The 57,671-nt window shown below is 44.4% G+C and carries 55 protein-coding genes and 2 tRNA genes (2 of these 57 cut by a window edge); 20 read left to right on the forward strand and 37 right to left on the reverse strand.

Annotated elements, in window-relative coordinates; translation table 11 throughout:
• Both DN730_RS15670 and DN730_RS15675 read right to left on the reverse strand, forming a co-directional pair.
• On the reverse strand, positions 1–209 hold the beginning of the coding sequence (locus tag DN730_RS15670; protein WP_115469095.1) for a DUF1853 family protein. It extends 661 nt beyond the left edge of the window; only the first 209 of its 870 coding nucleotides appear in the window; its start codon is at positions 207–209; its stop codon lies off the left edge, out of view.
• Positions 203–556 carry a YqcC family protein gene (locus tag DN730_RS15675; RefSeq protein ID WP_115469096.1) on the reverse strand — a complete coding sequence of 118 codons (354 nt, stop codon included), beginning with the start codon at positions 554–556 and terminating at the stop codon, positions 203–205. The genes DN730_RS15670 and DN730_RS15675 overlap by 7 nt, the downstream gene beginning before the upstream one ends.
• 67 nt (positions 557–623) lie before the next feature.
• On the opposite strand from DN730_RS15675, the gene DN730_RS15680 reads away from it, so the two are divergent.
• Complete coding sequence (locus DN730_RS15680) at positions 624–1,682, forward strand: DUF3549 family protein (protein ID WP_115469097.1); 1,059 nt, start codon at positions 624–626, stop codon at positions 1,680–1,682.
• A gap of 20 nt (positions 1,683–1,702) precedes the next feature.
• Here the strand turns inward: DN730_RS15680 and DN730_RS15685 are convergent, their stop codons facing one another.
• The 3 genes from DN730_RS15685 to rlmKL form a co-directional block, all read right to left on the reverse strand.
• Positions 1,703–1,963 (reverse strand): formyltetrahydrofolate deformylase, encoded by a 261-nt coding sequence (locus DN730_RS15685; RefSeq protein ID WP_115469098.1) that lies wholly within the window; start codon positions 1,961–1,963, stop codon positions 1,703–1,705.
• Positions 1,964–2,094: 131 nt separating this feature from the next.
• On the reverse strand, positions 2,095–2,952 hold the full coding sequence (gene purU, locus DN730_RS15690) for a formyltetrahydrofolate deformylase (protein WP_115469099.1): 858 nt from the start codon (positions 2,950–2,952) through the stop codon (positions 2,095–2,097).
• A gap of 87 nt (positions 2,953–3,039) precedes the next feature.
• Positions 3,040–5,205 carry a bifunctional 23S rRNA (guanine(2069)-N(7))-methyltransferase RlmK/23S rRNA (guanine(2445)-N(2))-methyltransferase RlmL gene (gene rlmKL / locus DN730_RS15695; RefSeq protein WP_115469100.1) on the reverse strand — a complete coding sequence of 722 codons (2,166 nt, stop codon included), beginning with the start codon at positions 5,203–5,205 and terminating at the stop codon, positions 3,040–3,042.
• 121 nt (positions 5,206–5,326) lie between these two features.
• On the opposite strand from rlmKL, the gene rmf reads away from it, so the two are divergent.
• Positions 5,327–5,536 (forward strand): ribosome modulation factor, encoded by a 210-nt coding sequence (gene rmf, locus DN730_RS15700; protein ID WP_115469101.1) that lies wholly within the window; start codon positions 5,327–5,329, stop codon positions 5,534–5,536.
• 53 nt (positions 5,537–5,589) lie between these two features.
• On the opposite strand, the gene DN730_RS15705 is transcribed toward rmf, so the two are convergent.
• Together DN730_RS15705 and DN730_RS15710 are read right to left on the reverse strand one after the other, a co-directional pair.
• Entirely contained in the window at positions 5,590–6,627 is a 1,038-nt protein-coding gene (locus DN730_RS15705; protein ID WP_115469102.1) for a quinone-dependent dihydroorotate dehydrogenase, read from the reverse strand.
• A gap of 32 nt (positions 6,628–6,659) precedes the next feature.
• Positions 6,660–6,881 carry a DUF2835 domain-containing protein gene (locus DN730_RS15710; RefSeq protein ID WP_115469103.1) on the reverse strand — a complete coding sequence of 74 codons (222 nt, stop codon included), beginning with the start codon at positions 6,879–6,881 and terminating at the stop codon, positions 6,660–6,662.
• 126 nt (positions 6,882–7,007) lie between these two features.
• On the opposite strand from DN730_RS15710, the gene DN730_RS15715 reads away from it, so the two are divergent.
• Genes DN730_RS15715 through DN730_RS15745 form a run of 7 tightly spaced genes read left to right on the forward strand, consistent with a single transcriptional unit; the run spans position 7,008 to position 14,780 of the window.
• Positions 7,008–7,973: an AAA family ATPase gene (locus DN730_RS15715; RefSeq protein ID WP_115469104.1), complete on the forward strand. Its 966-nt coding sequence runs from the start codon at positions 7,008–7,010 to the stop codon at positions 7,971–7,973.
• A gap of 3 nt (positions 7,974–7,976) precedes the next feature.
• Positions 7,977–8,867: a DUF58 domain-containing protein gene (locus DN730_RS15720; RefSeq protein WP_115469105.1), complete on the forward strand. Its 891-nt coding sequence runs from the start codon at positions 7,977–7,979 to the stop codon at positions 8,865–8,867.
• Positions 8,864–9,340 (forward strand): DUF4381 domain-containing protein, encoded by a 477-nt coding sequence (locus tag DN730_RS15725; protein WP_115469106.1) that lies wholly within the window; start codon positions 8,864–8,866, stop codon positions 9,338–9,340. The genes DN730_RS15720 and DN730_RS15725 overlap by 4 nt, the downstream gene beginning before the upstream one ends.
• A complete protein-coding gene (locus tag DN730_RS15730) occupies positions 9,333–10,337 on the forward strand; it encodes a VWA domain-containing protein (protein ID WP_115469107.1) in 1,005 nt (334 codons plus the stop codon). The genes DN730_RS15725 and DN730_RS15730 overlap by 8 nt, the downstream gene beginning before the upstream one ends.
• Positions 10,334–12,010, forward strand: coding sequence for a VWA domain-containing protein (locus tag DN730_RS15735; RefSeq protein WP_115469108.1), 1,677 nt, complete (start codon positions 10,334–10,336; stop codon positions 12,008–12,010). Before DN730_RS15730 ends, DN730_RS15735 begins: the two co-directional genes overlap by 4 nt.
• Positions 12,004–13,836 (forward strand): BatD family protein, encoded by a 1,833-nt coding sequence (locus tag DN730_RS15740; protein WP_115469109.1) that lies wholly within the window; start codon positions 12,004–12,006, stop codon positions 13,834–13,836. The genes DN730_RS15735 and DN730_RS15740 overlap by 7 nt, the downstream gene beginning before the upstream one ends.
• A gap of 20 nt (positions 13,837–13,856) precedes the next feature.
• Entirely contained in the window at positions 13,857–14,780 is a 924-nt protein-coding gene (locus DN730_RS15745; protein WP_115469110.1) for a Dyp-type peroxidase, read from the forward strand.
• Positions 14,781–14,857: 77 nt separating this feature from the next.
• On the opposite strand, the gene DN730_RS15750 is transcribed toward DN730_RS15745, so the two are convergent.
• From DN730_RS15750 to DN730_RS15785, 8 genes are all read right to left on the reverse strand, one after another.
• Positions 14,858–16,687, reverse strand: a complete 1,830-nt coding sequence (locus tag DN730_RS15750) for a SurA N-terminal domain-containing protein (RefSeq protein ID WP_115469111.1) — start codon at positions 16,685–16,687, stop codon at positions 14,858–14,860.
• A gap of 76 nt (positions 16,688–16,763) precedes the next feature.
• Positions 16,764–16,840 (reverse strand) — tRNA-Asp (locus DN730_RS15755).
• A gap of 7 nt (positions 16,841–16,847) precedes the next feature.
• Positions 16,848–17,120 carry an HU family DNA-binding protein gene (locus tag DN730_RS15760; protein ID WP_115469112.1) on the reverse strand — a complete coding sequence of 91 codons (273 nt, stop codon included), beginning with the start codon at positions 17,118–17,120 and terminating at the stop codon, positions 16,848–16,850.
• A 124-nt stretch (positions 17,121–17,244) separates the two neighbouring features.
• Positions 17,245–19,632 carry an endopeptidase La gene (lon, locus tag DN730_RS15765; RefSeq protein ID WP_115469160.1) on the reverse strand — a complete coding sequence of 796 codons (2,388 nt, stop codon included), beginning with the start codon at positions 19,630–19,632 and terminating at the stop codon, positions 17,245–17,247.
• Between the two features lie 182 nt (positions 19,633–19,814).
• Positions 19,815–21,098: an ATP-dependent protease ATP-binding subunit ClpX gene (clpX, locus tag DN730_RS15770; RefSeq protein ID WP_115469113.1), complete on the reverse strand. Its 1,284-nt coding sequence runs from the start codon at positions 21,096–21,098 to the stop codon at positions 19,815–19,817.
• An 18-nt stretch (positions 21,099–21,116) separates the two neighbouring features.
• Positions 21,117–21,749 carry an ATP-dependent Clp endopeptidase proteolytic subunit ClpP gene (clpP, locus tag DN730_RS15775; protein ID WP_115469114.1) on the reverse strand — a complete coding sequence of 211 codons (633 nt, stop codon included), beginning with the start codon at positions 21,747–21,749 and terminating at the stop codon, positions 21,117–21,119.
• Between the two features lie 73 nt (positions 21,750–21,822).
• Positions 21,823–23,157: a trigger factor gene (gene tig / locus DN730_RS15780; protein ID WP_115469115.1), complete on the reverse strand. Its 1,335-nt coding sequence runs from the start codon at positions 23,155–23,157 to the stop codon at positions 21,823–21,825.
• Positions 23,158–23,266: 109 nt separating this feature from the next.
• Positions 23,267–23,343: transfer RNA gene (locus DN730_RS15785), tRNA-Arg, on the reverse strand.
• Positions 23,344–23,681: 338 nt separating this feature from the next.
• Between DN730_RS15785 and DN730_RS15790 the strand changes: the two genes are divergently transcribed.
• Both DN730_RS15790 and DN730_RS15795 read left to right on the forward strand, forming a co-directional pair.
• The gene (locus DN730_RS15790; RefSeq protein WP_115469116.1) at positions 23,682–24,533 is read left to right on the forward strand and encodes a YihY family inner membrane protein; all 852 of its coding nucleotides are present in this window, start codon (positions 23,682–23,684) and stop codon (positions 24,531–24,533) included.
• Positions 24,534–24,565: 32 nt separating this feature from the next.
• Positions 24,566–25,114: a hypoxanthine-guanine phosphoribosyltransferase gene (locus tag DN730_RS15795; RefSeq protein WP_115469117.1), complete on the forward strand. Its 549-nt coding sequence runs from the start codon at positions 24,566–24,568 to the stop codon at positions 25,112–25,114.
• Positions 25,115–25,185: 71 nt separating this feature from the next.
• Here the strand turns inward: DN730_RS15795 and sthA are convergent, their stop codons facing one another.
• The 9 genes from sthA to DN730_RS15840 all read right to left on the reverse strand — a co-directional run bounded on the left by sthA (position 25,186) and on the right by DN730_RS15840 (position 33,808).
• Positions 25,186–26,580, reverse strand: a complete 1,395-nt coding sequence (gene sthA, locus DN730_RS15800; RefSeq protein ID WP_115469118.1) for a Si-specific NAD(P)(+) transhydrogenase — start codon at positions 26,578–26,580, stop codon at positions 25,186–25,188.
• Between the two features lie 17 nt (positions 26,581–26,597).
• On the reverse strand, positions 26,598–26,831 hold the full coding sequence (gene nqrM, locus DN730_RS15805; protein ID WP_115469119.1) for a (Na+)-NQR maturation NqrM: 234 nt from the start codon (positions 26,829–26,831) through the stop codon (positions 26,598–26,600).
• A 19-nt stretch (positions 26,832–26,850) separates the two neighbouring features.
• The gene (locus tag DN730_RS15810) at positions 26,851–27,867 is read right to left on the reverse strand and encodes an FAD:protein FMN transferase (RefSeq protein ID WP_115469161.1); all 1,017 of its coding nucleotides are present in this window, start codon (positions 27,865–27,867) and stop codon (positions 26,851–26,853) included.
• Between the two features lie 70 nt (positions 27,868–27,937).
• Positions 27,938–29,164, reverse strand: coding sequence for an NADH:ubiquinone reductase (Na(+)-transporting) subunit F (gene nqrF / locus DN730_RS15815; RefSeq protein WP_115469120.1), 1,227 nt, complete (start codon positions 29,162–29,164; stop codon positions 27,938–27,940).
• Positions 29,165–29,206: 42 nt separating this feature from the next.
• Positions 29,207–29,815, reverse strand: a complete 609-nt coding sequence (nqrE, locus tag DN730_RS15820; protein ID WP_115469121.1) for an NADH:ubiquinone reductase (Na(+)-transporting) subunit E — start codon at positions 29,813–29,815, stop codon at positions 29,207–29,209.
• Positions 29,816–30,478: an NADH:ubiquinone reductase (Na(+)-transporting) subunit D gene (locus DN730_RS15825; protein ID WP_115469122.1), complete on the reverse strand. Its 663-nt coding sequence runs from the start codon at positions 30,476–30,478 to the stop codon at positions 29,816–29,818. It abuts the gene before it with no gap.
• Between the two features lie 2 nt (positions 30,479–30,480).
• Positions 30,481–31,278, reverse strand: a complete 798-nt coding sequence (locus DN730_RS15830; RefSeq protein ID WP_115469123.1) for a Na(+)-translocating NADH-quinone reductase subunit C — start codon at positions 31,276–31,278, stop codon at positions 30,481–30,483.
• The gene (locus DN730_RS15835) at positions 31,271–32,467 is read right to left on the reverse strand and encodes an NADH:ubiquinone reductase (Na(+)-transporting) subunit B (RefSeq protein ID WP_115469124.1); all 1,197 of its coding nucleotides are present in this window, start codon (positions 32,465–32,467) and stop codon (positions 31,271–31,273) included. Before DN730_RS15835 ends, DN730_RS15830 begins: the two co-directional genes overlap by 8 nt.
• 3 nt (positions 32,468–32,470) lie before the next feature.
• Entirely contained in the window at positions 32,471–33,808 is a 1,338-nt protein-coding gene (locus DN730_RS15840; RefSeq protein WP_115469125.1) for a Na(+)-translocating NADH-quinone reductase subunit A, read from the reverse strand.
• 405 nt (positions 33,809–34,213) lie between these two features.
• Here DN730_RS15840 and folX point away from each other — a divergent pair, with 405 nt between their 5' ends.
• From folX to DN730_RS15855, 3 genes are read left to right on the forward strand one after another with little or no spacing between them, the layout of a single operon-like run.
• Positions 34,214–34,579 (forward strand): dihydroneopterin triphosphate 2'-epimerase, encoded by a 366-nt coding sequence (folX, locus tag DN730_RS15845; RefSeq protein WP_115469126.1) that lies wholly within the window; start codon positions 34,214–34,216, stop codon positions 34,577–34,579.
• Positions 34,580–34,592: 13 nt separating this feature from the next.
• A complete protein-coding gene (mfd, locus tag DN730_RS15850; RefSeq protein WP_115469127.1) occupies positions 34,593–38,003 on the forward strand; it encodes a transcription-repair coupling factor in 3,411 nt (1,136 codons plus the stop codon).
• Positions 38,000–38,767: a hypothetical protein gene (locus DN730_RS15855; RefSeq protein ID WP_147290590.1), complete on the forward strand. Its 768-nt coding sequence runs from the start codon at positions 38,000–38,002 to the stop codon at positions 38,765–38,767. The genes mfd and DN730_RS15855 overlap by 4 nt, the downstream gene beginning before the upstream one ends.
• A 57-nt stretch (positions 38,768–38,824) precedes the next feature.
• Here the strand turns inward: DN730_RS15855 and sohB are convergent, their stop codons facing one another.
• Positions 38,825–39,856 carry a protease SohB gene (gene sohB / locus DN730_RS15860; RefSeq protein WP_115469129.1) on the reverse strand — a complete coding sequence of 344 codons (1,032 nt, stop codon included), beginning with the start codon at positions 39,854–39,856 and terminating at the stop codon, positions 38,825–38,827.
• 182 nt (positions 39,857–40,038) lie between these two features.
• Here sohB and nhaB point away from each other — a divergent pair, with 182 nt between their 5' ends.
• The gene (gene nhaB / locus DN730_RS15865; RefSeq protein WP_115469130.1) at positions 40,039–41,544 is read left to right on the forward strand and encodes a sodium/proton antiporter NhaB; all 1,506 of its coding nucleotides are present in this window, start codon (positions 40,039–40,041) and stop codon (positions 41,542–41,544) included.
• 50 nt (positions 41,545–41,594) lie between these two features.
• Here nhaB and dnaQ read toward each other — a convergent pair whose 3' ends face one another.
• From dnaQ to DN730_RS15880, 3 genes are read right to left on the reverse strand one after another with little or no spacing between them, the layout of a single operon-like run.
• Positions 41,595–42,332, reverse strand: coding sequence for a DNA polymerase III subunit epsilon (gene dnaQ / locus DN730_RS15870; protein ID WP_115469131.1), 738 nt, complete (start codon positions 42,330–42,332; stop codon positions 41,595–41,597).
• Positions 42,329–42,772, reverse strand: coding sequence for a ribonuclease HI (gene rnhA, locus DN730_RS15875; protein WP_115469132.1), 444 nt, complete (start codon positions 42,770–42,772; stop codon positions 42,329–42,331). Before rnhA ends, dnaQ begins: the two co-directional genes overlap by 4 nt.
• Positions 42,769–43,509: a class I SAM-dependent methyltransferase gene (locus DN730_RS15880; protein ID WP_115469133.1), complete on the reverse strand. Its 741-nt coding sequence runs from the start codon at positions 43,507–43,509 to the stop codon at positions 42,769–42,771. The genes rnhA and DN730_RS15880 overlap by 4 nt, the downstream gene beginning before the upstream one ends.
• A gap of 92 nt (positions 43,510–43,601) precedes the next feature.
• On the opposite strand from DN730_RS15880, the gene gloB reads away from it, so the two are divergent.
• Both gloB and DN730_RS15890 read left to right on the forward strand, forming a co-directional pair.
• Positions 43,602–44,378, forward strand: coding sequence for a hydroxyacylglutathione hydrolase (gene gloB / locus DN730_RS15885; RefSeq protein ID WP_115469134.1), 777 nt, complete (start codon positions 43,602–43,604; stop codon positions 44,376–44,378).
• A 57-nt stretch (positions 44,379–44,435) separates the two neighbouring features.
• Entirely contained in the window at positions 44,436–46,097 is a 1,662-nt protein-coding gene (locus DN730_RS15890) for a lytic transglycosylase (protein WP_115469162.1), read from the forward strand.
• Positions 46,098–46,164: 67 nt separating this feature from the next.
• Here the strand turns inward: DN730_RS15890 and ppnP are convergent, their stop codons facing one another.
• The 4 genes from ppnP to DN730_RS15910 all read right to left on the reverse strand — a co-directional run bounded on the left by ppnP (position 46,165) and on the right by DN730_RS15910 (position 49,423).
• The gene (gene ppnP, locus DN730_RS15895) at positions 46,165–46,449 is read right to left on the reverse strand and encodes a pyrimidine/purine nucleoside phosphorylase (RefSeq protein ID WP_115469135.1); all 285 of its coding nucleotides are present in this window, start codon (positions 46,447–46,449) and stop codon (positions 46,165–46,167) included.
• A gap of 64 nt (positions 46,450–46,513) precedes the next feature.
• A complete protein-coding gene (gene gcvA, locus DN730_RS15900; protein ID WP_342768192.1) occupies positions 46,514–47,410 on the reverse strand; it encodes a transcriptional regulator GcvA in 897 nt (298 codons plus the stop codon).
• Between the two features lie 78 nt (positions 47,411–47,488).
• Positions 47,489–48,820 (reverse strand): DEAD/DEAH box helicase, encoded by a 1,332-nt coding sequence (locus tag DN730_RS15905; RefSeq protein WP_342768193.1) that lies wholly within the window; start codon positions 48,818–48,820, stop codon positions 47,489–47,491.
• A 66-nt stretch (positions 48,821–48,886) separates the two neighbouring features.
• Complete coding sequence (locus tag DN730_RS15910) at positions 48,887–49,423, reverse strand: DUF1285 domain-containing protein (protein ID WP_115469136.1); 537 nt, start codon at positions 49,421–49,423, stop codon at positions 48,887–48,889.
• 160 nt (positions 49,424–49,583) lie between these two features.
• Between DN730_RS15910 and DN730_RS15915 the strand changes: the two genes are divergently transcribed.
• The gene (locus DN730_RS15915) at positions 49,584–50,540 is read left to right on the forward strand and encodes a methylenetetrahydrofolate reductase (RefSeq protein ID WP_115469137.1); all 957 of its coding nucleotides are present in this window, start codon (positions 49,584–49,586) and stop codon (positions 50,538–50,540) included.
• On the opposite strand, the gene DN730_RS15920 is transcribed toward DN730_RS15915, so the two are convergent.
• Complete coding sequence (locus DN730_RS15920) at positions 50,533–51,525, reverse strand: glycosyltransferase family 9 protein (RefSeq protein ID WP_245957992.1); 993 nt, start codon at positions 51,523–51,525, stop codon at positions 50,533–50,535. The genes DN730_RS15915 and DN730_RS15920 overlap by 8 nt on opposite strands.
• 141 nt (positions 51,526–51,666) lie before the next feature.
• Here DN730_RS15920 and DN730_RS15925 point away from each other — a divergent pair, with 141 nt between their 5' ends.
• Positions 51,667–52,344 (forward strand): 3-deoxy-D-manno-octulosonic acid kinase, encoded by a 678-nt coding sequence (locus DN730_RS15925; protein WP_158541229.1) that lies wholly within the window; start codon positions 51,667–51,669, stop codon positions 52,342–52,344.
• Positions 52,337–53,263, forward strand: a complete 927-nt coding sequence (locus DN730_RS15930) for an LpxL/LpxP family acyltransferase (protein WP_115469140.1) — start codon at positions 52,337–52,339, stop codon at positions 53,261–53,263. The genes DN730_RS15925 and DN730_RS15930 overlap by 8 nt, the downstream gene beginning before the upstream one ends.
• A gap of 44 nt (positions 53,264–53,307) precedes the next feature.
• Here the strand turns inward: DN730_RS15930 and DN730_RS15935 are convergent, their stop codons facing one another.
• The 4 genes from DN730_RS15935 to ylqF form a co-directional block, all read right to left on the reverse strand.
• Entirely contained in the window at positions 53,308–55,665 is a 2,358-nt protein-coding gene (locus tag DN730_RS15935) for a fatty acid cis/trans isomerase (protein ID WP_245957993.1), read from the reverse strand.
• Positions 55,666–55,793: 128 nt separating this feature from the next.
• The gene (locus tag DN730_RS15940) at positions 55,794–56,393 is read right to left on the reverse strand and encodes a hypothetical protein (protein ID WP_115469141.1); all 600 of its coding nucleotides are present in this window, start codon (positions 56,391–56,393) and stop codon (positions 55,794–55,796) included.
• Positions 56,394–56,461: 68 nt separating this feature from the next.
• The gene (locus tag DN730_RS15945; protein WP_115469142.1) at positions 56,462–56,842 is read right to left on the reverse strand and encodes a YacL family protein; all 381 of its coding nucleotides are present in this window, start codon (positions 56,840–56,842) and stop codon (positions 56,462–56,464) included.
• A gap of 11 nt (positions 56,843–56,853) precedes the next feature.
• A protein-coding gene (ylqF, locus tag DN730_RS15950; RefSeq protein WP_115469143.1) for a ribosome biogenesis GTPase YlqF crosses the window boundary here: on the reverse strand, positions 56,854–57,671 show its 3' portion. The gene runs 160 nt beyond the window's last position; 818 of the gene's 978 nt are visible here — the last part of the coding sequence; the start codon falls outside the window, past its right edge; it ends in the stop codon at positions 56,854–56,856.

A 57,671-nucleotide genomic window follows, 5' to 3' on the forward strand; every position in this document is an offset into this window, starting at 1 on the left:
AAATAGGCCCCTAAAAAGTGTGACTTAGATTCTGCAACGTATTGGGATAGAGGGCTAGGTTCTTTTTGGAGGGCAAAGAATTTTGCCTGCCAATTATCCAAAAGAAAATCGGAAAGTGGCCTATCTGCTACAATAATTTCTTCACCAGCCAACAACCACCATAAATCCTGTATTAAATGGTCATCATTAGGGAGCCCAGTGCTTACCATTTTAGCGCCCCGCTTCTCGATAAATGCAGGTCAATTCGTTCTAGAGACTCTAGAAGCTTTTTAACGTCAGAAGGCTCCTTCCAGTAAAAGGCCTGCTCAACCATTGGAGCAATGTCACAGCGATTAGGCAGCGGTAGTTGTTGATCAATCAAGATCTGACAACGAGCCATAAATACGTAGCGGAGCCACTGCTCTAACGACATCGTATCAACACAAAATGGCTGTACAGACGCCAATTGTTCTGACGTTGGCGGCTCACTATTCCACAACTGAATTTCTTGCATTACCACCTGGAGATCTACCAAGTGTCTCGCCAGTATTGAGTAACGCTCTGCTTGTTGATACAACTGATTTCTCTCCTAAAACCCGATACAATTTGATTTCATATTGAAACAAGATTAGACATTAAGTCCTATGCAAAACATTGAATCTTTAAGCGATCTTTTTGAGGCCGTTGGCTGTAAACCATACTTCTACGATGTGGGCCGTCGTATCACTAAAATTACACCTCAGCAGGTCATTCAATTTGACCGAAAACAGCAGCCATACCCATACGGATTCCGACAGCATGCGTGGCTCGCATGCGTCCTAACGCATAATGATACATCCAGTGAGCCCGTCGTCTGGTTTCTTAGATTACCTCTCGATGAAACTGGTTGCCTAAATTTAGGAACCCGCGATCACTTTATTAAGACCATTGTCGACAAGATAATGCACAAAGGGGAAGCACAAGGGTTTAACGAAGCCCTCGAAGACAACCCCTACGCATTTCAACCAGACCAAGAACGCTTAGCCAATTTCCACTCAATACTCGCAAGAGACTTAAAACGCCCAGCCTCTAGTTATTACAACGACGTAGTGACTTATTTGAAGCAGGGCAACTTGCTTGACGCGCAACAATGGGGAATATTAGGGTACCAAGGAATAACAGATTTTGCCGCTCGATACAGAGAAGAAAGCCAGCAGGATTTGCTAGTGAAATCGCTGAAGTGCGCCCCAAATGAAGTACGCTACCCTCTCAGCCATGCCCTAGAACACACTGTTCATGATCTCACGTTAGTGTCTTTGATCAGCGACCTACTAGCTGAGCCACACACAAGTGCCCACGATGCCGCGCATTTAGTGCGAGCAATATCACGTCATGACTTTCCCGCACCCCTTTTTATACCTCTCTTTACTCTATTGGGTGATATTACACATTGTAATGATGAACAATTAGAATTAATTGCATCTCTGGTCGCCAAATGTCCTCATTGGATCAAAGAGCAGCCTCAATTATTAAGAATTATTTTAGAAAAATTAGCGCACCGAGAAGACGGCCTATTAGGTTTCAAGCAAATTGCAACGGATTTAACTCAGCAATCTAGTACCCGCCAACTATGCTGGGAGCAACTGCGATCTCCCCATGCAAGTGCAGCACTACAGCAAGCGACTGGAAGTCTTTTTAATAAGGGCTCAAACACACTTCAATAGCCCGACTCACGTACCGTGCATTAATGCCGAGTGTGCTTACTCTCAACTGGTGAGCGCATTCGCTTACGATGCTGCTTGAACTCATCGCTTAATTCGTACTTTCCTTCGCGAGTGTGCTTGAGTGCTCCCCTCGTCACTAAAGCTTCCAACGTTTTAGAAAGCACCTTCTGACGCCTATCACCTTTTACAAAATAATATTGATCATCAACCTGAATAAGCTCAAACCCTGTCTCAAGAAAACCTACGCAAAGGTTCTGAGTCGGCGTTAGTTTCAATTTCATTGAGCCACCTTCCAACCATTTTTCTATTTGATGGGGTAACTATAGTAAAAAAAATGAATAACAAAATATTATTGAATATAAGAGGAGCCGAATTAACAGCTCCTCTTAGTATTAGGGTAGGAGAGATATTATTACTGTGCAAACACAACAGTTTTATTACCGTGTACCAAAACACGGTCTTCTAAATGGTAACGGAGACCACGTGACAACACTAGCTTCTCAATATCTTTGCCTAATCGCACCATATCCGTAGCAGAATGGCTATGGCGCACACGGATCACATCTTGCTCAATGATGGGCCCTGCATCCAAATCCGCCGTTACGTAGTGGCACGTTGCACCAATTAGCTTAACCCCTCTTACGGCAGCTTGATGGTAGGGTTTTGCTCCAACAAATGAAGGTAAAAAACTGTGGTGTATATTGATGACACGATAGCGGTATTTATTACACAGGTACTCTGGAAATATCTGCATGTAGCGCGCCAGCACAATCGTATCAGCACCGGATTCGTCAATGGCCGACTCTATCGCCTGAAACGCAGGCATTTTGTCGTCTTTTGGTACATTGATACAGTGATATGGAATTTTATACCACTCAACCATAGATCGTAGATCTTCATGATTGGCAATCACACCGACAATGTCGCATTGTAACTCTTGCGTGTGCCAACGGTGCAAAATATCATTTAAACAATGGGACTCTTTCGTCGCCATTAGCATCACTTTTGGGCGCTCATCACTGCTATTGATATACCAATCCATCTCATATTGCTCAGCAATGACCGCGAACTCTTTACGAAATGTGTCAATATCAACACTCATACTCTCTGCATCCACAACATGTCGCATGAAAAACCATTTCTGCTCTGCATCGGTATGATGGTTCGCTTCAACGATAGAACTATTGCGCTCGTGAAGATACTGGCTAACCGCGGCAACAATACCGACTTTATCTGGACAACTGATTACTAAGCGAAAAGTCTTACTCATCTTTTGTATTACTTATTCCGTGTTGGCAATTTAAATCAACTATTTGGTCAAGTTAACCAAATTATACGTAATGGTTGGCGCAAAACTCTACTTGTGTTTTAACACCCAGCATTGATGGATTTTTTGATTCCGCTCAAAATCTGGGTCTAAAGACTGGTGAGTGACATTGGTCACGTCGTAACGCTCAATCAACTCATCTGCGAGCTCAAAGCGACGGTAATTGTTTGAGAATATAAGCTCACCTGAAGAACTCAACCGCGCCATCGCAAGCTCGATCAAATCAACATGATCACGCTGAATATCCAGCACTCCTTCCATTTTTTTAGAATTAGAAAATGTTGGGGGATCCATAAATATTAGATCGTATTCATCCTGAGCGCGGCGCAACCATTCGAAGCAATCAGCCCTAACAACTTTATGATCACGTTCGGAAAACTCGTTCAACTCAATATTCCGTCGAGCCCATTCAGTATAAGTGTTTGACATATCGACGCTGAGCGTCGTTTTCGCTCCCCCTTGACCTGCATGAACAGAAGCGGTAGCGGTGTAACAAAACAAATTCAGAAAACGAACACCATTTGCACGATCTTGTATCAACTTACGCACTGGACGATGATCTAGAAAAAGCCCAGTGTCTAAGTAGTCCTTCAAATTAACAATAAAATCGCAATCATACTCTGAAACAACCATCTCATGCTGAGAGTGGTCCACCTTCTCATATTGCTGCTTACCTGATTGACGCGAACGCTGCTTAACAACCACGTTTGTTTCTGGGATATCTAATGCAGTTGGAATCGCACTAACCACTTCAAACAAACGTTGCTGTGCTTTATTTTCATCCACACTCTTCGGCGCTTGGTATTCTTGGACATGCGCCCAATCATTATAAATATCAATCGCAACAGCGTATTCAGGCATATCTGCATCGTACACTCGGTAACACGATATTTGCTCTTTATGTAACCACTTTCGGAGCTTTTTGAGATTTTTTTGCAATCGATTAGCAACCATTTGCGCGCCAGGAGATAAACCAATTTGCTCTCGACTACCCGCTTTTATATGACTGTCTAATACAGGAAAACGATAGGCTCGACACTCTAAACCGCCGTTCAATACCCGAGTATTTTTTTCTGGACGAATTGGAATTTGTCGTGCCAAATTCTCACTACTGGTTAACAGCATCAATTCGCCTTGGTCTGCATGTGCGATCGCCCAATCGCCTAACTGTCGATAGAGTGCAATCAGCGCCATTTCGTCACCTAAGCGCTCACCATAAGGAGGGTTGACCATAATAAGGCTTGGCTGTGATGACCAGTCGAAATCGTGAGTCTGAAACGCTGACATAGACACATCGATGATACCTGTCAAACCGGCCCGTTTAATATTTTCACGCGCCGCCGCAATGGCTTTCTGTTCTCGATCTGTCCCCTGAAACCGCACATTTAAGTCTTCTGGAGATATCCGCTCATTTTTAGCCAAATCCATGAGTTGCTGCCAAAGGCGATGATCGTGTTTTTTCCAGCCTTTAAAACCCCAATATTGACGTCGAGAACCAGGAGCAATATTGAGTGAAATCAGCGCGGCTTCGACCAAAAATGTTCCCGAACCACACATAGGATCAACCAATTGCTGGAATTTAGAGTTTTTCGACCAACCAGCTCGCATCAGAAGGCCTGCTGCAAGGTTCTCTTTTAAAGGCGCCATAGCGCCCTGTTGACGATAGCCACGGCGATGCATACTTTCGCCCGACAGGTCCAAGCTAAGCGTTGCATTATCACGTTTAATTTTAAGGGCAATTCGCAAGTCAGGCGCTTGCTTATCAACACTCGGACGATGTCCCGTTTTCTTAACAAAGTAGTCGGCAATCGCGTCCTTTGTTTTCACGGCTCCAAACTGAGAGTTACGAATCGCGTTGTTTGTCCCATGGCAATCTATCGCAATAGTATTGTCGAAGGTCATGTGTTCAGCCCAGTCTATATCAGAAACACCTTGATATAACTCTTCAGCATTAGTCACTTTGAAGGTTGCCAATGGCATCATTACACGGGTTGCTACACGTGACCACAAACAAGCTTGATACATGCCTTTGAGGTCAGTACTCAGTTTGACCTGTGCCTCACCTAGGCGTGTATTAGTGAGCCCCAGCTCATGTAGTTCTTTCTCTAGTATATTCTCTAGTCCGATAGGACAAGTGAGCTCTAGTGCAATGTCTTGCGGGTCACTAACTTGAGTGGGCGCGTCTATATTTGTCATGTTTATTACTTTTTAGTGAATTTTTGAATGATGTTAGAGCAAAGTGTTTTTAGACAAATCCCCTATCCTCTACTAATTATTACAGTCCACCTTAAAAAAGAGAACTGAGAGGAAGGATTCAATGAAGAAACAAAAAAGAGATCTTCATCAAAGAGCTTATGTACGTGGCTACCGAGCTGGTATGGCAGGTCGGTCCAAAGGTCTTTCTGAAACATGTCACGTAACTGCACGCCCTGATTGGTTAGCTGGATGGCGAGAAGGTCGAGAGGACATGTGGAATGGTTTAACCCCAGTAGATGGCACTTATAAAGCTGCCAACTTTTCTCAGTAAACACTTTATTCTTATAAAAAAGGCCAGTATCGCTGGCCTTTTTTCGCTATATGTTACGCCAAATTGCCCTGTTTGATGTACGCATCAGTTGCTGTAACCGCTTCTTGTACTAATTCAGGACCTCGATAGATAAAACCAGAATAAAGTTGAACAAGTTGAGCACCTGCTTGCAGTTTCTCAACTGCATCCGAGCCCGATAGAATACCACCCACACCGATGATCGGTAACGCACCCTGCAAATGCTCACTCAACACACGTACAACATGAGTGGACGCTTCTCGTACTGGCGCTCCACTCAACCCTCCTGCCTCACTAGCGTGCACATGACCTTTTACAGCGTCTCGTGATAACGTCGTGTTGGTAGCAATGATGGCGTCGACATTTTGCTGCATCAAGGTATCCGCCACCATTTTAATTTCATCATCACTCATGTCTGGCGCTATTTTCACAGCCAAAGGAACCGCACGGCCATTCTCCTGAGCATAACGATTCTTTGCTTCAACTAATGGCTGAATCAACTCAGCTAAGCTCTCTCCAAACTGTAACGTTCGCAACCCTGGAGTATTTGGCGAACTAATGTTAGCGGTAATATAATCCGCAAAAGGAATAACGCTCTCTAAACATGCCAGATAATCAGACGCCGCGTCTTCAACAGAGGTGGTCAGATTCTTCCCAATATTAACACCCAAAATGCCTTTATAACGGTGCTGACGTATGCGTGACAACATATGGTCAATACCCTTATTGTTGAACCCCATACGATTAATAATGGCTTCGTGCTCAGGTAATCTAAACAATCTTGGTTTTGGATTCCCTGACTGCCCTTTCGGCGTGACTGTTCCCACTTCAACAAAGCCAAACCCCAATGCACCGAGCGCCTCAAACGCATCTGCATTTTTGTCCAAGCCTGCGGCCAAACCTACAGCATTGGGAAAATCTAGTCCCATTACGTTTACAGGCTGTGTTACTTGGTGATGCTTGAATAAAGAAGTCAGCCCCAACCGAGAAGACGCTCCCAGCATATCAAGGGACAATTCATGGGAGACCTCAGGGTCCAATTTAAATAATAGCGAACGTGCTAAGTTATACATATGGGGCTGCCTAATGGTAACTCGTTGTAATGTTAATGTTTTTTCTCTATGCCAACCAGCTTTCGGTTTTCATCAAACTCAATTTCAAATACACCATAAACGCCTTTGAGTGTGACAAAACGCTGAAATACAGACAGTGGCAATTGTACTTTTCGCCCATCTCGGCTTTGTGCGACCAAATATTTTTTTGTGCCACGGTACATTTCTTTGTATTGATGAGCAGAAAGGTCGACATCAATGATTATTTTAGCCATTTAGTGTACTCAAACTCCTCTATGACCTTGTCTACGCTTGTCGTACATGATTCAACTTAGATATTATGAGGAGTATTATATTGCCTCGACTCATTATTTGACAGAAGTATAAAGGCCAAAGATTATATGGAAGCTGTTATCAACCGCCTTAAAGAGCATTTAAATCAGTCTATCGTTGGTCAAGAGACCTTACTTAACGAATTGCTAATTGGACTGATTGCAAAAGGGCATGTACTTCTAGAAGGTCCGCCGGGAATAGCGAAAACAACCGCTGCAAAAGCCCTATCAAGCGCCGTATGCGCAAGCTTTCAACGAATTCAGTTCACCCCTGATTTATTGCCTGGCGATGTCACAGGATCGGATATTTTTCAGCAAGAAACGAGCGATTTTAGCTTTGTTCCTGGCCCTATTATGCACGACATTATTCTCACCGATGAGATAAACCGTGCGCCGGCGAAAGTTCAATCTGCGTTATTGGAAGCCATGGCTGAAAAGCAAGTAACGGTGGGCAATAACACCTACCCACTTCCAGATCTTTTTTTCGTCATCGCGACACAAAACCCGATCGAACAAGAAGGGACTTATCCACTTCCTGAAGCGCAATTAGATCGCTTTATTATGAAGATCGAGGTGGATTACCCCGATGCAGAAACAGAATTGAATGTTTTAAGACTAGTACGGCAAAACGACTTGAATACTGACCCCAAACGGCCCTCACCTGTCGCTACACCTAACGATATTTTAGCGCTACAAGCTGCAGCATTGAACATTTATATGGCTGAATCAGTAGAGCAATATATTGTACACCTCGTCATGGCCACTAGAGAGCCTGACAAATATTTTAACGATAACAATGAGTTCGCATCATTAATCGATTACGGCGTCAGCCCTCGAGGTACACTTGCTTTGGACCGCTGCGCGCGCGCCCATGCACTAATATCTGGCCGCGACTACGTAACGCCTGATGATGTCAGATCGGTTATCCATGCCGTATTTAGGCATCGACTCGTACTTTCTTTTCAGGCGGCTGCGCAAAATAAAAGTGTCGAACAAATCATCAATATGATCTTAAATAAGGTACCGGTGCTGTGACCTATGCAGGACTTAATTAGCCCCGCTTCACCCGAGCTTACAGCATCTCACCTCAGAGCTCTTGCGCCACTCGCTAAAGTTCTTGGTAGGGCTACCAATACAGCGCCCCCAAAAACACGACTTGGGGCATCGCTCAGCAAACAAAAAGGGCACGGTGTTGAGCTATATGAGGTACGCCCCTACCATACAAATGACGAAGTCCGTCACATGGATTGGCGTATCACCGCTCGCACAGGTAGCCCTCATACACGTGTGTATACAGAAGAAAAAGAGCACAGTAGTCATCTCTGTATTTCTTTATCGGACAATGCCTATTTTGGCACCTCCACAACATTTTTAAGCACCCGTTTAATTCAGGTTGGCGCACTCATCGGATGGCGCAGCCAATTTAAGCGCGAACAAATTGGACTAAGCCTGTCGGGACAACCAACAATAAAAAGAATCAAAGACTGGGCGTTTTTTAGCGACTCATTGGCGAAGCTAACTAACGTATCCAACCGCGGTTCTTGCGAGTACTCTTTTCAAGCTGAGATACCCAACAATATTAGAAGTAGCTCCATTATCATTCTAAGCGATCAACTTCACATCACCCATGCGGGACATAACGCACTTGTCCAACTAGCACAACACAATCGAGTAGTCTGGATTTCCGTCGAGGATGATCAAACGTTTCAACTCCCCCCAGGGAATTACACTCTGAAAGCACAGAATAAGCTGTTAACTTCTGAGCTACATGCCAACGATATTGCAACCACTGCAAAGCAGTATCAACGAAAGCAACAAGAGCTGGATGCAACACTCGCTTCAATGGGTATTCGCCGCTTTGTCTTTGATGTTAATGATTCCCCAGTATCAATAGCACGTCAGCTGCTAACAAGAGGGATAATACAATGATGAATAACGCGTCTATCGAGCTACCTAACGAATCTTTTATCTTACCTAAAGAGATTGCTATGTGGCCGCCTGCGTGGCACTTCTGGCTTACTCTTGGAGTGCTTATATGTGTCATACTAGTCAGCACTTGGTTGTTTTATAAGCGACATACGTCACGTCGGTATCGTCACGAAGCCCTTAAACTGTTAATCAATATCGATGAACACACCTCAGACTCTGAGCTGATCAGATTGAGCTTAGAATCCATTCGACGTACGCTGATTACAGAAAAAAAAGAAAGTTTAGCAAGCCTGCCAACCGAAGCACTCTTACTCCGCCTAGACCAACAATCCAAGACAAAAAAATATGCTTTCAGCTCAATTTCATCTTGTTTAGCTCACGGTCTTTACCGACCTGATACAAACTTGAGCTCAGAGCAGCGTCAGCAAATAGTTACGATTACGCGTACTTGGATAAGGAAGCACCATGCTTGAGTTGCAATGGCCATGGATATTGGCCCTACTCCCGCTTCCAATGTTGCTTTTGTTCATGAACAAAACCGCTTCAAAGCAAAGCGAAGCCATTTATTGGCGCTTTAGTCGGGTTTTGTCATTAAATAGCAGCAGAAAAAAAGCTCGTTTTTCGCGGTATTTAAGCGCCACACCTCTCACCCTAGCTTGGTGTTCACTGGTGTTAGGTATATCCCAACCGACTTGGCTAGGTGAACCTACCAAAATTCCTCCAACTGGAAGAGACTTACTCATTGCGTTGGACCTATCTGGTAGTATGCAAGTCACTGATATGACGTCTAATCAGACGCCGATCAACCGCTTACAAGCGGCGAAAAATGTTCTTGAAGAATTTATCAATGAACGTCGTGGAGATCGCGTTGGCATTATCGTTTTCGGCAGTAAGGCCTTCCTACAAGCACCCTTAAGTTTTGACCTCAATACTATCAATCAACTCGTGCAAGAAACTCAAATAGGCTTTGCAGGTGAACAAACAGCGATTGGTGAAGCAATTGGATTAGGTATCAAACGTCTAGAAGATAAGCCCGCTGATAAAAAAGTGCTCATATTGATGACAGACGGAGCCAATACGGCTGGCCGCGTTAGTCCATTGCAAGCGGCTAACTTTGCCGCCAAAGAGGATGTCATCGTTCATACAATCGGGATTGGCGCTGAAAAAATGATTGTTCAAGGCTTTTTTGGCCCGAAAGAGATCAATCCCTCAAGTGACTTGGATGAAGCATTACTAACTAATATCGCGGAACTTACAGGGGGGCAATTTTTCCGTGCTCGAAGCTTAGATGAATTACACGCCATATACCGCACCCTTGATGAACTAGAGCCTACTCCCTCAGAAGAAGTGTTTCAGCGTCCCGTTACCAGTCTATTTCACTGGTTAGGCCTTCTATCACTAATACTACTAGGCGTAGCCATGCTAGTAAGTGGCAATGTTAAGCTTCGTCGCAAGAGTAACGCCGTATGACATTGTTTGAAATCATTCACTTTAACCGACCTGAGTGGTTGTGGCTAATACCGATCGTCGCCTTACTAACCACACTGTTTTATTTGAATTCAACGTCGACAAATTTGAAAAAAGTGGTTGCACCGCACTTGATACCTTATTTAACAACGACAAATAGTAAATCTGTGATGAACAGATGGGGCGGCTTAGCTTGCATAATAATTTTTATCATTGGTTTGGCAGGTTTCAGCGTTAGCAAAACACAAACAGAACTTTATAACTCCACTCATAAAACGGTTTTTATTGTCGACCAGTCTTTATCATTGTACGCAACCGACGTACGCCCTAATCGATTAACCAAAGCTAAACAATTGCTCAGAGACATCATTAATAGTGATATCTCGGGTGAGATCGCGCTTGTCGCATTTGCAGGCGATGCATACGTAATCAGTCCGTTCACTCAGGACAAAGAAACGCTCATACACTTTCTCGTTGCATTGGACCCCGTCATAATGCCACTTTACGGTAGTCGCTTGACAACCGGTCTTGACCTAGCTGTTTCACTACTCGATACAACAGATACTCAGAGCAATTTCGTCGTATTGACGGATGACCTAACGCAAACCGATGCGGAATATCTGCGCAACAATCAGGCGCTAAAGAGTATATCTATCGATGTTATTACCGTAGGGACGGAAAAAGGGGCTGAGATCCTTCTACCAAATGGCGAGACTTTGAGGCGAAATAACCTGCCAGTTATACCAACCACTCCTGTAAGCCAGATAAAAGCTTTGGTTGAAGAGATCGGCGGAAACGCCTTCACTCACGAATCAAGTGGTTCTGATATCGCCAGAATTGGGCAATCAAATGGTTTCCAAGATAATGTTGAACGAACTCAAGTTTCTGGCATTACGTGGAAAGAGCAAGGGCATTGGTTGGCCTTACCTTTTCTAATTTGGCTATTGTGGCAATTTAAAACACGTGTAATCTTTTGCTTACTATTAGCTTTACCTTTTCTGCATCAACATGCCGACGCCTCTCCGCTAGATTGGTTCAAGACCAAAGATCAGCAAGCGCAAGAGGCTGTCAATATTGGTGATTGGCAACGCGCAGCTAATCTGTTCACAAAACCAGATTGGAAGGCTGCAAGCCTATATGCCACACAAGACTATCAAGGCGCGGCTGAATTGCTAGCACCTATCGCAAGTAGCCCCGAAGAGCTTTACAATCTAGCGAATGCCACGGCCCTTAGTGGTGATTTGGAGAGCGCGGTTAAAACGTATGAACGAGCACTAGAGCTCAAGCCAAATTTTAAGGAAGCGCAAGAAAACCTAGACTATTTGAAACAAAAAATGAGCGACTCAGAACACCAAAATGGTGATGACAAACCAGACCAAGACTCTTCCAATCAACCCTCTCCTTCGCAATCAACCGAAAATAGCGATCAACGAGGGGACCAAGAGCAAGACAAGAATTCAGAAAAAACGGATAATCAAAACGAGTCCTCTGAACAATCCGAACCAGAAGAGACAACTCCTTCGTCTATCCAAGAAGACCAGCAAGCATTAGATCAATGGCTTAGGCAAATACAAGACGACCCAGGTACTCTGTTACAGCGTAAACTCTGGTATCTCCATCAAGAGAGACGAAACGAAAACCACTACAACCAAGAAGAAGGTATACAACCATGGTAGTGCGCCACTTATTCAATGCCTCTTTAATCCCTACACTGGCAATGATTCTAGCGATACTGCTGCTATTAGGCTCCACCTCTCTTCACGCCAATGAAGTCAGCGCAGCGCTAAACAAAAACGTGGTCACCGAAAATGAAATCGTACAACTAACAGTTCGAGCGGATTTTAGCGACACCGGTACCGGACCCGATTTTTCACCGCTAAAACGCGATTTTGATATTTTAAGTCAGAGCCAAAACAGCCAATTCAGCTTTAACTTAGGGACAAATAAAGCGCTGAGTTTTTGGGTCGTTACACTCAAACCAAAAGCGGTAGGGAATTTTCAAATCCCCTCGATTAAAGTTGGCAATGAAACCTCAAACCCTCTTTACTTAGAGGTCAAACCTGCCCGACAAATGACCGACACCAATGGGAACCCTTTGGTTCGTTTGGAATTTAAAACCGATACTTTACAGCCTTATGTACAACAACAAGTCAAACTAACACTCGAGCTTTTCAGCGCGGCACCGTTACAAAACACAAAACTTTCTACCCCGAACCACCCTAACTTGCTAATAGAGCGCCTATCTGATGATCAAATTCGTTACGAGGACATTAATGGAACGTCCTATCAAGTCCTTACACGAGAATACATTGCCTTTCCACAGAGAAGTGGTTCAGTACAACTTAACAACCAAACAGTCGACGCTATACTCAGTACTAGCTCTGGGCGGCGCGCAATTACGGTCAAAAGCTCGACCATTGACTTAGATGTACTGCCTATTCCTGCGTCATACGGTAATACTAACTGGCTACCAACCGATGCATTAGCAATTAAGTCACAGCTCACAACGTCCCTCGACACACCAAGAGTTGGCGACACTCTCAACTGGACCATTGATATTTCCGCTCATGGAGTATTGGGGGAACAACTTCCAACGATAAACTTCGATAGCACTCGCGCCTACAAGCTCTACCCTACACCGCCAAAGTTCGACACCCGTAAAAGTTCAGCAGGGGTCACAGGGCGGGAGTCGATCAATATAGAAGTTGTACCAACCGAAGCAGGAACGCTCACATTACCGAAAGTTGAAGTGATATATTGGGATCCAACAGAACGCGCCGTCAAATCCGTATCTGCGATGACCAATACTATGGAGATTGCAGCTCTACCAAGTATAGCGGCTACAGAAATTTCAAGCTCGCCACAGACGCCCACACCGGAGCCCTCCCAAACCATCGATAATAATGAGAAAACCTCTGAACCGGTTGCCCCCATCTCACTAAAAAAACCAAACAAGGTAACAGAACCGTCAGTTCCTTCAGACGCAGAGCCAGCAAAACTAAATGTAGTCCTAGAAACCCAACAGAGTACACCTATACCTTGGGTTACTATATTAGCCATTGCACTGATCGTGATGGGTACGACGGGATTATTGATTTTGCTTAGGCGCCAACGTCAACATCCACGTTCAGAGACTGACGAACAAGTGCCAACGCTACAAGAGTTCGCTCCGCTTACTTCACAGGATGAATCCTCAGCATTTAATCAGCTGTTAAATGGATGCCGTAATAACGACCTAAGTACCTTGCGACTCAACTTATTAGAATGGGCGCGCCACCGTTGGGGCTCAGATAGCATAAGAGGTGTAGAAGATATAAAACGTCTTGCTAATAACCCTAGGTTGACACAACTACTAATGGAAGCAGAACTGGTGATGTACTCTGATACCGCCTCAACACAATGGAACGGAGAAGCGCTCGCCAATACACTTGAAGAATACGCAACAGGGCAAAAGAAGCCCTCCCAAGCGAGCCAACTTAAAACACTTTACCCTAATTTTTAAGGGACTCTAGGAGCATATTTATGGCTATTAACTATCAAACAGGCATCATTGCGGAACCTTCTAGTGATGCAACTTTTATTTTGCTGGATGCGACACATGGAGAGGAAGGTACGCTACGCCAAGTGCTATCTGATAGCCCTGCTATTATTCATTCAATCCAAAAGCAATTTCCAGGCTGCGAACTACACGCAGCGATTGGATTTTCAGCACATGCATGGGAGCGCATTACACTCCAAGCAAAGCCCGCAGAGTTAAAACAATTCCCGAGCTTTGAAGGAGCATTTCTAAGCGTGACAGACGAAGCTCATGACATCATTCTACACATTCGTTCAACACGACATGATGCGACACATATATTAGCGCTAAAGCTGTTTCAAGCAATGGGTGATAGCGTCACACTTAAAGGTCAGACAAATTGCTTCAAGTATATTGATAATCGAGACTTTACTGGATTCGTAGACGGGACTGAAAACCCACAAGGGGAAGATAGAAAAGACGTTGCACTAGTCGGTGACGAGGACCCCATGTATCGAGACGGCTCCTACTTAAACTACATCACATTTCGACATGACCTTCAAAAATGGAATGCTCTATCTTTAAAAGAGCAAGAAGACACTTATGGGCGAACTAAATACGATAATGAAGAATATGCTAGCGAAGAGAAATCGGCCCACGCCCATACAAAACGCACTTCTTTGAAAGATGATGATGGAAACTCATTAGAAATTCTTCGCCACAGCATGCCGTTTGGCGACTTGCAAGAACAAGGCTTAGTGTTCGCAGCTTATTCGCGCACTCCCACTATTTTCGATTTGATGTTACAGAGCATGATTGAAGGTGACGAACAAGGCAGAGCAGACCACCTAATGAAGTATACTCAAGCATCGTCAGGTAGCACATTCTTCGTCCCTGCAATTGGCTTCCTTGAGGCTTTAACACCTTAATCATCCCATGCAAGTATGAAGTATAAAAAAACCACGCTATAGCGTGGTTTTTTTATACTTAGCTAATAATGCTGATATTAGTTTCTCTCTATCTCTGCATTATTACGTACTGTTGCTTGTTGAGCAGTAAGCGTCATGTTAGACAACGTCTGAGACAAGTAATTATAGTAAATGTCCTTTTGAGACTCACTAACTTCAGAATCGCCCTCTATTACTTGAGTCAATCGAAGTGCTAACACATCACCATTTGGCGCATCCTCAACCGAAGTAACAGCATCAGTCCCCTGAGGATGAGGTAATGTGAACGCAACACCCGCTACGTCATCTTGACCGCGCTCAGCAAGCTCAACACTTACCCAATTGCCCTCTCCTGTGGCAATAGCTTGACTCGCTTCTTTGTTTAGTTGCTCCAGCGCCTTTTGCTGAACAACAATAGAAGTGATCGCTTCACGAGCCTCTTCGAAAGACTGCTTCGCTTCATCTTTATGATCATTCAAATGAACGACTACAACTTCGTCATCACTCAATTCGATCAAATCACTGTTTTGATTATCCTGCAAAACAGTTGGGCTGTAAGCCGCAGCAATCACCGCAGGAGCTCCGGAGACATCGTCTAACCCACCATCTCTACCAAAGTAATCCGTTGTCAAGATAGAAACACCATACTCATTGGCAAGCGCATCTAATCGATCACTGGCATACGCTAGGTCTGTTATGTTTTCGTGTTCATCTAGAAGCTTATCTTTAGCTTTCTGAGCTTTAACTTCCGCCGTTAACTCATCACGCAGCTCCTCGAATGTAGGCGCCTGTGTTTCATGAACTTTATTAAGCTTAATAAGATGGTAGCCAAACTCAGTTTTTACTTCGCCAACATCCCCCTCGTTCATAGAAAACAACTTGTCTTCAAAGGGCTCAACCATAATGCCACGCGTCACATAACCTAGATCACCACCATTGTCTTTGGAGCCTAAGTCATCTGAGTATTGTTCGGCCAATTTAGCAAATGACTCACCGTCAGCTAGTTTCTGCTGAATCTCTGCTAGCAATTTCTCAGCGTCTGCGTCAGAGCGAGACGAGGTGTCGATAAGTATATGAGAAGCTTCACGCTCTTCACCCTCAAACCCTGCAACTGTTGCTTGGTATGCCTCTTGTAACTCTGCTTCAGATACCTGAACACTCGCTTTCAGATCATCGCTAGAAATCAAAACGTAATCCAACTTAACCTGCTCAGGCGTGGTGAAATCGTTACTATGATCATCATAATACGCTTGCAATTCGGAATCTGTGACCGATACGGATTCCGTTCTGTCAGCTAATGAATAACGAATATACTCGAATGAGCGTTTTTGATTCTGCAATGTAACAATGGTGTTGACCTGACTCGGAAGTACAAACTCGGTACCAACAACAGCATTACGCGCTTGCTGCAGTAAAACATCTTGCTTGATGCGCTCTTTAAACGCTAAAGGCGTAAAACCTAACGAGCGAATGAAATTTAGGTACTTATTTTGATCAAACTGCCCTGCTGTTTGGAACTGCTCAGCTTGTAGCAAATACGCATCAACTTGGGCATCAGACACACCTAGATTAAGCGCTTGAGCCTGATTGGTCATTACCGCTCGCTGAATCAACTCTTCAAGTGCGCGGCGCTGCAATGCACTCTCTTCAAGCATTGCTGGATCGATTTGTCCGCCCATCATGGAAATCAATTGACGACGCTGTGTCTCAGCGGTTTGCATAAGTTGTGTACGGGTAATTTCTTTCCCGTCTACTTCGGCTACGGTGTCTGTCGATGTGAAGCTCTGAACTAGCGCCTCAACACCAAATAGAGCAAACGTCACAATCACAACCCCGATGATTACTTTGACAACTATACCTTGTGACTTGTCTCTTATATCCTGGAGCATCTTGCCTATACCCTAAAACTATATTGTGAAAAACAAAAAAGGTGCATTCCGCTGGGAACACACCTCTTTGCTCTAATGGCGGAACGGACGGGACTCGAACCCGCGACCCCCTGCGTGACAGGCAGGTATTCTAACCAACTGAACTACCGCTCCATAATCATTAGTTTACTGCGTCTTTTAGGCCTTTACCGGCTTTGAAGCTAGGAACCTTAGCAGCTTTAATTTGAATCTCTTCACCTGTTTGAGGGTTACGACCAGTACGCGCCGCACGCTCTTTAACAGCGAATGTGCCAAAACCAACTAGAGTAACTTGGTCGCCTTTTGCAAGAGCTTCTTCAATTGCAGTCAAAGTTGCATCTAGCGCATTGCTTGCCGCTGCTTTAGACAAATCTGCGGACGTGGCAATTGCATCAATCAATTCTGATTTATTCACGTTCTACCCCTTCAGTAATTTCGTGGTTCCATAATGTTTCTTAATCTGGCCAATGAGCAAAACGGCCAACAAAGATGAGCATTTATACAAGCCCTTCCTAGACCCTGTCAACACAGGGTTTGAACTAATGATGACTTACAGATTCTTGTTCATCAACAGTTTTTTCCTTTCCAGACACAGTTTCTGCACTTTTTGGTGAAGGAACGTACTCTAAAGCCACATCAAGCACTTCATCAATCCATTTTACAGGAATAATTTCAAGATCAGCCTTAATGTTGTCTGGAATTTCTTTCAAATCTCTAGAGTTTTCTTGGGGGATCAATACCGTTTTTATTCCGCCGCGATGAGCGGCCAGTAATTTCTCCTTCAAACCACCGATCGGCAACACCTCACCCCGAAGCGTTATCTCTCCTGTCATAGCAACTGACGCTTTCACCGGAACCTTTGCAAGCACCGATACAATAGCGGTACACATTGCAATACCGGCACTCGGGCCATCTTTTGGCGTTGCACCTTCTGGGACGTGCAAATGCAGATCGACCTTCTCATGGAAATCATCTGCGATACCTAAACCAGCTGAGCGGCTTCTAACGACCGTGAGAGCGGCCTGAATAGATTCTTGCATCACATCACCAAGAGAACCTGTTTTAACGTGTCGTCCTTTACCAGGAACTCCAGCTGCCTCTATCGTAAGCAGCTCACCTCCAACAGAGGTCCAAGCCAATCCAGTTACTTGGCCAATTTGATTGTTGTCTTCTGCTTTGCCATAACTAAACTTACGAACTCCACAAAAATCCTCTAAATTATCAGAGGACACATCGACCGCGTCATTGTTTTTGCTCAGTGCCTGCTGCTTAACAACTCTTCGACAAACTTTACTTAATTCACGCTCCAAACCTCGAACGCCAGCTTCTTTCGTGTAGTAACGAATGACATCCATCAATGCTTCATCAGAAACATCGATTTCTTTTTCTTTCAGCCCGCTTTGCTTAATCTGTTTTGGTAACAAATAACGCTTAGCAATATTTAGTTTTTCATCTTCGGTGTAACCCGGAATACGAATCACTTCCATACGATCCAATAGAGGACCCGGGATATTCATACTATTGGAAGTACAAATAAACATGACATCAGATAAGTCGTAGTCGACTTCTAAGTAATGGTCATTAAATGTGTGATTTTGTTCCGGATCTAACACTTCCAACAGAGCTGACGCTGGATCCCCTCGCTGATCCATGCCCATTTTGTCAATTTCGTCCAACAAAAATAGAGGGTTCTTAACTTTGACTTTCGCCAATTTCTGAATCAGTTTACCTGGCATAGAACCAATATAGGTACGACGATGACCGCGTATTTCAGATTCATCCCTTACTCCACCCAATGCCATGCGTACATACTTACGATTTACCGCACGGGCAATGGACTGACCTAGAGAAGTCTTACCAACACCTGGTGGACCTACCAAGCACAACACAGGCCCTTTAACTTTTTTAACTCGCTGCTGAACGGCTAAGAACTCGAGAATTCGCTCTTTGACATCATCTAATCCGTAATGGTCTTCATTCAGCACTTTTTCCGCGTATGCCAAATCATTTCGCACCTTCGAACGCTTTGCCCACGGTAATGATATTAGCCAGTCTATATAGCCGCGAACAACCGTCGCTTCTGCAGACATCGGTGACATCATTTTAAGTTTTTTGAGCTCCGCCTCCGCTTTTTCCGTTGCCTCAGCAGTCATCTTAGCGTCTGTAATCTTCTCCTGAAGAATGTCTAGCTCATTGCTGCCTTCATCCATGTCGCCTAGCTCTTTTTGAATGGCCTTCATCTGCTCATTCAAGTAGTACTCACGCTGGCTCTTTTCCATCTGTTTCTTTACACGGCTACGAATACTTTTCTCTAAATGAGCGATATCCAGTTCACCGTCCATCAAGCCAATCAGGTGCTCGCCTCGTTCTATCAACGAGCTTAACTCTAGAGCTTGCTGCTTGTCTTCCAACTTAAGACTCATATGCCCAGCAATGGAGTCAATCAACTTAGATAAATCGTCAATAGACTTCAGTGATGTCACAACTTCACTAGGAATTCTCTTGCTGCCAGCGACATACTCATCTAGCTGTTTAATCAAAGCATGGCGGATGGCAGGATATTCAGATTCATCATCCTGCGCTTCTGGCAGTTCTTCAACAGAAGCAGAAACCCACTCTTCCACATCTTGAACCTTTTGGACCTCAGCGCGATACTGCCCCTCAACTAGGACCTTGACTGTGCCATCAGGGAGACGAAGCATCTGTATTACTTTGGCAACTGTACCAACACCGTACAAATCTTCTTGTTTTGGATCATCTTTCGACGCATCTTGTTGCGCCACTAAAAAAACTAACTTATCACCTTCCATTGCCGACTCTAGCGCAGCAATAGATTTCTTCCTTCCTACAAACAGCGGCAGCACCATATGCGGGTAAACAACAACATCCCGCAGCGGTAACATAGGCAAAAATACTGAATCAGACATAATATCTTCCAATTTGGACATCATCGTTCTTCTGATGACGTGTGACTTAATAGGATTAAATTAGAGATAGGGTCGCGACGACAAAAATACAAGCGCGTATAGACAGTTTAATGGGAATTAATAAAAAGAAAGGGAAAGTCTACCGAGCGATCTATGTCGTTCGGTAGACTATCGAACATTTACTAGCCGTTTGAGCCATCTTTAAGCTCTTTTTCAAGAACCATCAATGGCGCTGAATCACCTCGGATGGAAGGTCCATCCATAACCACTTTAGCAACGTCAGTGCGATTTGGTAAATCGTACATGCAATCTAATAGTGACGATTCTAAAATGCTTCGCAGACCCCGAGCCCCTGTCTTACGTTCTAAGGCCAGATGGGCGGCCTCTCGAAGGGAATCTTCGGTAAACTCAAGCTCAACGCCCTCAAGCTCAAACAGATGCTGATATTGCTTTGTTAACGCATTTTTAGGTTGGCTTAAGATCGTCATTAACGCTTCTTCATCAAGCTCTGACAACGTCGCCACAACCGGCAAACGACCAACAAACTCAGGAATCAGACCAAATTTGACTAAATCTTCTGTTTCAACTTGGTGCACGGATTCAGAGAAAGATTTACCTTCGTCCTTACTCTTCACAGTTGCACTGAAACCAATACTACTTTTCTCGGTACGATCGCTAATGACTCGCTCCAATCCTGCAAATGCGCCACCGCAAATGAATAGTATGTTTGACGTATCAACTTGAACGAATTCTTGCTGCGGATGCTTACGTCCTCCTTGAGGAGGCACAGATGCAACCGTACCCTCTATAAGCTTCAACAGCGCTTGCTGCACGCCCTCACCTGATACATCTCGAGTGATCGAAGGATTGTCGGACTTACGAGATATCTTATCAATTTCGTCAATATAGACGATTCCGCGCTGCGCTTTATCAACATCGTAATCACAATTCTGTAGTAATTTTTGAATGATGTTTTCGACATCTTCACCGACATAACCAGCCTCAGTTAACGTCGTCGCATCTGCAATAGTGAAAGGTACATCTAGCACTCGTGCAAGCGTCTGAGCGAGAAGCGTTTTACCGCTACCAGTAGGACCAATTAGCAGAATATTACTCTTACCAAGCTCTATCTCTCGGTTAGCGGTACCCTGATGGCGCAAACGCTTGTAATGATTATAGACTGCTACCGCTAACACTTTCTTAGCTCGGTCCTGACCTATAACATAATCGTCTAACGCAGCAGCTAATTTAGCAGGTGTAGGCAACTCATCACTTTTTTCTGGCTCGCCTTCTCCCTGTAACAATTCTTGTGTGATGATATTGTTGCATAAATCAACACACTCATTACAAATGTAGACCGACGGTCCAGCAATTAGCTTCTTAACTTCATCTTGGCTCTTTCCGCAAAAAGAGCAGTACAGCAACCTGTCAGAGTGGTCACCTCGGCTGTATTTATCATCAGACATTCACGTCCACCCTTAAATTTATACTTCGCGTTTCTCTAAGATATCGTCTATCAAGCCGTAATCTTTAGCGGCTTGAGGGCTCATGAAATTGTCACGATCCGTATCCTGAGCTACTTTGTCTATTGGTTGCCCAGTATGATGAGCAATAATTTCGTTCAATCGATTCTTAATACCTAGAATCTCTCGTGTATGTATCTCTATATCAGAGGCTTGCCCCTGATAGCCGCCTAACGGCTGATGTATCATCACGCGCGAGTTGGGCAAACAATACCGTTTACCCTCCGCGCCAGCAGTCAATAACAATGCACCCATGCTCGCTGCTTGACCAATACACATAGTACTAACGTCTGGCTTAATAAACTGCATTGTGTCGTATATCGACATACCTGCTGTCACCGACCCACCAGGTGAGTTAATGTACAGGTGGATATCTTTATCTGGGTTCTCTGACTCTAAAAACAAGAGCTGAGCAACGACTAAGTTTGCCATATGATCTTCCACTTGACCCACTAAGAAAATCACACGTTCCTTCAATAGGCGAGAGTAAATATCAAAAGAGCGCTCACCGCGAGCAGTTTGCTCAATCACCATCGGTACAAGGCCATTACTAGTAATCGCGACAGGGCCAGTTGTAGGGGTCATCAAATTCATATCCTATTCCTTAAAAACAAAAGGGCCGGTATAACTTTCGCTATACCGGCCCCGTGAGAATTATAAGCTTAGCTTATGCTTCTTCACTCTCTTCTGCGTTTGCAGCAGGAGCGTCTGGCTTAATAGCGTCTTCGTAACTTAACGTTACTTCAGTAATCTTCGCGCTTTCAAGCAGTTTATCAACAACTTGCTCTTCAAGTACAGCAGATTGAACTTGAGCTAACTGCTCTTTGTTATTCAAGTAGTACTCAACAACTTGCTGTGGTTCTTGGTATGCCTGAGCCATTTCTTCTAAGAACGCACGAACTCTGTCATCTTCTACTTTCAATTCGTTCGTTTGGATCACTTCTGAAATCAAAAGACCCAATTTTGCACGCTTAGTCGCTTCTTCAGAAAACAACTCAGCCGGCAACTGAGACGCGTCAAAACCTTCCGCCCCACCGAACTGCTGTGCTGCTTGTTTACGAAGACCATCTACTTCCTGATCAACCAAAGCAGAAGGTACTTCTACTGGGTTAAGCGCAACCAATTGATCAAACAAAGAGTTTTTCAATTTTGCTTTAACCGCTTGATTAAGCTCACGCTCCATGTTTTTTTGAACTTCAGTACGAAGACCAGCAAGCGTTGCGTCTTCCATACCAAACTTACCAGCAAACTCATCATTCAGCTCTGGAAGCTCTTGCTCTTCGACTGCATGAGCAGTGATTTTAAATGTCGCTTCTTTACCAGCCAAATGCTCAGCTTGATATTCTTCAGGGAAGTTGACAGTAATTGTACGTTCTTCACCCGCTTTAATACCTTCTACGCCTGACTCAAAACCTGGAATCATAGTATTAGAGCCAATCACCAACTTATGACCTTGAGCCGCACCACCTTCAAATGCCTCATCACCTAGGAAGCCTTCGAAGTCGATGGTCACTTGATCGCCGTCTTTCGCTTCGCGGTCAACTGAGACCCAATCGGCATTTTGCTTACGAAGCGTTTCAAGCATCGTGTCAACATCAGCTTCAGTCACTTCTGAAATAACACGTTTTACTTCAATTCCTGAAGCATCAGCCAACTCGATGGTTGGGTAAACTTCTACCTTAGCAACAAACTCAAGGTCAGCGCCTTCAGCAATGTTTTTTGGTTCGATTGAAGGCATCCCTGCTGGCTGAATCGACTCAGCTTGAATTGCTTCAACGTATGCATCACGCATGATCTGCTCTACAGCTTCCATACGGATACCTGGACCAAAACGCTTTTTAACAACGCTTACGGGCACCTTGCCTTTACGGAAACCATCAATACGAACAGTCTTAGCTGTTTTAGCTACTTCTGAGCTAACTTTTTCATCGATACGTGCAGCAGGAACGCTAATAGTAAGAACGCGTTCAATTGGAGACGTTGTCTCTACAGAAACTTGCATAAAACTTCCTCTTGGGAACGTGCTTCATTTGTTGACGCCGCCGCGACGAATCACGACTTACTTTAAAACTCAGCCAACAAGACTAAAAATTAATATGTAATAAAGTAGGTGGCGCGCCTGAAGGGATTCGAACCCCTGACCGTCCGCTTAGAAGGCGGATGCTCTATCCGACTGAGCTACAGGCGCAAACTCTTCATCACAATTTGTGACGCGCTATTATAGGGAAGGAATAATAATCGTCAACTGATAGGAATAAAAAAGCCCAGCAAAGCTGGGCTAAAAAGATATTGTGTGACAAAACGTCACTAAGAACTGAGAATGGCGCTAGATATCTAGTCACTCATCAGTACAAATATCACAAAAGGAACGAGATAAATAATAGCCCACTCAATACTATTTCGCAACATTAAAGGGCCTAATTCCCCATGCTTGCACTATTTATGTGCGGAGACCGTTTTTCTTACACAATAGAACATCTTTGCAATCTCTTATAGACTAAAAGCATCGCTAAATTGGAGTAGCCCATGCACATGAAAAGTGCCCCAAAAGTCGCCTTACAAACACTTCAGCTCATCAAGCTTGTCTGGCTTCGCGCTAAAAGACATTCGGTATCACTCCGAGCTGCACACCTCACACTTGCATCATTACTTGCCGCTGTCCCAATTATTACAATTGTATTTGGAATTTTAAGACTTACGCCAGCCATGGTAGAAATGCAGGACGCATTCGTACAGTTCGTCGAGCAACACCTAGCGCCCGGCAGTAGTGATACGGTTATCCCGTATCTATTGTCTTTTTCAGAGCAGGCTAAAAACCTACCTGCGGCAGGTATCGCTACTTTAATTTTAACCGCACTACTATTACTGAATAGCTTCGAAGGGTCAGTACAAGCCATTTGGCGAGTAAAAAGAAAAAGAAAAATCCGCGAGCGCCTTTTAATCTATTGGGCAATACTTACTTTAGGCCCTTTATTGCTAGCAGTAGTAATGAGTTTGTATGGAACAATACTATCGTATGAACTTAAAGGTGTTGAACTTCCGAGTGTTCTATCAAGCATTTTTGGCTTTGGTAGTTATATCATCTACTTTTTACTGATTTTTACGATCAACTTTCTCGTACCGAATGCTGAAGTCACACTCAAACTCACTGCGATCAGTGCATTTTTTGGCGGACTAGGCATCAGTGTTTTAAATGTCATTTTTGGCAACTTCGCAAACTTCTTTGCTAATTATCAAGTGGTATACGGTACATTTGCGGCCCTCCCTATTTTTCTCATATGGCTGCAGTCTACTTGGTTGATAATCCTATTATCAGTCAGCCTTAACGCGACGCTGCATAAATTGAATCGCAAAGATCAAAACCATGAGTTAGAATGAACGGTCAAACTTCTTAGAAATACACAAACAACATGCATAATATCGACGAACTAAACGCTATTTTTAGCGATTCAGATTGCTTAATAACCGAAGCAGAGTTAAACGCAGCCATTGACAATATGGCCGCTGACATCTCCGAAGATCTCTCTGACAAACTTCCTATCGTAGTTTGTGTGATGAATGGAGGACTACTCCCGACTGCTGCATTACTGAAACGCCTTCAATTTCCGTTGGAGCTAGATTATGTTCATGCTAGCCGCTATGGCATGGAAACATCGGGCAATTCCCTGCAATGGACAAAGTTTCCACAATCAGATTTTAGCGACCGAAATGTACTGATTGTTGATGACATTTTCGACCAAGGACACACCCTTGAAGCGATCATAAAATGGTTTGAAACAAGTGGTGCAAAGAACGTTTACTCCGCTACCATTATCAACAAAGTACACGATAGAAAAGTAACTATGCGCCCTGACTATAACGGTTTAGACGTGGAGGATCGCTTTCTATTTGGCTTCGGTATGGACTATCAAGGATATTTTCGCAACTTGCAGGGCATATACGCTATAAAAGAGCAATAGCGCCGTCCTGCGACCATAAAAGTGACACAAAAAAGGCGCCTACAGCGCCTTTTTCAATTCGACCGGCTTGATTAAAAAACTCGATTGAAGCCATTTAGTGCGGCAACTCGATAGGCCTCAGCCATCGTCGGGTAGTTAAAGGTCGTATTCAAGAAATACTTGAGCGTATTAAGCTCGCCAGGCTGTTTCATGATCGCTTGACCGATATGAACAATCTCAGACGCTTGGTCACCAAAGCAATGAATACCAAGTATTTCCAAACTTTCACGGTGGAATAATATCTTTAACATCCCTACCGCTTCTCCAGTAATTTGAGCGCGAGCTGTGTTCTTGAAGAAGGCCCGACCAACCTCATAAGGCACTTTCTCTGCTGTAAGCTCAGCTTCAGTTTTACCGACAGAAGAAATTTCAGGAATCGTGTAAATACCAGTCGGAACTTCAGAAATGAAATGCCCACCCTCTAATCCAAGCATATTTGCAGCGACAGAACGACCTTGGTCATAGGCAGCGCTAGCAAGGCTAGGCCAACCAATGACATCACCCGCAGCATAAACATTTTCAACAGCAGTCTGGTAAGTATCATTAACCGCAAGCTGTCCACGTGAGTTTGTCTCTAGACCTATATTTTCCAAACCTAGACTACTCGTGTTACCAGAACGACCATTACAAAATAATAAGGCATCTGCGCGAAGCTTTTTGCCCGACATCGTCTGCATGACTACGCCCCGATCATTCGTCTCAACAGATTCGAATGTTTCGTTATGACGAATCAAGATTCCTCCATCACGTAGGTGATAGCTTAAAGCATCTGTAATTTCGTCATCTAAAAAGCTAAGAAGCTTTTTAGCTGGATTAATTAGTTCTACCCTTACCCCTAAGCCACAAAATATTGACGCATACTCACAACCAATCACTCCTGCACCGTAAATAATGAGTGACCTTGGAGTATGGCTTAGAGTTAGGATGCTATCAGAGCAGTAAATTCTAGGGTGAGTAAAATCAATATTTGCTGGCCTATAAGGACTAGAACCCGTAGCAATTACCACTTTATCGGTAACAATCTCTTCTGGTCCCTTCTCATAGGTATTCACTTCAATCGTATTGGCATCTTTAAACCGACCCAAGCCAAAATAAACGTCTATTCTATTACGCGCATAGTACTCTGTACGACCCAACACCTGCTTATCAATTACTCTATTAGCGCGCTCTAACACCTTGGGAAATGAGAACCAACGCGGTTCACCAATGTCTCGGAACATCGGGTTAGTATTAAAAGCGATAATCTCCTTCACAGCGTGACGCAAAGCCTTAGAGGGAATAGTCCCCAGATGCGTACAACTACCGCCAACACGGGGGCTTGCCTCAATCACCGCAACTCGTTTGCCTGCCTTAGCAGCATTCATAGCTGCCCCTTCGCCAGCAGGGCCTGTGCCAAGTACTACGACGTCATAATGCCTAGTCGTCATAAGTTATTTATCCTCGTTCATTTAGTTGCGTCATAATATTGATCGTCTGATGCGGCATTGGCTTGCGCTCGCTTTGTTTCTTTTTCACATTTACCTTTGTCGCCGCCGCAAATATCACAAGCGACTTCCATGCCAAGAGCACTCATTCCACCACAAGAACCAGATATTGGTTTACGGCCCATCAATACACCGACCGCCATGGCAGTAACCACCACGATCATACAAACAAAAACTACTAATAAAGTTGTCATAATAAACTCCCCTCACCGCCTAGTTTTCAACGTAAGGAGCAAATGCACTAGAGTACTGCTCCTTAAAGCCAAAATCTTCTTTCACCAACATGTAAGCGGCAATATCATTGTCTTCAGCAAATTCCAAGCCCTGCTCAGGCCCAAGAACTGTGATCGCTGTTGCTAACCCATCTGCACGGGTCGTATTCGAATCCACAACTGTTACAGAGACCAACCGATGCGTTATAGGCTTCCCAGTTGTTGGATCAATTGTATGTGAATAACGAACACCATTTTTCTCAAAATAATTCCGGTAGTCTCCTGATGTTGCTATTGCTACATTGTCCGCTTCTATAATCCGTTGTGCAATATTATGTCCACCCGCTGGAGCTTCGACACCAATATGCCACTTTTTACCATCCAACTTGAAACCTGAAACCCGAATTTCACCACCCACTTCTACTAGAAAATCAGTTACGCCGGAAGCCGTGAGAGTTCGGGCCACCTCATCAACACCAAACCCTTTAGCAATCGAGGATAAGTCAACATAAACATCAGTCGCTTTCGATAACTCCCGATCTTCAAGAGATATATGCTGAAAGCCAACTTTATTCTTTGCCTCTTCTATATCGGCCTCGCTCGGCACCGTGTCCTTATGCTCCCCTGGACCAAACCCCCAAAGATTTACAAGTGGACCGACTGTAACATCGTATTTACCGTCCGTAATCTTACTCAGCTCCAATGCTTCACCCAAAACATAAGCCATTTCATCCGTAACCCTTACAGAGGAGCCTGCTGGCAGTTTATTAAACAGTGACAACTCAGAGTTTGGGTCATAAGTCGACATAAGCTTATTTACGTGAATCAATGTCTCGTCAACATCTGCCTTAAGGGACTCACGATCAGGAGAACTGGCGTTTGTAACATACTTAACCGTATAGGTAGTACCCATGGTGGGGCCAGAGAAACTAACAAGCTCAGGGGAAAAAGAAACGGCTTTAAAAAGAATCGTGACCAAAATAACGGCCACTAAAAGGAGCAAAAACTTATTTCTCATAGAAACCTGCTGACGCATTTAGGTAGGAAAACAAAGACCCACATGATGTGGGTCTTTGGTTTAATCTATACTAGCCACCAAAGTCATCAAGAAGAATATTCTCTTTCTCGACACCTAGGTCTTCCAGCATTTTTATAACAGACTGGTTCATCATCGGAGGCCCACACATGTAGAACTCACAATCTTCAGGCGCAGGATGATCTTTCAGATAATTTTCATACAAGACATTGTGAATAAAGCCTGTCTTACCTTCCCAGTTATCTTCTGGCTGAGGATCTGAAAGTGCCAAATGCCACTCAAAGTTTTCATTCTCTTCTTCTAGCTTATCGTACTCTTCAGAGTAAAAAGCTTCACGTAAGCTACGAGCACCGTACCAAAAAGAAATCTTACGCTTGGAATTTAAGCGCTTAAGTTGATCAAAGATATGTGATCGCATTGGTGCCATACCTGCACCACCGCCTACAAAGACCATTTCAGCATCAGTATCCTTGGCGAAAAACTCCCCGAAAGGTCCGTATACCTTAATCTTGTCACCTGGCTTCAAGCTAAACACATATGAGGACATTTGACCCGGAGGAACATCATCTTTACCCGGAGGTGGAGAAGCAATACGAATGTTGAATTTAACAACACCCTTTTCTTCTGGGTAGTTCGCCATTGAGTAGGCACGAATAATTGGCTCATCAACTTTAGAAACAAATTTCCAAAGATTAAAGTGATCCCAATCACCGCGATACTCTTCCTGAATATCGAAGTCTTTGTAATTCACCGTATGAGCAGGGGCTTCTAACTGGACATAACCACCCGCTCGGAAATCAACATTCTCACCTTCAGGTAAGCGCAGAGTTAATTCTTTGATGAAAGTAGCTACATTAGGATTGGATTCAACAGTACAATCCCAAGCTTTAACACCAAAGACCTCTTCTGGAACTTCCACATCCATGTCTTGCTTAACAGACACCTGACAAGAAAGGCGATACCCTTCTTTTTCTTCTCTGCGATTAAAATGAGATTGCTCAGTTGATAGCATAGAGCCACCACCTGTCAAAACCTTACATTTACATTGCGCGCAAGTACCACCACCACCACATGCTGATGATAAGAAAATACCGCTATTTGCCAGCGTTTGCAGGAGCTTTCCACCTGCCGGCGCTGTGACCTCTTTTTCACCATTAATACGGATTGTTACATCACCACTACTTACTAGGCGAGCACGGGCGAACAATATAATCGCCACCAATGCCAGCACAATAGCAGTAAACATCACAACACCTAGAATAATTGTATCTAAGTCCATGCTAGTTTAACCTTTTATCTTGGTTGTCTAACTGTGCAGCTACTAAAGCTGCACACCAGAAAATGACATAAAGCCTAAGCTCATCAAACCTACAGTGATGAACGTGATGCCCAGACCACGCAATCCTGCTGGCACATCTGAGTATTTTAGCTTTTCACGGATACCTGCAAGCGCAGCAATCGCTAATGCCCAACCGACACCAGCACCCACACCGTAAACCACACTCTCTCCGAAGTTGTAGTCACGCTCCACCATGAACAGTGATGCACCCATAATGGCACAGTTCACTGTAATCAAAGGCAAAAATACACCTAAAGCAGCGTATAACGCAGGCATATACTTATCTAAAGTCATTTCCAAAATCTGAACCAACGCAGCAATTACGCCAATATAGCTCAGCAAGCCCAAGAAACTTAGATCAACATTCGGTAAACCGGCCCAATCTAAGGCACCTTCTTTAAGAAGATTCTGATAAAGCAAGTTGTTGACTGGAACCGTAATCGCCAAAACAACAACAACAGCAATCCCTAGACCAATCGCGGTCTCTACTTTCTTGGACAATGCCAAGAAAGTACACATGCCTAGGAAAAAGGCCAATGCCATGTTTTCAACGAAAACAGCTTTAATGAATAGGCTAATAAAGTGTTCCATTTAGAGTGCCTCCTGAGAACGAGAGTTCGCCACAATTTTAAACTCTGGCTCTTCAACTTGCTCTTTCTTGTACGCGCGCAACGCCCAGATAACTAAACCAATCACGAAGAATGCACTAGGAGGAAGCAACATCAAACCATTAGGCTGGTACCAGCCACCATTTTGGACAGTTTCAAATACTGGGTAACCAAACAATTTACCTGCACCCAATAGCTCACGGAAGAAGGCCACAACGATCAACATTGCACTGTACCCCAAACCATTACCGATACCGTCAAGGAAACTCATACCTGGACCGTTTTTCATTGCAAAGGCTTCAGCACGACCCATTACGATACAGTTCGTAATAATCAAACCGACAAATACTGAAAGCTGCTTACTAATTTCAAAGGCAAACGCTTTTAGTACTTGGTCCACTACAATCACAAGAGAAGCGATGATAATCATTTGTACAATGATACGAATGCTGCTTGGGATATAGTTACGAATAATCGCAATAAAAAAGTTAGAAAATGCCGTTACTGCGATAACAGCCATCGACATTACCAGACTTACTTGCAAACTACTGGTTACAGCCAACGCAGAACAGATACCTAAGATCTGAAGTGCGATTGGGTTATTTGCTAAAATGGGCCCAAATAGAACCTTTTTTACATCAGACATGATTACACTCCTTCGCTACGTAGCTCAGCAAGGAAAGGACCAAACCCTTCGCTACCCAACCAGTATTGAACTAGATTCGTCACACCGCGGCTTGTCAAAGTCGCACCGGAAAGACCATCTATCTGATGATCTGCTTGAGGGCTGTTAGGATCAACCGAGCCCTTAACAAGGCCAATTACTGCTTTACCTTCTTCGTTGTAAACTTCTTTGCCTTCCCACAACGCTTTCCAGTTCGGGTTGTCAACTTCACCACCTAGCCCAGGGGTTTCACCTTGCTGGTAGAAGCCGAAGCCCACAACCGTAGAGTAATCGTTTTCCAATGCCATAAAGCCATACATCGTTGACCAAAGGCCGTAACCATGAACAGGAAGGATGATACGAGCTTTAGCATCTTCATCTTTCACGATGTAAACCGTAGCAAACTTCGCTCGACGTTTAATACCTGCAGGATCATTACCACCCTTCAAAGATGTCGATAAAGCTGGATCTTTTGCAGCAGCCTGTTGAACGTACGAATCAACATTAACGCCTGCTTCTTTAAGCTCAGCCTCTGTCGCAAAGCGACCAGTATTAAGATTCACAAGACGCTTTTCAACGGTCGCGAATACTTCATCAACACTTTCACCTGGCTGAAGCATTTGCGCAGCAGCGAGGATGTTACGTTTACGATCTAAGTCTCGGTTTTCTTGTTGAATAGGCTTAAGCCCTACAGCCGCACCTGCAACAAAAACAGAACACACCAAACACAGCGCAACGGCAACAATGATGGTTCTTTGGATGCTATCATTATTACTAGACATTACGAGCAATCCTCCGTTTGATGTTTGCTTGCACGACAAAGTGGTCAATAAACGGGGCAAACAGGTTAGCGAATAAAATTGCTAACATCATCCCTTCTGGGTATGCAGGGTTTACCACACGAATCAACACAACCATGACACCAATTAGTGCACCGTAGAACCACTTACCACGATTCGTCATTGATGCAGATACAGGGTCAGTCGCCATGTACATCATGCCGAATGCAAAACCACCCATAACCAAATGCCAGTACCAAGGTGTTGAAAACATTGGGTTGGTATCAGAGCCAATTGAATTAAACAGCAAGGATGTGGCCACCATGCCTAACATAACGCCAGCCACAATTCGCCATGCGGCAATACGCATAATCAATAACGCACCACCACCAATCAAAATCGCCAGTGTGGATGTTTCACCCATTGACCCTTGAACAAAACCAAAGAACGCATCTGTCCAAGACGCAGTAATTCCGGCTGTGCCATCTGCTGCAGCTTGGCTCAGCATCGTCGCACCGGAAAACCCATCGACCGCAGTCCAAACACCATCACCAGACATTGAAGCTGGGTACGCGAAGAATAGAAACGCACGGCCTGCTAGCGCTGGGTTTAGGAAGTTTTTACCTGTACCGCCAAAAACCTCTTTACCTAGCACCACACCAAAAGTGATACCTAAAGCGACCTGCCATAAAGGGATAGTGGGTGGAAGAGACAGAGAAAACAAAATAGAAGTAACAAAGAAGCCTTCGTTGACCTCGTGCTTACGCACAGCGGCAAACAACACTTCCCAGAAGCCACCCACTACAAAGACTGTCAAATAGACAGGTAGAAAGTGTAACGCCCCGTAGATCATATTGTCCCATACACTGCTAGCGTCATAGCCTGACAATGCACCAATAACTCCCTGGCGCCACGTATCTGCTGGGGCAACACCCATCACATCCATCGCGGTGTTAGCTTGGAAGCCAATGTTATACATCCCAAAGAACATAGCTGGGAACGTACACATCCAAACTAAAATCATGATCCGCTTCATGTCAACCGCATCTCGAACGTGCGAGCCGCCTTTTGTAACATGATTTGGACGATAAAAGATGGTATCTACCGCTTCGTAAAGCGCATACCACTTTTCATATTTACCGCCTGAGTGAAATTCAGGCTCCATTTTATCGAGAATATTTCTAAGACCCATGGGTTAACCCTCTTTCTCAATCGTTGTGAGACAATCACGCAAAATTGGGCCGTACTCAAACTTACCCGAACACGAATATGTCATTAACGCCAAGTCTTCTTCATCCAGCTCCAGTGCACCTAGTTTTTGTGCCTGCTCTGTATCACCAACCACCAAAGAGCGTAGTAGTTGAGTTGGAAGAATATCCAGCGGCATGAGTCGTTCAAAGTGCCCCAAAGGCAGCATTGTACGATCACTACCATTAGTTGTTGTTGTCATGTCAAAAGCAGACTTGCCAGTAAGCTTGGAAATGAAAACATTCAATACTGAGTGTTTCTCAACGCCAGCACGAAGGTAATGCATCATTTGACGTTCACGTCCTTCCTGCAATACAACAATCTGTGAATGGTAGCGACCTAAATACGCGTAAGGGCCTGCTGCTTTGCGACCAGACAACACAGGACCAGATATAATACGGTTTTCGCCTTCATTCAGTTCACCTGCAACCAATGCATTAATATCCGCACCGATAACAGTTTTAATTAAACGAGGCTTCTTAACCTGTGGACCTGCGATCGATATAACGCGTGTCACATCAAGCACACCGTTAACAAACAGCTCACCAATTGCGACGACATCTTGATAACCAATCGTCCAAACTGTTTTCTTGTCGCTAACAGGATCTAGGAAATGGATATGTGTTCCAGCTAAGCCTGCAGGGTGCTTACCTGCGAACTCTTCAACAGTCACATCAGACGTTGCAGGAACTTTACTGCCCGCAGCTTTACATAGAAAAACCTTACCTTCTGTAAGGCGAGTCAGAACAGTCAAACCGTCGGCAAACGCTTCCGCTTTATCCGCAAGAACTACAGCAGGGTCAGCTGCCAGCGGGTTAGTATCCATTGCGGTAACAAAAATGGAACTTGGTACTGTATCGACAGCAGGAACTTTAGAATATGGTCGAGTACGAAGTGCGGTCCAAAGGCCAGATTCGACAAGGTTTTCAACGACCTTATCTCGATCTAGGGATTTCAGATCAGAACCTGCGTATTTTGCAAACTCGACTGCGTCATCACCTTCAACGTCAATGACGACTGATTGGAGTACTCGGCGCTCACCACGGTTAATGGCGGCTACGGTACCTGAGGCTGGGGCGGTATACTTTACTCCTTCCGTTTTTTTATCTGTAAAGATAACCTGCCCTTTTTTGACCTTATCGCCTTCTTTAACCATCATGGTTGGTTTCATACCGTGATAGTCAGGTCCGACAACTGCAACCGATTTTGCAGCAGCAACACCGTCAATAACTTGATCGGGGGCTCCACTAATCGGTAGGTCTAGGCCTTTTGAAATTTTATACATTATGCTCTGCCCAACAATATAATTGAACACAAAAGCGTACTTGCACTATGAGTCGAATCCCCTCCGGGAAAGCATTCCGACTCAAACCACCAAAGCAGACGGTTAGTAGTGCAATATCACTTCACCAAAAAACCGAAGTATTATAGTGATCATTCACATCGTTGACTACTAGCACTCACTTTCTTTACTGATCAAAAATGTCGAAAAGTAACAAAATAACAACTATAAACGCCGTTTATGGCCCATTCTGCGGCTAAAATCCGCGTACTTTTCCTACATCTTTTTTACAAGATGCATCTAAATTCCTGATTTCGACGTACAAAGACCGCTTTAAGTTGCGACTCCTACCTTAAAACGACACAATATCCCAATTATGGGTACATTGAACTAACAAGGATTCTAGATATGCCTAGTGAAGTAGCTCAAATACGCATTAAAGATCTTCGCCTTCGCACTTATATTGGTTTTAACGAAGAAGAGAAAAAGAATAAACAAGATGTGGTCATAAACGCTCTCATTGAATACCCCGCAGGGCAAGCCTGTTTAAGCGATGAAGTACTTGACGCAGTGAACTACAAAACCATCTGCAAATCTCTGATTAACCATGTTGAGTCGAATCGGTTCTTGTTACTTGAACGCCTTACAGCAGAGCTTCTAGACATTTGCCTGCTGCCAGAGCCTGTTACTTTTGCTCAAGTTGAAGTGGATAAACCTTTCGCTCTCCGCTTTGCTGACTCAGTATCATTCAGACTTGCCAAACACAAACCTTAATCCAGCAGCCCAAATGACGACTAACAACTATTTAAATTTTTCATCTGGATATAAAAATAATCTGGATTCACACAACATCAGCCATAAAGCAAAGCTGATCATTGACACGGCCAACCAACACCACGCCCCTATTCTTTACATTGCTGCCAGTGCCAACGAACTCAATACTTTGGAAGAGAATCTACGTTTCTTTAATAGCTCCTCCATCCCCATCATGCGCTTCTCCGATTGGGAAACACTACCGTATGATAGTTTCTCTCCTCACCAAGATATTATTTCAGATCGGTTAGATACCCTTGCTAAGATTCGTGATATCAAAACTGGCATCATTCTGACTACAACGTCGTCTGCACTAACCCGTATTTGCCCGCCCGAACATATAGATGCGCAACGCTTTGACCTGTTTGTCAGCCAGAAGCTTGAGCAAAAAACATTGATTGATCGCATAAACAATGGTGGCTACTTAAACGTAAATACGGTCAACACTCATGGTGAGTTTGCCGTCCGAGGCGCCATTTTGGATATTTTCCCTATGGGCGTAGGCAACCCTATTCGTGTTGAATGGTTTGACGATGAAGTGGAGTCCATTCGATGGTTTGATGTTGAGAGCCAGCGTACAATTGAAAAAGTTGAACAAATAAAGATCCTACCCGCTCGGGAAGTGTCTACCACCAAACAGGGCATCACACAATTTCGAAAACGCTTTCGTGAGCGCTTTGACACCGACCCTATGTCTAGTCCTATTTATCAAGACGTGAGTGAAGGGATTATTCCTGGAGGCATTGAATACTACTTACCACTGTTTTTCGAAACAACAGCGACGATCTTTGACTACTTGCCTTCGAATACGCTTTTGGCACGCAATGACGAAATCAATGAGTACATTGGTGCCACGCTCCTTGATTACAAAACACGTCATGAGTCATTGGCCTACGACATTCAGCGCCCAGTGCTAAAGCCACAAGAACTTTGTCTTACAGAAGAAGAGTTTTTTGCACTAAACAAACAATACCCAAGCTTAGTTTTCCAACACCGGCCCGTCGACGATAGTCACGTAGCACTACCGCCTCTCACTATTCAAGACCCTAGTAAAGCCTCGTTCGATGCACTCCAGAATTTTATCAATAGCATAAACCTACCTGTACTTATCGTCGCAGAATCCGCCGGTCGACGAGAAGCATTGCTAGATCTGCTTGCGCCAGCAAAGATAAAGCCAACTATTACTGAAGACTGGTCTGACTTTCAAACTAATCAACCCGATCTGGGCATTACAGATGGCGCGCTCTCCAGCGGATTTGTCGAAGACGGACAATTCGCACTCATCGCAGAGAGCGACATCTTAGGTGAGCGCGTTACCCAGAGCCGACGAAGAAAAGCCTCCAATATTGATGAAGACGCCATTATTCGCAACCTCACAGAGCTTCGCGTCGGCGCGCCGGTCGTTCACATTGATCATGGTGTAGGCAGATATCTTGGACTTACTAATCTATCTATTGACGGTCAAGAAACAGAACTGCTAACACTAGGCTATGCAAACGATGCCAAGTTATATGTCCCTGTATCGTCCCTGCAACTCATATCCCGTTACGCAGGTTCAGATGAAGAACACGCTCCACTACATAAGCTTGGCACCGACAAATGGAGCGCTGCAAAACAAAAAGCGGCGGAAAAAGCGCGCGACACAGCCGCCGAGCTACTGGACATCTATGCCAAGCGGGAATCTAAACCAGGCTATGCTTTTGATCAACCGGATGAGGCCTACCGTCAGTTTTCCGCAGGATTCCCCTTTGAGGAAACACCCGACCAGCAATTAGCGATTGATGCTGTGATAAGAGACATGTCTGCCGCAAAGGCGATGGACAGACTAGTATGCGGTGATGTTGGGTTCGGCAAAACGGAAGTAGCAATGCGCGCCGCTTTTCTAGCAGTACAAAGTGGTAAACAAGTAGCGGTATTAGTGCCGACAACACTCCTCGCACAGCAACACTACGATAACTTTTGCGATCGTTTTGCGGATTGGCCAGTGCAAATTGAGCTTTTATCGAGATTTCGCTCTGGCAAACAAACAACGACAGCCATTGAACAAATAGAAGAAGGCAAGGCAGACATTGTTGTCGGCACCCATAAACTAATTCAAGGCAACATCAACTTCGCAAACTTAGGGTTGGTTATTATTGATGAAGAACATCGATTCGGGGTCAAACAAAAAGATCAGTTCAAGGCCCTACGCGCTGAAGTGGATATTTTAACACTTACGGCCACGCCAATTCCGCGAACTCTGAATATGTCACTCAACGGAATCCGTGATTTATCTATCATTGCTACTCCCCCAGCAAAACGTTTATCGGTCAAAACATTTGTCAAAAAACGAGATACTCATCAAATTCGCGAAGCTATTCTCAGAGAACTTTATCGAGGTGGTCAAGTCTATCTGCTCCACAACGAAGTTCAATCTATCGAAAAAGCCGCAGAAAACATAAAAGACCTTGTGCCTGAAGCAAGAGTGATCGTTGGCCACGGGCAAATGCGTGAGCGGGAGCTTGAGCAGGTCATGTCAGACTTCTATCATAAAAGAGCAAATGTACTCGTCTGCTCAACCATCATTGAAACAGGAATAGACGTCCCCAACGCTAACACCATCATCATTGAAAGAGCGGATAAGTTTGGCTTAGCGCAGCTGCATCAATTACGTGGACGTGTTGGTCGTTCTCACCATCAAGCCTATGCCTACTTATTGACACCGGATGATAGAAAAGTAACACCCGATGCAGAAAAGCGCTTGGAGGCCATTAGCTTAGCCGACACGTTGGGAGCAGGTTTCACATTGGCTACACACGATTTAGAGATTCGTGGAACCGGCGAACTGCTGGGAGATGGACAAAGCGGACACATTGAACATGTTGGCTTTTCTTTATTTATGGAAATGCTAGATCGAGCAGTCGCATCATTGAAAAATGGCGAATCCCCTGATGTTGATATCTCATCGCCCACCCAAACCGACATCAATTTACGGGTCCCAGCGCTCATCCCAGAAGATTACTTAGGGGATGTACACAACCGATTAATTCTGTACAAACGAATCGCTAGTGCCAAAAACGACAGCGAACTTAAAGAACTTCAAGTGGAGATGATTGATCGCTTTGGGCTACTGCCGGAGGCCACCAAAAATCTATTTCGACAGACTTCGCTGAAATTCAAAGCAGAAGAACTTGGCATCAGCAAAATTGAGGCAAATCAGAGCGAAGGTAAGATTTTCTTTAAACCAACGACACCCGTTGATCCAATGAAACTTATTAGCCTCATACAAAAGCAACCGGACCAATTTAAATTATCAGGCTCGGACACTCTGCGTTTTATTGTTAACATGCCGAATGCAGACGAGCGATTCACCCATACAATTAAGACTTTGGAACAACTACATTGAAACCTTCTCGACTCATAGCATTAGGGCTAATGATGGCAAGCATGTCAGCCCAAGCGAACAACACAGAACTAGACAATATCAATCGAGACACTGCTCGTGCTTACGAAGCTTACATCATGACATTTATCTGGCCCGAAAAGATGAGCTCCGAGCACATCGACTACGAGAGTGTTTTAAGCTTGGGCGACATCCCTAAGTTTACCCAAGACAGTGAAGAAGCGAATCAGAACAGCGTCACACTGGCAGCTGACATCGAGCCACTGAAACAGCCGTTTGATGATTTCAAACAACGCTTTGCCAAAAATACGCATCTTCTAGCGAACGAACACTGGACACTTATTTTCCCAGAGACAGGGGCAACAATTAGCAGAGCGTTTCACAGTGAAGTGCTCGATGATGGGTATTCAGAATTTGTAGCGAGCGTAGATTTTACCCTAGGACGATATTTAGAGAGTGACCTAACGTACCGCCATTTTCTCTTTGATACTTTTACCAGCGTTGTGCCAAGCCCATCGGATACGAATGAAGTTAGTCAAGACGACCCCATGCCACCGACTACCAAGCACATCGAGCCGGCACTAGAGCTTAATTTAAACTTCAATAACAAAACTGCCAGCACCAAGCTCAATTATATTGACCACCCAATCATTGGTACTTTGATTTACTTTGAACCACTAGAGCTAGAAGATGCCATTGAAAGAATTTCCATGCAGCAGCTAATGGACAATCCCCCTGATGAAGGGTCAGCCAATCTGACTGAATAGAACAGCGCTTAACAGCGTAGCGAATAATTCCACTGCGCTGTTAAACTCGGCTTAGACTCAATAGCCCTTACTGTTTAAAATTTTTGTCAACCACCCTGTCGCTTTGTGCTCCACCGCAGACAATACACTCAATCCCAACCGCTCTGTAAACGGCTTCGGCTCTTGGTAAGACACTTGTAAAACATCATAATCAGCATAGAACCCCTCTAAGTAACTGTCACTCGTCATTACTTCATCGGCCAAGTGATTTTCTATTGCTTCCGATCCATACCAAGTTTCACCGGTCGCTATTTCTTCTATATCGAGGACTGGACGATTTTTCGATACAAAGCGCTTAAAAAGCTCGTGAGTACTCTCTAGGTCTTGTTTAAACTTTTCTCGCCCCTCATCCGTGTTCTCACCTAACATTGTCAAAGTGCGCTTATATTTACCCGCTGTATGCAGCTCAACATCGATATTACTTTTATCAAGCAAACGATGAACATTTGGAACTTGAGCCACTACCCCGATGGATCCGAGTATCGCAAAAGGCGCGGCGATAATCTTATCAGCGACACACGCCATCATATACCCACCGCTCGCAGCGACTTTATCAACCGTCACAGTAAGAGGTACGCCTTTGTCACGAATTCGTTGCAATTGGGACGCAGCGAGACCGTAACCATGAACAACCCCCCCAGGACTCTCCAAACGAACGACTACCTCATCATCGCTCGTCGCAACACTTAACACGGCGGTAATTTCTTCGCGCATCGAGTTCACCGCGGATGCCTTCATGTCTCCATCAAAATCGATGACATACACACGCTTTTTCGACGCCTCTTCCCTTTTTTCATCAGTCTTCAATCGCTGCTTTTTCTCTTTTTTGAGCGCTTTTAGCGACTTCTTAAGCGATTTTTTGTCTAGTAGTTGCTTACGCAACTCTGACTTCATTGCATCGTACCCCTCATTTAACTTGGTTACAGAGAGGCTGCCTTTGCGCGCTTTGTTACCTTTGCTGCTAGAGATAACCGCTACAATCAACAAAATAATTAACGCAATGCTTAATAAGCGAATTAAAAAGCCCGCGTAGTCCGCTAGAAATTCCAATACTATCTCCTGCTGATATCGTATAAGTAAAATGAACCCTTTAAGAAATGGGGGGTGATACGTAAATCGCAATGGCTAAATCACGACAAAGTTATTTTTATCTGGCGCCCAATGCGACATTTGCTTAGTATTTGCGCATTCTAAAATAAGCTCAATCAAAATAAACTCAAGGAGCGCTATCTATGAAAGCGTCGCTTTCAAAAGCTTTCGGTAATAACTTTTTAGGGGCTTCTCCGCTTTGGTACAAGCAAGCCATTATTGCCTTTCTCATTCTAAACCCAATAATAATGATTATTTTTGGGCCATTCGTAGCTGGGTGGCTACTGATTGTGGAGTTTATTTTTACCCTGGCCATGGCACTGAAGTGTTATCCACTTCAACCTGGTGGCTTATTGGCAATTGAAGCAATTTTACTTGGCCTAACCACAAGTGACGGCGTTTATCACGAAGTAGAGTCCAATATCGAAGTTATTCTGTTGTTGATGTTCATGGTCGCAGGCATCTACTTTATGAAAGATATGCTGCTTTACATTTTCAACCGTTTACTTATTCGCATTCGTTCAAAAGTACTAATTTCCTTGGTTTTCAGTCTAGCTGCCGCCTTTTTATCGGCCTTTTTAGATGCATTAACCGTTACAGCCGTTCTCATCAGTGTGAGCGTTGGATTTTACTCGGTGTACCATAAAGTCGCCTCTGACCAACCTAGCAGCTCTTCCTACGACCGTAATGGTGATGACTCAGTTCTCCCCGTAAACCAGAAAGACCTTGCACAATTTCGAGCTTTTCTTCGTAGTCTACTGATGCACGGGGCAGTTGGTACCGCTCTCGGCGGCGTCTGCACACTGGTAGGAGAACCGCAAAACCTATTAATAGCCAATGTCGCAAACTGGGATTTTATCGAATTCTTTGTTCGTATGGCTCCAGTCTCTATGCCTGTCTTAGTCATGGGGTTAATAACAGTAGTCGTATTAGAAAAATTCAAGTGGTTTGACTACGGTGAAAAGCTACCTGAAAACGTACGTAACATCTTAAAAAATTACGCTGATGAGGAATCAAAGAAAAGTACGGCTAAAAATAAAGCTCAGCTGATTATACAAGGCATCGTCGCTGTCATATTAGTGCTATCACTTGCGTTCCACGTAGCAGAAGTCGGGTTAGTGGGACTGATGATTATCATACTGCTAACGTCAATGAACGGCATTACAGAAGAACATAGAATTGGGCACGCATTTGAAGAAGCGTTACCTTTCACGGCGTTGTTAGTTGTTTTTTTCAGTGTCGTATCGGTAATCCATGAACAACACCTATTTCAACCGTTTATTGATACCGTTTTAAATTTCCCAACTAGCAGCCAACCGATAATGTTCTTTTTAGCAAATGGCGTCCTCTCTGCTATAAGCGACAACGTGTTTGTCGCAACGGTTTACATTGGAGAAATCAAAGAGGCCTTAGACAAAGGCATCATCACTCGAGAACACTTTGATTTACTTGCAGTGGCCGTCAATACAGGGACAAACTTACCGAGTGTTGCGACACCTAACGGGCAGGCAGCTTTCTTGTTCTTGCTAACCTCTGCTATTGCTCCGCTTCTACGCCTATCCTATGGCAAAATGGTTTGGATGGCGTTGCCTTATACTCTCGTCCTTACGACTGTCGGTGGACTTTGTGTTGTTTATCTAGCCCTATAAATAATAAATCGTGCCGATATAAAGCACTCGCTTTTATATCGGCACGCATATTAAGACTCTGCTACGACTCCCTCAGATGATTCCAGTTTTCGCCACAGTGAGAGGCCGGACTTTTTGTCAATGATATCCAAGCGCTCTTCATGTAATTTCAATTCATTCTCAGAGGGTTTTATCACAGGTAACCTAGGACGGTCAGAAGAAAGTCTGCGAATGGCTAAAGTATCCTCGTCACCATCACCACCTCCGTCACCGCCTAGCCCGCCCATACTAATTTGACCGCCGGTCATCAGTAGATAAACGTCGGCTAAGATTTCCGAGTCTAATAAAGCGCCGTGTAGCTCCCGATGCGTATTGTCAATACCATACCGCTTACATAAGGCATCAAGATTGTTCTTCTGCCCTGGGTGCTTCTTGCGTGCGTACACCAAACTGTCAAACACTGTACAGACGTCAGCCACTTTGGGATATCCGCCCAGCATCGAAAATTCATTATCTATAAAGCCCACATCAAAAGGAGCATTATGGATAATCAGTTCGGCACCTTTAATAAACTCTAAAAACTCTTGTGCAATATCAGCAAACTCTGGTTTGTCTGCTAAAAACTCATTGCTAATACCGTGAACATTAAATGCCTCTTCCTCGACTTCACGATCCGGCTTTATATAGACATGAAAATGGCGATTGGTCAGTTTACGACCAATAACTTCTACACAACCAATCTCAATAATTCGGTGCCCTTGTCGAGGATCAATACCGGTGGTTTCGGTATCCAGTACAATCTGTCTCATGCCTCAGCCCTCAACTCTTCTATACCTTGGTTTGCAAGCTGATCAGCGATTTCATTGCCCTCAATACCAGCATGCCCTTTCACCCAATGCCAGTTCACTTCATGAAATTGACACAATTCGTCAAGTTGTTGCCAAAGGTCTTTATTTTTAACTGGCTGCTTTGATGCCGTTTTCCAGCCTTTACGCTTCCACCCTGACAACCACTCGGTGATCCCTTTCTGGACATAAGAAGAATCCGTATAAAGATCAACCAAACACTTTTCCTTCAAGGCTCTTAAGCCCTCTATTGCACCCAACAATTCCATACGGTTGTTAGTCGTATCATGTTGACCACCACATAGCCGTTTCTCGTGTTGACCAAAGGTCAGCCAAGCCCCCCACCCACCGATACCGGGGTTACCTTTACAAGCTCCATCTGTATAGAGCGTCACTTCTTTCATTTATTCATCTCTTTAATTGTAGGCTTTGTTAGTGGCGGCACTCGAACTTTCGTTGCATGCCACCGTGGCTTCGAGGGTATATATCGACGTGTTTGCTTTGTTACCGTTAGAACGTAAACACCACCAACGGGTAATTTCATTGCTTTTGCCAACCTTCCAACCCAAGCAAAACGATTGCGCCATTTGCCAGATTTAACAGGTAAATCGTAACCAAGAACATCCGCATTCTCTAGTGTAAGACCCGCAACCTTTAGCCAGTCCTCTAAACGCCTTTGAGAGATACACCTCGCAGACCAAGGGGCCTTCGACCTTTTCGAAAACATCCGCCGCACTCCCCAAAAACCAATCGGGTTAAAGCCCACAATTATAAGCTTTCCACTTGGCAGTAATGTACGGGCTACTTCATGTATATCTCGATGGGGGTTTTCTGAAAGGTCTAGCGTATGGTGTAGAATAATCACATCAATACCATCAGACTCAAATGGCAGTTCACTCATGTGGGCGACAATTGTCTCCTCTGGTGCGCCTAGGTCTAGCTGCGGAGACAACACTATAGTCTCTCTCACTCGATGATGATGAAACGATAGACGCTTCAACGGCGTCTGTTGCAGCAGATAGTAACCCACTGCATTATCAAGCTCTCTTTCAATGACATCATGCTCTTCATTGAGCAAGCGCTCGCCTAGCTCCGTTGCATACCAACCTTGGAATAATTGTCTTGATTGGTCATCCAACATACAATGCTCTCTTATTAGTAAAAATGACTGTATGAATTAAAGTGGCACATGCCACTGCCAACTCTCTATTATTTAACCATATCGATAGGCTTATGACATTTATTCCATTACCCGCATTCAATGATAATTATATCTGGATTACACATAATCGAGAACAAAAGCACATTTGGGTAGTTGATCCAGGCGACGCTGAAGTTGTTGACAGCTACTGCAAACAAAATGCATGTCGGGTAGCAGGTATTTTGATCACACATCATCATAAAGATCATATCGGTGGCGTAAAAACACTTGTAGACAACTATGATTGCGAGGTATTTGGCCCAAGACATTTGGCTCCTGAGGTTATCTCCCGCCCATTAGAAGAGGGTGACTGCGTTACAGTTGACGGTGAGGAGTTGTTGGTACTCGCTACGCCTGGACACACACTTGATCATTTGTGCTACGTTGGGCAATCATCTGATACACCATTTATATTATGCGGAGATACGTTATTTCGCGGTGGCTGTGGTCGTTTGTTTGAAGGTTCGCCAGCCCAAATGCTGCAATCACTAACACGCCTCAGACAGTTGCCTGGCGACACACTCGTGTACGGCACCCATGAATACACTCTAGCAAACTATCGCTTTGCTCGAGCGATCGATCCGGACAACGTCGCGTTGCAAAACTCCGAGCAACAAGCCGCCCGCTTACGAGCCAACCATACACCTACCCTTCCGTCCACCATTGCAGTGGAGCAGCAGACCAACCCATTTCTTAGGTTTGATGTAGCGTCTGTGGTACGAGGAGCAGCCGAACTACTTGGTGAAGCACCAGCAAGTGATTTGATAGGAGCATTCGCTCAAATACGCCGAGCCAAAGACGGCTTTTAGTTGACCTACATGCCAGCATCCTTAGAATGCTGGCAAATTAAACAAAATGTGAGCAGCATGACCAAACACCTACTCATCGCCTTTTTAGCAGGCAGTATCCTTACAGGGTGCCAATCTCTTACCCAAAAACCATCTGACATTGCTGAGATAGACGCTGAGAACGAAGACATAGGCGCGCCCGAGGCCGACTCAGAGCAACTAGGGTTTATTGATACTGTTGACCCTATTTTACCGACAGAGGAAACCCAACCTACACCTGTTGAAGCAGTGCCGGAAGAAATTGTCGCCATCCCTCAACCACCCAAGGATCTCTGGGACCGAATTCGAGATGGGTATCAATTAGATCTAGACATCGATAAACCTCGATTAAAATCTCAGATTCGCTGGTATAGCTCACACCCTTCCTATTTAGATCGTGTCTCAAAACGTGGTGAGCGCTACATGTATTACATCGTAGACGAGCTGGAGAAAGCAGGTCTCCCCTTAGAAATAGCATTACTTCCGATTGTAGAAAGCGGATTTGACCCGTTTGGGTACAGTCACGGCCGAGCTTCTGGACCATGGCAATTCATCCCCTCGACCGGACATATGTATGGTTTAGAACAAACATGGTGGCTAGACGGACGCAGAGATATTCAGCTGTCGACCCAAGCGGCGATCGCCTATCTAACACGGCTTCATAAAATGTTTGATGGGGACTGGTTGCATGCATTAGCGTCGTACAATTCTGGGGAAGGAACGGTAATGCGTGCTATTCGACGTAACAAAAAAGCTGGGAAGCCAACGGATTTCTGGTCTCTAGATCTTCCAACGGAAACCCGCGCTTACGTCCCTAAGTTGCTTGCTCTAGCAAAAATCATGAAAAACCCTGAAAAGTACGACTATCAAACTCGCTTTATTGCAAATCGCCCGTACTTTGAAGAAGTGAATATCGGTGGTCAACTCGACCTGGCCCAAGCAGCAAAGATGGCTGACATTAGTATTGATGAGATCTATCTACTTAATCCAGCATTCAATCAATGGGCAACATCTCCTGATGGTCCCCATAAACTTCTCATCCCAGTCAACAAGTCGAAGACTTTTCGCACCAAGTTAGCCTCTATCTCAGACAATGAGAGAGTCACTTGGGTTCGCTATACTGTTCGAGCTGGGGACAGCCTGTTAGTCATTGCCCGAGATCACAATACAACGGTTGGCGTACTCCAAGATGTTAATAAAATATCGTCTTCGTTTATCAGGGTGGGACAGCAATTAATGATCCCAGTTGCTGGAAAAAGCTCGGAGAGCTACACATTAAGTTCACACCAACGCTTGTTGGAGAAACAATCACGAGCACCTAGCCGCAATTTGATTAAAATTAACTACCGTGTAAAAAGTGGCGATAGTTTATGGAGCATTGCTCAACAATATAATACAGACACTAAAACACTGGCGCGCTGGAATAACATGGGCCTTGGCGATCCGCTATTTCCAGATAAAAACTTGGTTGTGTGGATGAAGCCAAAATCAGGTAAATCGTCTGCCTCAACAAGCACACGAGAGGTAGTAAAACGCGTCATATACACCATTCGCTCTGGTGACTCTCTCGCGTTAGTCGCTAATAAATTTAAAGTATCGGTCAGTGATATTCGTAAATGGAACCCAAAAGTAGGAAGTCAGAAATATGTCCAACCAGGAGATAAGGTAACGCTATTGGTTAATGTGGTTGGTGGTGGCTAACAATCAGCATTGTTAATACTTTTAAAATTAGAAAGGAGGCTAAAAAGCCTCCTTTCTGCTAAGAGGATTATTCGTAACGACAAAGGTATGCAGTCACTTCAGTAACCTTCACACCAAACGTTTGATGCGCTTCTACAATAAATGTCTCCCCTTTGGAATAAGTTTTCCACTCGGTAGACTCTGGTAGCAGTACGGTCAAACTTCCCGATACAACACTCATATATTCCCGCTGAGACGTACCAAACTCATACTCACCAATACTCATAACACCTACTGTGGACGTACCCTCAGCATTCTCTAATGCAATGGATTTGACCGAATCATCGAAATAACTATTTACTACTAAAGACATATCGCACTCACACTCATCAACTTAGCCTAGCTGGCCATACAACTTAAAGGGACATCAAAGGATGTCACCCATCATTCATCTCTTCTATTATCCACTCTTTAAACGCTGTCATCGCAGGCGTAATGGCACGATCTTTTTCGTACACAAGGTAAAATGACCGATTGGTGTCTAGTTGCTTATCAAACAGTACTTTTAGCTGCCCTGACTCCAACTCGGGCCCGATCAAACTGACATCTGACAGCGCAATACCTAAGCCTTGGCTTGCCGCCCCCGCAGTCAAAGAGCCACTCGAAAACATCAATCCGCGACGGAATACTTTGGGGTCAAGACCATTTTGCACCAGCCAATCAGTCCATTCGTCGCTACGTTTGCTAACATGCAACAGCGGATAGAAACGCATATCTTCTGGCTCATTGATGGGGTTGCTTGGCTTGATCATTTTCGGTGAACATACTGGCGCTAATCGAATAGGCCTCAAATAGTACATTTCAACATCATCCCAATCTCCCGCACCAAAATACACAGCCATATCCACCTTACCAATAGAAAAGTCAATCAGCCCCATTGAGGAACTAATCTCTAATTCAATGTCAGGATAACGTTGCTGAAATCTTTCCATACGAGGCATTAACCATCGCGTTAAGAATGATGGTGCAACCGCTAGATGCAATGATCCTGCGTGTTGAGCAGTATGTAAATCAGCGGTAGCCTGTTCCAAAAGCTGAAACATCTGCTTAATAGGGCCAAGATATTTCTCTCCCGCCTCCGTCAGTACTACTTTTCTTTTCGTGCGACGAAATAGTTCAAGATCAAGAAACTCTTCGAGACCCTTTATCTGATGACTGATCGCTGAAGGCGTAACGTTTAATTCCCGCGCAGCCTTATTAAAACTTCCATGGCGCGCAGCCGATTCAAAACATTTAAGCGAATTTAAAGGCGGTAATCTGTTGATACGTAACACTCCAAGGTTAAAACAACACTATTACTATACATCGAGCCTGCTACCTACCTGCAATTGAATTCAACTCAAATACTGGTACTAGGGTTTGTTAGATTTTGTAGGTAACTTGAACGGTTCAAATCCTTGCTGATCGTTTTCATGAAATACGACTTTCTTACGTCCACTCGACCTCTTTGGTTTGGTCGTTTGCTTCGGTTTTTTATCTTTCTCTGGTTTATTCTTTTGTTTTTGCTGCGCACGCTTAGGCGCAATACCATTAAACGTTGGCTCAAGACCAGAGACAGTATCGAGCGGCAATGTTCTCTTTAAATACGCCTCAATCTCTTTAAAATTAAACCAATCTTTTGGTCCTACCAAAGAAACGGCGTCTCCCTTAAACCCTGCCCGACCGGTACGACCTGTACGATGCACAAACTCTTCAGCAGGTTTTGGTAAATCAAAATTAAAAACATGAGAAACTGAAGCAACATCTAACCCCCGGGAAGCTAAATCAGTACTCACCAATACCTTAAATTTACCACGAGAAAACGCTTCCATTACCTTTGAGCGAGCACTTTGGGTCATATCTCCGTTCAAACTTTCAGCGTCAACTCCCCATCCAGCCAAAAGCTCTGCCAAACGGACAGTGTCTTGTTTCGTCGCAGTGAAGATGATTGCCTGTTTTATCTCAAAAGACTCTAAAAAATGCTGCAACAATGCTTGTTTGTGATCTAAATGGTCACATAAATATACATGCTGGCTAATATCCTGATGCTCATCAATGCCATGCCCTACCGCTACACGCGCAGGTTCTCGTAACAACTCCTGTGCGATATCATTCACTTCCGCGTCATCAAGTGTTGCAGAGAAAAAAAGCGTCTGGCGTCGACGATGGCTCGCAGCCTGATCAATAGCTTTAAGATCCTGAGAAAAACCTAGATCTAACATTCGGTCGGCTTCATCAAGAATGAGTAGCTCTAGTCCATCCAAAAATACATGACGCTGCTTGAGGTGATCTGCCATACGACCAGGCGTTGCCACTACAAAATGCGGATCTTTTTGAAAGTCTTTATGTTGATCATTGAAGTTCTCACCGCCCAAAATTAATACCGACGAGAACCTACTTCCCGCGATCAGGGTTCGAAGCGTTGAGAAAACCTGTTTCGCCAACTCACGAGTAGGCACCAGTATCAACACTCTTGGATCTCGTTTTGACAGAGACTTACGGGTGTACAAGCGATGAATAGCCGGAAGTAAGTACGCTAACGTCTTGCCCGAGCCAGTTTTCGACGACGCCAGCAAATCTTTACCCGCCATTGCCTCCGGAATGGCTCGCGCCTGAATCTCAGTCGCTTGCTCAAAGCCAAAGTGGCTGAAAGACTTCATTAATCGGCTATCTAACTCAAACTCAGAAAATAACAATCGCTTCACCTTACACTCGTAGTTTTTCAATCCTGCATTATAACGTAGCAATAAGGTTTAAAAATACAAAAAACCTTAACGGTCGACCAAAACCCCAAGTGTGTGCTCAATGCCGGCACTTTGAATGACCAGCTCGTCGTTTTTTAGCACGCCCTCTTCAATTAACTGGTAATACACATTTCGATGAAAGCTTGCCCACATGTTATATCTGACCGATACATAGGGCAGTAACTCACCCCGACATTCAAACAGCCGCATTTGACAATCCTCTCCTAACACAAGAACGTCATTGGTTCGAGTTACGAATCTAATGATCGCCACGCCAGCCTCATTTTCTTCTTGGGTATATTGAATAATATGGAAAGGCGCATCCTCGACTCTAATCCGAACTTTCTCAGATGGCGTAACTAGAAAATATTCATCCCCTTCGCGCCATAAAATCCGACTAAACAAAACCACCAGCTTCTCTCGCTTAATGACACTTCCTTCATGTACCCAATCCCCACGGGACGTAATAGTCAAATCCATGTCACCACAAAATGGCGGAGACCACGTTGCTACGGGTGGATACCCTTGCGCATTCTCTACCGGGCCTAGGTTGATATTCGCCATAACGCACTCCTAAACGGTTACCGGATTAACGCCACTCACTTTAACATTAATAAAATTCAAATCAGAACAGAAGATCTTGAAATACATTCACTGTTAAACTTAGTTCATCGATTAGTAACGAAGGCATCAACTCCAAGCCTTCATAATATGAGTCCCCACCATGACGACTGAATTATCACGCAAATTCGAAGATCCAAATCGAGGTGTGTATTTTATTGGCACAACACCTCCAAAAAGCTCAATCGACGATGACAAATTAAATGAAATAGGTCAAAAGCTTTTGGACCGCTTGGGTCAAATTGAAGTAGATGGGTTAATCGTCTACGACATCCAAGACGAAAGTAGTCGAATATCTAAGCCACGCCCATTTCCATATATGGAAACACACGATCCGCGAGCTTGGTCTAAACGCTTACAGCAGCTAGCCATTAAGCCTGTCATCACCTATAAAAGCGTGTCTTCTAGATCAGCAAAAGAGTTTGATCAATGGCTCAATTCTGCTTGGGATGAATATGGTATTCGCGACATTGTGCTGGTTGGCGCACCTTCGTCTGACGGCCAAATAGTCTTGCCCTTGTCGAAAGCGTATCAAACATTGGCCCAAAACGAGCACGCATTTAACTTAGGTGGCGTTACCATAGCAGAGCGTCATGCACAAAAAGGCGATGAACATTTACGCCTCATAAACAAAACGATTTCAGGTTGTGATTTTTTTGTTTCTCAAGCGGTCTATAACCCGCAAGCAACACTAGACATGCTCAGTCAATATGCTCGCGCGTGCCGTGATAAGGGCGAAGAACCAAAACGCGTTATTTTGACTTTTACACCATGCGGTAGCATCAAAACACTTGAGTTTATGGAGTGGCTCGGCATTTCTGTTCCCGATGCAACGAAACATCGCATCATGGACGCTGAATCTCCGCTAGACGAATCCATTAAAATTTGTCGGTCAGCCTTAGAGCAAATCATTGAAGTAGCGCTACCACTGGGAATTCCGCTCGGCCTTAATATCGAAAGTCTTACCAACCGTAAAGAAGAGATCGACGCGTCTATCAACCTCTATAAACTACTCAAAGCAACGCTCGATTTGAAGCTTGCTGAGCAAAACCTCATATAAGAGATCGGACCTGAGCAATCACTTGTTCACAAGTGATTGCCTTCATCGCATCAGCAGAATGCACACGTGTTGCCCAAGGCAATTCAGATACGGGCTTGCCATACTCCTTTTCAGCCATTTGCTCGTAAACACTCACCACTTTATCTAGATCACAATACGGGCCCGTACGTTTTGGATTGGAATGGGCATAGAGCCCGACGACCGTTGCACCAACAATCGTAGCCATGTGGGCAGGGCCCGTATCAGGGCTTATAACTAATTTTGCGGATGCCAAGATCGACATCATCTCCGGCAAAGATGTCTGCCCTACTAAGTTCTCTACTCCTGAAGTGGTCAACATACTGGCTAATTGCTTCTCTGCTGCACTTCCGCCACCTGTGAGTATGACGCGCTGCCCATTGGACACGAGCCAATCAATCAGCTCTCTGTAACCTTCTTCAGTCCAGTTGCGCTCCGCTTTCGATGCACTTGGGTTCAGCACTACATAATCTCCACAAACACGAGATTCTGGAAGATTCAGCGGCAAAGGTAATTCAATCGATGAAACACCAATACGCGCCGACACCGAAAGAAAAGAATCCAATACATGTGCGCGGGCGGGTTGTTCACCATAATCATTCACAAACCAATGTTGTTTCTCTCGAGAAATGCTCGGATGAAAGCCAATTCGGCGTTTAGCAGGGATCATACGACTCACAAAGCTTGCGCGAATTGACCATTGCAAATGCAAAAGCACGTCAAATTTGTCACCCACAAAAGACCGCTTCAGCGCCCACATTCCTTTCCAACCTTGCTTCTTATCAAAAATGCACACCTTCACATTAGGCAAAAGCTTCACTATTTGTGCTTCAAGAGGTCCAGTAATCCAAGTTATGGACGCGTCTGGATACTCTTTTTGCACAGCGTGCACAACCGCCATTGCGTGACAAACATCTCCAATTGCTGATAATCGCAAAATTGCAATACTCTTTATTGTCTTATCCATTTGCATCTCTGGGGCTGTTTAATAATGGCAATTATTATAAAATACTCGCTTCGTAAAATGTCCCCTTATAGTAGACATCTCATTCATTTTTTATAAATTAGCCTCATGCCAAGCATCCATCCGACCGCGTCAAGTGACATTGTGTTTATAAGCCCAACTTTTAAGGGTGTTTCAAGAGAATGGTTCAGCCCAGAGCATTGGGAGCAAGAAGACAAACTAACCCGAACAGCTACCGGCCGTGGCACAGTATGGTTTGTCGAAACCCCTTCCGCTACGGCTGTATTACGCCAGTATCGTCGCGGCGGCCTAATCGCTAAAGTGAACAAGTTTAAGTTTCTATCTCAACCATTGCAGTCAACCCGAGTGTATCTAGAGCTAACCTTACTTGAAAAACTACAACAATTAGGATTACCAGCCCCAAAGCCAATAGGTGGCATGCTCAGAAGAGAAGGACTCTTTTACGAAGCTTGGCTAATGACGGAAATGATCCCCAACTCAGCTGATCTGAATGAAATTTTGAGCACATCTCAGCTTGACGAAGCTACTTGGGTTTCAATTGGACAGACAATACGCGAGTTTCATCAAAAAGGGATCTATCACAGTGACCTCAACTGCCACAACATTATGCTTGATGACCAAAACAAGGTTTGGTTAATTGACTTTGACAAATGCAGTCAGCGCATCCCTAATCCATCGTGGCAAAAAAAGAACCTCGACAGACTGTTACGCTCATTCAAAAAAGAACAGTTAAAAAATCCCGCATTTTCTGCCAATGATACGACTTGGCAATGGCTGCTAAACGGTTATGAAAATGGCTAAAAAATCGACCTTAGATGCTTCAATCCGCCCTTTACTAGCACTTAAATATTGGCCCTCGTGGTTGGGGCTGGGGGTTGCCGCGGGCATAAGCTATTTACCTTTATCTGGCCAGCACATGTTAGGCAAACAACTTGGTACCGTCATGTTCCACTGCGCCAAACGGCGCCGTCACATCGCTGACACAAACCTCAAAATCTGTTATCCAACTCTAACAGAGGAAGAACGTGTAGACCTTACTAAGCGCCACTTCCAAAGCATGGGGAAAGGTTTTTTTGAAACATTCTGCAGCTGGTTTCAACCACCTGAAAAATTTCAAAGCGCCACAACTTTTGAGGGGCAAGATGTCGTAGATAAATTATTATCCCAAAAAAAAGGCTGCATCCTAATTGGTGGGCATTTCTCGTCAATTGACCTTTGCGGCACGTTATTAGCAGGGCATATCCCAGTTCACCCGATATACAAGCTACAAAGCAACCCTGTCGTCAATTGGGTCATGGAACATAAGCGCAAAGCAGTTTATGAAAAAACGATTGAGCGCTCCAATATGAGAGAAGTGCTCAAGTCTCTCAAGCATAATCGTATTGTTTGGTATGCAATGGACCAAGACTACGGCCGTAGCCATTCTGTTTTTGCACCATTTTTCAATCGCGAATGCGCTACTATCTCTGCCATTACGCGTATCGCAAAACTAACTGGCGCTCCCATCATGGCATTTGACTACGCAAGGGTAGGCAAAACCTTCTCGCTTCGCCTGATAGAAATGAAAGATTTCCCTCTTGATGATGACATAGCGGCCGCGAAAGCTATGAATGGCTTAATTGAGCAATTTATAGCGCCTAAGAAAGAGCAGTACTTTTGGACTCATAGGCGCTTTAAAACTCAAAAAAATGAAAACACACCATCGCCGTATGATCGATAAAAAAGGAGCGTTAAACGCTCCTTATAAACACGGCACCTACTGTACTATCGATTTTCCAGACGATTGTAGTCCAATATACCGCTGGCTTTAGGCTCCAGTGTCTTGTTGACACGCGCGATTTCATCACTCACCTGCCAAAACATCGGATCGGTCCGGCGTACACCGTATTGAGCTAAAAGATTGCCATAATCGGCCTCAGATGAAAGACGTGAAATAGCGTCTGCGAAGGCTGGAATCTCCTCTTCACGCACTTTTAACAGCACATTTGGGTGGTCGCCAACGACACCGTTGGTAATCACCAACGTATCTTCTTCGGGTACTAAAAACGCCTCCTCATCAAGCAAACTGCTAATATTCAAATGCGCTCGATTGTGAACGATACTCATCAGTGCTTGAGATTCCCCATTCCGCTCCACTAACAGCAACGCCAGATCAGGGAAATGGGCAACCGAACGACCTTGTAGTCGCTGTATAGACTTGAGTGATTCTTTCGTCGACTTATGGAGATTAGCTTGGTCAATGTCATGTTTATGCACTAAGATCGAATCAAGGCGATTGGCGAGTATTCCATATAGCTCGCCCTTATAATCTCCTGTCTTGTATTGAATATCACTGTCTACATCCGCTTTGATTAAATCACTAAAGATGTAATCTTTAATCGTATCATTGGCATCCCGATACCAGTAATTACGAATCTTTGAGCGCTCATCTTTGGGAATAAGCATCAAAAAATTCATTTCCCCTTCCATGCGTAGAAAATCCATATACAAGCGCGTAATCAACTGATGACCGACGTTGCCATACACATCAAAACCAGCAACCAATAAATAATGAATACGCTCCAATAATGGATAGTCGATGATCCAAGCAGTTTTAGGCGCTGGACCTACCAACCCCTTCTCAACGGATGCGTTATCGAAATGTCGGAATACGGTCAACGCGGCATTTTGATTAACACCGTCGCCAGACCACACTGCGCGCGCATCCAAGCTATTCCCTTGAGCGACCGCTTCTTTGTAAAGCTTTGCCTTTGCAGATAGGTACTGTTTTTGTTTATCGGCGTATGAAATCCATGAACTAACAGGAAGTGCATTACTGCTTTGAGAAGCAGGTAACTCTAATGCTGAAGCATTATCTATCAGGAATTGACTACCAATATTATGCAGCTCTAGGTCTGGGTTTGTGAAAAATACCCAGAACTGTTCATTGATCACATTGACGGCTACCTGCCCTCTGCAAACAGGCCCCTTTATGAACGACATAATAGTATTTTGAGCATGATCTAATAAGAAACGGTATCGACTATTCGCTGGAATAGGAGCAAACGCCTTGAAAGGATTGCTTGCCGTTTCTCGCTGATAGCTTGCTAGCTTTTCAACAGTGTAATCCGTTTCGTAGAACCATTTGTGCCAGCGCTGATAACGAGCCTCATCCATACGCATCGGTATAAATGTTTTTTGAACACGACTCTCTGGGTCCAACCACAACCGGTAATAAACTCGCTCTACGCCTGGTTCGTCATAAGGCCTTCTCGTCACAATTCGTTTAATGGGTTCACCTGGTGGCGTACTTGATCGGACTAACCTGAAGGCATACTTCGCTTCTTCATCAAAATACAGACTGTACAGATAAATGTGCTCATAGATATAGCGATTCACCATTCTCGCTTTTAGCGAATCTTGGTTAAGCCGCTTCTCCCATTTCGCAATCTCTGAAACGATCTTATCAGGCACATTGCTCGGGGCGCCCATGGGAGCACCTTTTGCTAACCAAGACGTTAAAATGTTGTACTCTTGAGTCGTCAGCTCCGGCAGCCCATATGGCATTCCCCATGAAGCATGAGCAGTTGAAAAGTCTCCGTATTCTTCAACTGCGGGGCACTGCTCATCTCGGTTTAAGCTGAAGTCGTATTGATTCGCAGGCAAAACTTGGGAGTTAAATTCACCTTGGGCTTTTCTTAGAGCAATAGCGCGATAGAGAACACTGCCCTGCAAATTAGCGGCGGGGCTTTGTTCACGTTCATTTAATATTGGATAGAACCCTTTTTGACGCCACTCTTCGGTGGTATCAGCATCTTCAAACAAGCGTGTCGGGGAGGCCGCCAATAGACGTGTCCCTTCATACACTTTCAATTTACTTCCACCACGCTCAATCCCGGCTGGCGCCGTTAATTTAATCTGACAGGGAGCGTCGTAGCACGCGTGACAATTTACACAGCGATTGTCTAATATTGGCTTAACTTGATTTTGATAAAAATCTGCTTCAGTAACCGTTTGGTTAAGTGCTGCTCTGTTTGAAACATCCGACTCCCCAAATGTCTCATCCAAATCGCGTGTCGCGTAGACCGCACATCCTGAAGCGATTACTAACACTGCGATTAGCAGCCACTTTGTTATTTTCATTCCCTGCTCCCTACGACACTCTGGAATGCGTTTGTTACTCAATTAATTGAGGTTATGCATTTATCTTATACAAAAAAAAGAGGGGAAAGATAGCATCTTCCCCCTCTTCAATTAAATAATCTTTACGATCAATCAGCTCGAACAGCTGGTTCCTCATCGTCGTAGTCTGCCAACTCGTAGGAATCATCTCCCATGTCTTCATTCGCTAACAACAATGCATCTTCGTAGGCTCCACCAAACTCGATACGAGTAATGTCGTACAAGTCATACTCAAATGTCTCGTCAAACCAACGTGCATCAGAACCGATTTCCTCAAGTTCGAATGTTGTTGCATCAGCTCGAACGACGCGGCCAATTTCACATCCATCTGGGTCAACTTCTTCACGATGCAATGTGACAAGCCCGTATTCTTCACTAATGTCAACAAGCAATACGGCTAGGTCGTCCAGATCAACCTCAGGATCTTCGACTTCCTCATCGCGCAGTTCAAGAACTCGCTTTTGGAAATCATTAAACGGAGCCGGATGCATAAAGTCACTAATGTCTTCCAAAAATAAGATCTGGTAGCCATTTAAATGAACGCTATCATCAACTAACTGTAACAGAACCATTTCTTCATTGGCTGCAATCACAAACCCATCTGTCCAGTTATCTGGTCCGTCGATATCTTCGCGAAAGATACGTACAACATTCTTACGCGTGCGGGCTTTTTCCAATTCAATGAGCATAATGGCTCCTACGGGACATCATTAATAAAACAGTGGCTAGTGTAAACGCTGGCTAGCGGCGGGACAACTTATTGCTGTACTTCATGCCAATTTTCAAGCAGGTCAATGAGATCATCGAGACCACATTCAGCTTGGACACCATCATTTGACGCTTGAAAGAAACCATTTTGCGTATCAAACATCGCTTTTATTTCATCTTCAACTTGGCTCATATCGATACGACGACTGACGGCAACCCCTTCAGCACTGATCGCGACTTCGAATACACCATGCTGAAACACAGAAGATTCTTCTTTACTTTCCGCTAATAAAACTGCTTGCCAAACGCGCTGCAGTGTCTCTTTATCAGCCAGATATTCACTTACCCATTCGGCAATAGCCGCGAATTCAACATCCGCATAGACGCGATATACGCCTTCTTCTTGATCAAATGCTATTTCATAATCCATAGAGCACACCCTCACTCTTCACTGTCGCGCGCATCACGCTGATTGCGGTAGTCAACATTTTGCTGCTGTTGGCGCTGAGGTATAGCCGCTTTCAATCGAGCTTGCCGAGCCGCTTCTTTTGCAGCTTTCACCTCTTCTACTTTAACCCATTCACTTGCTACCATTTCAGGGGTTTCCATTACATAGGGCCCAAACGCGCCGCTTCGCACATCAGCCAAAAATACTTCTGCCGCTTTGTGCATATCGATTTTGCCGCCTGCACGCAAAGCACCGCGTTTTGAACCAATAATCTCTAAAGTTTCAAACGCATCGACAGGTGCTTTTTTCAGTTTGTAGCGGGCGATTATTGCGTCCGTGTAATCCGCAATAAAAAATTTCAATCCAACCAACGCAACATCTTCATAATCAATCGCTGTATCTCGCACAGCACCAGTAACGGCTAGTCGATAACTCGCATCTGGATTTTCAATTTTAGGCCAAAGAATACCCGGCGTGTCCAGAATCTGAAAACCATCATTGACGCGCAGTTTCTGCTGCGCTTTTGTGACCGCAGGCTCATTACCGACTTTGGCTACACGTTTACCGAGCAAGGCATTCATTAAACTTGATTTGCCCACATTAGGTATACCTGCAATCATCGCTCGGATCGGTTTTTCTGCGGAGCCTCTGTGAGGCACAAGCTTTTGCACCCATGAGGATAACTTGGCTAAATCTGATTTATCGGTTGTACTAAACGGGTAGGCTGTAATCTGATCGGCCTCTTGCCAATGCTCTAACCACAATGTCACCCTGCTTGAATCAGCAAGATCTTTTTTATTCAGAAGCCTTA

It is taken from the genome of Marinomonas piezotolerans (assembly GCF_003362755.1).
In the GTDB taxonomy this organism is placed as follows: domain Bacteria; phylum Pseudomonadota; class Gammaproteobacteria; order Pseudomonadales; family Marinomonadaceae; genus Marinomonas; species Marinomonas piezotolerans.

What these genes read in the sequence shown, in the direction of transcription:
- DN730_RS15745 (WP_115469110.1), top strand. Translation starts at nt 13,857, where the DNA reads ATGGCTATTAACTATCAAACAGGCATCATTGCGGAACCTTCTAGTGAT.
- DN730_RS15705 (WP_115469102.1), bottom strand. Translation starts at nt 6,627, where the DNA reads ATGTATAACTTAGCACGTTCGCTATTATTTAAATTGGACCCTGAGGTC.
- nqrE (WP_115469121.1), bottom strand. Translation starts at nt 29,815, where the DNA reads ATGGAACACTTTATTAGCCTATTCATTAAAGCTGTTTTCGTTGAAAAC.
- DN730_RS15880 (WP_115469133.1), bottom strand. Translation starts at nt 43,509, where the DNA reads ATGTTGGATGACCAATCAAGACAATTATTCCAAGGTTGGTATGCAACG.
- DN730_RS15935 (WP_245957993.1), bottom strand. Translation starts at nt 55,665, where the DNA reads ATGAAAATAACAAAGTGGCTGCTAATCGCAGTGTTAGTAATCGCTTCA.
- DN730_RS15810 (WP_115469161.1), bottom strand. Translation starts at nt 27,867, where the DNA reads ATGAGAAATAAGTTTTTGCTCCTTTTAGTGGCCGTTATTTTGGTCACG.
- DN730_RS15795 (WP_115469117.1), top strand. Translation starts at nt 24,566, where the DNA reads ATGCATAATATCGACGAACTAAACGCTATTTTTAGCGATTCAGATTGC.
- nhaB (WP_115469130.1), top strand. Translation starts at nt 40,039, where the DNA reads ATGAAAGCGTCGCTTTCAAAAGCTTTCGGTAATAACTTTTTAGGGGCT.
- nqrM (WP_115469119.1), bottom strand. Translation starts at nt 26,831, where the DNA reads ATGACAACTTTATTAGTAGTTTTTGTTTGTATGATCGTGGTGGTTACT.
- clpP (WP_115469114.1), bottom strand. Translation starts at nt 21,749, where the DNA reads ATGAATTTGATGACCCCTACAACTGGCCCTGTCGCGATTACTAGTAAT.
- DN730_RS15680 (WP_115469097.1), top strand. Translation starts at nt 624, where the DNA reads ATGCAAAACATTGAATCTTTAAGCGATCTTTTTGAGGCCGTTGGCTGT.
- DN730_RS15835 (WP_115469124.1), bottom strand. Translation starts at nt 32,467, where the DNA reads ATGGGTCTTAGAAATATTCTCGATAAAATGGAGCCTGAATTTCACTCA.
- DN730_RS15930 (WP_115469140.1), top strand. Translation starts at nt 52,337, where the DNA reads ATGGCTAAAAAATCGACCTTAGATGCTTCAATCCGCCCTTTACTAGCA.
- folX (WP_115469126.1), top strand. Translation starts at nt 34,214, where the DNA reads ATGCCTAGTGAAGTAGCTCAAATACGCATTAAAGATCTTCGCCTTCGC.
- DN730_RS15735 (WP_115469108.1), top strand. Translation starts at nt 10,334, where the DNA reads ATGACATTGTTTGAAATCATTCACTTTAACCGACCTGAGTGGTTGTGG.
- DN730_RS15830 (WP_115469123.1), bottom strand. Translation starts at nt 31,278, where the DNA reads ATGTCTAGTAATAATGATAGCATCCAAAGAACCATCATTGTTGCCGTT.
- DN730_RS15730 (WP_115469107.1), top strand. Translation starts at nt 9,333, where the DNA reads ATGCTTGAGTTGCAATGGCCATGGATATTGGCCCTACTCCCGCTTCCA.
- DN730_RS15915 (WP_115469137.1), top strand. Translation starts at nt 49,584, where the DNA reads ATGACGACTGAATTATCACGCAAATTCGAAGATCCAAATCGAGGTGTG.
- DN730_RS15750 (WP_115469111.1), bottom strand. Translation starts at nt 16,687, where the DNA reads ATGCTCCAGGATATAAGAGACAAGTCACAAGGTATAGTTGTCAAAGTA.
- purU (WP_115469099.1), bottom strand. Translation starts at nt 2,952, where the DNA reads ATGAGTAAGACTTTTCGCTTAGTAATCAGTTGTCCAGATAAAGTCGGT.
- DN730_RS15825 (WP_115469122.1), bottom strand. Translation starts at nt 30,478, where the DNA reads ATGTCTGATGTAAAAAAGGTTCTATTTGGGCCCATTTTAGCAAATAAC.
- DN730_RS15920 (WP_245957992.1), bottom strand. Translation starts at nt 51,525, where the DNA reads ATGGATAAGACAATAAAGAGTATTGCAATTTTGCGATTATCAGCAATT.
- DN730_RS15715 (WP_115469104.1), top strand. Translation starts at nt 7,008, where the DNA reads ATGGAAGCTGTTATCAACCGCCTTAAAGAGCATTTAAATCAGTCTATC.
- DN730_RS15720 (WP_115469105.1), top strand. Translation starts at nt 7,977, where the DNA reads ATGCAGGACTTAATTAGCCCCGCTTCACCCGAGCTTACAGCATCTCAC.
- rmf (WP_115469101.1), top strand. Translation starts at nt 5,327, where the DNA reads ATGAAGAAACAAAAAAGAGATCTTCATCAAAGAGCTTATGTACGTGGC.
- DN730_RS15940 (WP_115469141.1), bottom strand. Translation starts at nt 56,393, where the DNA reads ATGCTCATTGAATTGGAAAAAGCCCGCACGCGTAAGAATGTTGTACGT.
- DN730_RS15890 (WP_115469162.1), top strand. Translation starts at nt 44,436, where the DNA reads ATGACCAAACACCTACTCATCGCCTTTTTAGCAGGCAGTATCCTTACA.
- gloB (WP_115469134.1), top strand. Translation starts at nt 43,602, where the DNA reads ATGACATTTATTCCATTACCCGCATTCAATGATAATTATATCTGGATT.
- rnhA (WP_115469132.1), bottom strand. Translation starts at nt 42,772, where the DNA reads ATGAAAGAAGTGACGCTCTATACAGATGGAGCTTGTAAAGGTAACCCC.
- DN730_RS15840 (WP_115469125.1), bottom strand. Translation starts at nt 33,808, where the DNA reads ATGTATAAAATTTCAAAAGGCCTAGACCTACCGATTAGTGGAGCCCCC.
- DN730_RS15740 (WP_115469109.1), top strand. Translation starts at nt 12,004, where the DNA reads ATGGTAGTGCGCCACTTATTCAATGCCTCTTTAATCCCTACACTGGCA.
- tig (WP_115469115.1), bottom strand. Translation starts at nt 23,157, where the DNA reads ATGCAAGTTTCTGTAGAGACAACGTCTCCAATTGAACGCGTTCTTACT.
- ppnP (WP_115469135.1), bottom strand. Translation starts at nt 46,449, where the DNA reads ATGTCTTTAGTAGTAAATAGTTATTTCGATGATTCGGTCAAATCCATT.
- sthA (WP_115469118.1), bottom strand. Translation starts at nt 26,580, where the DNA reads ATGACGACTAGGCATTATGACGTCGTAGTACTTGGCACAGGCCCTGCT.
- nqrF (WP_115469120.1), bottom strand. Translation starts at nt 29,164, where the DNA reads ATGGACTTAGATACAATTATTCTAGGTGTTGTGATGTTTACTGCTATT.
- DN730_RS15945 (WP_115469142.1), bottom strand. Translation starts at nt 56,842, where the DNA reads ATGGATTATGAAATAGCATTTGATCAAGAAGAAGGCGTATATCGCGTC.
- DN730_RS15685 (WP_115469098.1), bottom strand. Translation starts at nt 1,963, where the DNA reads ATGAAATTGAAACTAACGCCGACTCAGAACCTTTGCGTAGGTTTTCTT.
- DN730_RS15790 (WP_115469116.1), top strand. Translation starts at nt 23,682, where the DNA reads ATGCACATGAAAAGTGCCCCAAAAGTCGCCTTACAAACACTTCAGCTC.
- dnaQ (WP_115469131.1), bottom strand. Translation starts at nt 42,332, where the DNA reads ATGAGACAGATTGTACTGGATACCGAAACCACCGGTATTGATCCTCGA.
- clpX (WP_115469113.1), bottom strand. Translation starts at nt 21,098, where the DNA reads ATGTCTGATGATAAATACAGCCGAGGTGACCACTCTGACAGGTTGCTG.
- rlmKL (WP_115469100.1), bottom strand. Translation starts at nt 5,205, where the DNA reads ATGACAAATATAGACGCGCCCACTCAAGTTAGTGACCCGCAAGACATT.
- DN730_RS15710 (WP_115469103.1), bottom strand. Translation starts at nt 6,881, where the DNA reads ATGGCTAAAATAATCATTGATGTCGACCTTTCTGCTCATCAATACAAA.
- DN730_RS15910 (WP_115469136.1), bottom strand. Translation starts at nt 49,423, where the DNA reads ATGGCGAATATCAACCTAGGCCCGGTAGAGAATGCGCAAGGGTATCCA.
- mfd (WP_115469127.1), top strand. Translation starts at nt 34,593, where the DNA reads ATGACGACTAACAACTATTTAAATTTTTCATCTGGATATAAAAATAAT.
- DN730_RS15725 (WP_115469106.1), top strand. Translation starts at nt 8,864, where the DNA reads ATGATGAATAACGCGTCTATCGAGCTACCTAACGAATCTTTTATCTTA.
- lon (WP_115469160.1), bottom strand. Translation starts at nt 19,632, where the DNA reads ATGTCTGATTCAGTATTTTTGCCTATGTTACCGCTGCGGGATGTTGTT.